The following is a 57,060-nucleotide window of genomic DNA, read 5'->3' on the forward strand; positions in this document are numbered from 1 at the left end:
TGGTATTAGGATCAGCTATTTAGGCGGAATACTGGAAAGAAACTGAAAAATAACGCACCCAAATATAAAGAAAGTATAAAAATGGTTTAAATATGCAGTTAAAAATTAACTTAAGCCGTATTAAATTAACCGTTCTGTAACAACGTGATTTAGTAATGCCTGTCGATGCGATTATTTGATCATTGAGTGGTCTGATGAGTGGAAAAATTATACATATTGCGGTATTATTTTGCTCAGTTTTTAACTCATCTGGTTTGAATTTTCGCCTCACGCTTGGCTCTGACAGCGTAGGGTGCTGTTTTAAAGGAGTTTCTATGTCTTACTATCACGCATATCCGTTACATCGTATCTTCCTGCGCCGTAGTGCAGTGATTCTGGTGGGTGTTCTTGCCTTTCCGGTGATGTTGTTCCGTAATGATCGCGCCCGCTTTTACAGCTATTTACATCGCGTATGGTCAAAGACCAGTAATAAACCTGTCTGGTTGCAACAGGCTGAAAGCGCCCCGGTTGATTTTTACTAACACTTTTCAGTGTCGGCGATTATTTTCAACCTTGGCAAAATGCTGTTTATTATCCAGTGTGCCGTTAGTTGTCATTTCTGTGGTGGCTTTAGTGCAGGTAGACTCAGGTTCATTTAAGTTGCAGCCAACGCGCCAACAGCTTGAATGGTCACGGTTATATACCAGCGCGGCGTTATAAAATTTAATTTACCAATACCAACCAAGATATTCCCATGGGTAAGCAAATGGCCCATACTGGATAGCATTGAAACGCGATGCGGCGGCAGCCAGCCTGACCAAGCCCAGTAAGAACGGAATATAAAGAACAGAATATGAATTGGATAACCCCACCCCTGATAGTGGCACCTGTGGCGCAGGCGACACAGCGGCTACGCCTGTTGCTGAACGTCATGATGTTCAGCGTCTTACTTTTTGGCAGCGTCACTGCCTTGGCGAATACCGCTTTGCCACTGAACTTCCACCAGGTTTCACCTGAAATCTACCGTTCAGCGCAGCCTGACGTAGCTCAGATGAAGGCCGTTGAGCAGCAGGGGATCAAAACCGTACTCAACCTGCGCCAGTGGAATGATGATGACAGTGAAGCCAAAGGTACCCATCTGGTGTTGCGCCGCGTGCCGATCAATGCGGCAGTGATCAATGACGACAAAGTGGTGAGCGCCTTGCGGGAAGTCCGTTTTGCTCAAAAACCGCTACTGGTACATTGTTGGCATGGTAGTGATCGTACCGGTCTGGTGGTCGCCATGTATCGCCTGGTGTTCGAACAGGCCAGCAAAGCCGAGGTATTAGCCGAGTTGCGCCAGCCACAATTCGGTTACCACGAAAGTTATTATCCAAATATTGCTCGTTATATCAGTAGCGTTAATGTTGACCAGATCCGGCAACGGGTTCTGGCCGATAATCCTCGGCAGTCTTAATTTTCTAGCAGGGAAGAGGGGGATTCGCCCCTTTACCTAAAAAAGTTCGGAAATGGTCCTTCTTCGCCAGCTATTATTGCCTTTCAGCACATAACAATATCACCATCAGCACATAACAATATCACCATCAGCACATAACAATATCACCATCAGCGCGATTGCTATTTCGTATTCTTGCCCGAACTCTTCTACACTTCTCTATCCACACTCATTCAAATTGCTGTTTTAAATGGCGATGGGTATTAACATTTTTTGGCTAGGGAGAGAGATAACATGAGCGACAAGATCCTTATCGGTATCAGTGCTTGCCTGCTGGGTAATCCGGTACGGTTTGACGGTGGTCATAAGCGCTGTGAGTTTGCAATTGATCAACTGTCACCCTATGTGCAGTTTGAGCCTATTTGCCCGGAAATGGCCATTGGTATGCCTACTCCCCGCCCGGCATTGCGTTTGGTTAAAAAACAGCAACAAACTCTGTTGTGTCATAGCAGTGATCATCAGGTGGATGTCACGGACAAAATGCAGCAATTTTCACAGCAGCGTGTCGCTAACTTAACCCATCTGTGTGGTTATATTGTCTGTGCAAAATCCCCCAGTTGTGGGATGGAGCGAGTCAAGGTTTATGATGAAAATGGCTCAGGGGCGCGTAAAAGTGGCGTGGGGCTGTTTACCGCTGAGTTATTGCGCCAGATGCCTTGGTTACCGATAGAGGAAGATGGCCGTTTGAATGACGCCGAGTTGCGGGAAAACTTTGCCGAACGGGTGTTTGCGCTACATGAGTTGAATCTATTGTGGCGTCAGGGATTGACCCGTGGGGGCCTGATTGCCTATCACAGCCGTTATAAACTGATATTACTGGCACATTCACAGCCCGGTTCCCGAGAGTTAGGGCGTTTTGTGGCAGAGATTGAACGCTGGGATAAACTGGAGGAGTTTGCTGTGGAGTACCGCCAACGCCTGATGGCGATACTGCAACACAAGGCAACCCGGCGTAATCACACCAATGTGCTGATGCATGTACAAGGCTATTTCCGTCCGCACCTTAATGCCGCGCAACGCCAGGAATTGGCTCAGTTGATTGAGCGTTATCGCCAGGGGGTACAGCCGTTGCTGGCGCCAATAACACTGTTGAAACACTATATGGCTGAATTTCCTGATAGCTATCTGGCACAGCAGCGCTATTTTGATCCTTACCCAGAAGCACTGCGCCTGCGTTATGGCCACTAATAAGCAAGGAGTGTGATGACCACGCATCTGGTTTGGTTGCGCAATGATCTGCGCATTACCGACAATAAAGCTCTGTATGCCGCCTGCGCTGACCCACAAGCGCGGGTGATGGCGCTGTATATCGCGACACCGCAACAGTGGCGGCAACACAATATGTCCCCGCGTCAGGCGGCTTTTATTCACGCCCATCTACGGCAACTGCAGCAGGTACTGGCGGCTCGGGGGATAGAACTGGTTTGCCACCAATGCGGTAATTTTGCTGAGTCGGCACAGTGGCTGGTGGAGTTTTGCCAGCAGCAACAAGTTTCAGCCCTGTTTTATAACCGCCAATATGAGTTCAATGAACGCCAGCGCGATAGCGGGGTTGAACAAGCATTGCAAGGGCAGGTGAGTTGTCATGGTTTTGATGACAGCCTGTTACTGCCGCCCGGTAGTGTGCAAACCGCTAAGGGCGAGATGTATCAGGTTTTCACCCCATTTCGTCATACCTTTATTCAGCGGCTGCTGGCGTCGGAAACCACGGTATTACCAGCCCCTTCCTCACGGGGGCCTGCATGCCAGTTTACGCTGCCTGACAAGTTTGATTATCCCTTTGAGGAGGTGAGTGACGGCTATCCGGTGGGTGAACAGGCAGCGCTACAAAGGTTACGTGCATTTTGCCGTGAGCAAGTGTCTGACTATGCTAAACAGCGCGACTTGCCCGCCATTAATGGCACCAGCAATTTGTCGCCTTATCTGGCGATCGGTGTGCTCTCTCCGCGTCAGTGTCTTAACCGCTTGCGGGTGGAGTGCCCGGATGTGTTGGAAAACCCGCAAAGTGGCGCTTTTTGTTGGTTAAATGAATTGATCTGGCGGGAGTTTTATCGCCATTTGATCGTTGCCTATCCCGCGTTATGTAAACATCGTCCTTTTATCCCGTGGACCGATAACCTGAGCTGGAGCGATAACCCATCCGCGTTACAGGCTTGGCAGCAAGGCCTGACCGGTTATCCGATTGTGGATGCCGCTATGCGTCAGCTTAATCAAACGGGGTGGATGCATAACCGGTTACGGATGGTCAGCGCCAGTTTTCTGGTTAAAGATCTGTTGATCGATTGGCGTGCTGGTGAACGTTATTTTATGTCGCAATTGTTGGATGGTGACCTGGCGGCCAATAATGGTGGTTGGCAGTGGGCGGCATCAACAGGAACCGATGCTGCACCCTATTTCCGCATCTTTAACCCGACCACGCAGGGGAAACGTTTTGATCCCCAAGGTGTTTTTATCCGTAAATGGCTCCCAGAGCTGGCACAGGTACCCGACAGTGAGATCCACCATCCCCATCGTTGGGCACAAAAGCAACGGGTGGTGTTGGACTACCCGCAACCGATAGTCGATCATCAGCAGGCCAGGTTGAATACCTTGGCCCGCTTTGAGGCAGCGAAAAGCCAAGAGACGCAGGCATTAAGGCCAGAAATGAAGGATTAAAACATAGGACAACACGCCAAGCGTGATACTTAGCAGCACATTACGTAGCATCAGGTGTACTGCGGTGATAAGCAACGCCGGGATAATAAAATGTATGCTTTGCTGGATCTGGTGCATTTTAATCATGCCGGATGAGTAAATCACCAGAATAAACATCATCACCAGTGGGAAGCGCTGTCGAATATAAATGGCAAAGCCATTCATGGTTAATTTTTTTTCAAACGCGAAAGGCAGCGCGCGCAGCAAGAAGGTCACTATCCCCATCACCAGGATCACTGACAAAATATAATAATTACTCACTGAGTATCACTCCGTTTCTTTCGGTAATTTTGTACTGCAGATAGAACATCACCAAGGCGCACAAACTGGCGCAAATCAGGAAAGTATCGGGGAAAAATAGCCAGGCAAACAAGCAACTGCCACCAGCGATAACTAACGCACTGAACGAGAAATTGTTCTTTAGTTGCTCAATAAAAAGCACGATAAACAGCGCAGTTAAAGAAAAATCCAGACCAGCGATCGGCGGGATCTGATCCGCCAGCATGATTCCCAACACTGTACCTAGCACCCAGTAACCATGATTCAGCATGACGATAATCAAGGCTTCTCGCTTGTTAAGCGTCTTATAACTGGTGAGCAGGGAGTAACTTTCGTCAGTAATGCAGAAGATGAAATAGAGTTTTTTTAACCAGGTGTCAGGCATCAGGTTGATCAGAGACATGCCATAAAACAGGTGGCGGAAGTTGACCAATAACGTCGCGATAGCGATATCGAGTAACGAGTTGGCCGCCAGTACCATGGGAATAGCTAGAAACTGAATGGCACCAGCAAACACCAACAGGCTGAATAGCGGTGCAAAGTACCATGGTATCCCCTCAGTGGACATCAGGAAGCCAAAAACCATCCCTAAAGGGATATAGCCCAACATCACCGGTAGCGTTAGTTTGAAATAGTAACTTGCTGTATTCATTTGAATAAACACCAACAGTAATTGACGACAGGTTGCGGGTTATTGGTGGGTTTATAGCGTGATATAGCGATAGTTTTCCGTGTTTGTTGCATGATGGCGTCCAAATGCTCCCTGACTGAGTTCACCAGTATACGGATCAATTAATTGGTGAGGATATTTTTCTTTAACCCAACCAATATGCTCTAATCTTGGGTAATTTGGCTATAACCAAAAGTGAGAATGATATGCATAACCTGGATCTGGAAAATCTGCTCAACACTGAGCTCAATTGTGCGGCGTTTCAAGATTATGCGCCGAATGGCCTGCAGGTAGAAGGGCGTTCACAAGTGCAGCGCATTGTCACCGGGGTCACCGCTTGCCAGGCGTTGCTGGATGCAGCAGTGGAACAGCAAGCTGATGCGGTTATTGTGCATCATGGTTATTTCTGGAAAAACGAAGCGCCAGCGGTGCGTGGCATGAAACGCAACCGGCTGAAAACCTTACTGAGCCATGACATCAATCTGTATGGTTATCACTTGCCGTTGGATGCCCATCCTACATTGGGCAATAACGCCCAGTTGGCTCAATTGTTAGGTATTCGGGAACGGGGTCAAATAGAGCCGTTAGTGCCATACGGTGAATTTGAACCGCCGTTAACCGCCAGTGAACTGCAACAGCGGCTGGAAACTCGCCTTGGCCGGGCAATATTGCACTGTGGTGATCATGCACCACAACTTATCCGTAGTGTGGCCTGGTGTACTGGTGGCGGCCAAGGGTTTATCGACAGCGCTGCACAGTTTGGTGCTGATGCCTTTATCAGTGGTGAAGTGTCTGAACAAACCATTCATACCGCCCGGGAGATGGGTATCCACTTTTTTGCTGCGGGTCATCACGCCACTGAACGGGTGGGCATCAAGGCGCTGGGTGAGTGGTTGGCACAACAGCACGGTTTTGATGTTCGCTTTATTGATATCCCCAATCCTGCCTGACAACCGGTTAGGGGCAATATGCCCCTGTTCAATATGCTGTGCGTTGATATCCCCATTCACTCAAAGTGCCAATACCCCGCAGCTTGAGTGACCACTGGCATATTGACAGCCAGCCTCTGCTCGCGCATAACTGTCAAGTTTTGTAAGTCATTAACTCCCTAAGCATTGTAAGTGATAGGCGGGCGGTTTTCTGCTGGAAAAATGCTGGGGATAAGGAGATTAAGGTGCAACGAGCACGATATTACCTGCTAGGGGAACGCGCTGTAGTGCTTGAATTGGCACCCCCGGTGACGCTGCAGAGCCAGCAGCGTATTTGGGCGTTGGCAGAAAAACTGAACCACCATCAGGATGTGCGGGAAGTGGTCCCGGGGATGAATAACCTGATGTTGTTACTGTATACGCCACAGGCCGATGCAGAAGCAATGCTGGCGTTATTACGTCAGGGGTGGGAAGAGAAGGAGTGTCTGGTGCCGGAGTCCCGTGAGGTGGATATTCCGGTGGTTTATGGTGGTGAGTATGGTCCGGATCTGGCGGAGGTGGCACAGCACACTGGCCTGACTATGCGCCAAGTGGTGGAATGCCACTCCTCAGTGACTTATGTGGTCTATTTTCTCGGGTTCCAACCCGGTTTTACTTATCTGGGGGGGATGCCAGAACGGTTGGCAACACCGCGCCGGGCGGTTCCTCGCTTGTCGGTGGCTGCTGGGTCAGTGGGTATTGGTGGCGGGCAAACCGGCATCTATCCCCTTGTGACCCCTGGGGGATGGCAATTGATTGGCCGCACGCCACTGGCGCTGTTTAATCCCCATGAAATGCCACCGACGCTATTGCGCCCTGGTGATAATGTGCGTTTTGTACCGCAGAAGGAGGGGGTATGTTGAAGATCTCGCGAGCCGGTATCTACACCACCGTGCAGGATTTAGGGCGTAATGGTTTCCGTCGGTTAGGCATCAGCCAAGGGGGCGCGCTTGATATACCCGCGCTGAAAATTGCCAATCTATTGGTGGGGAATGCGCCGGAAACCGCTGGGCTGGAAATTACCTTAGGGCAGTTCAGCGCTGAATTGACCCGTGATGGCTGGATAGCATTGACCGGGGCGGGTTGTGATGCTCATCTGGACGGTAAATCGTTATGGACCGGCTGGTGTTATCCGGTGAAAAAGGGTCAACGGCTGACGTTGAAAACGCCTAAATATGGCATGCGTAGTTATCTGGCTATTTCTGGCGGCATTGATGTCCCTGGTATGTTGGGGTCGCGCAGCACGGATCTCACTGCCGGTTTTGGTGGTTGGCAAGGGCGCCAATTGAAAGATGGCGATATTTTACCTTTAGGCCAACCTCAAGCGGCCCCCACCCGTAGCGTTGGCGTGAAACAATTACTGTTCAGTAACCGGGTTCGCGCCATACCGGGCCCGGAATATGATGAGTTTAGCCCTGCGGCACAAGAGGATTTTTGGCGTACCCCATGGCAACTCAGCCCACAAAGTAACCGTATGGGCTATCGCCTACATGGTGGTAATGCCCTAACGCGGACCACCGAGCGTGAAATGCTGTCCCACGGTTTATTACCGGGGGTGATTCAGGTTCCGCACAGTGGTCAGCCCATTGTGTTGATGGCGGATGCTCAAACCACCGGGGGATACCCGCGTATTGCCTGCGTGATTGAGGCCGATCTCTACCATTTAGCGCAAACCCGTTTGGGGGATGTGATCCACTTTACACCTTGTACGCTGGCCGCAGCAAAACACGCCAAAGCCGAGCAAGATCACTATGTTCAACAAATTGCCTGGGGGTTAAATGAACATCGACTTAAATGCTGATTTGGGGGAGGGCGGCGCTCATGATCAGGCATTACTGCAGTTGGTGAGTTCCGCGAATATCGCCTGTGGTTTTCATGCTGGTGATGCGCAAACCATGCGTCAGTCGGTGCGTTGGGCATTGCAGTATGGTGTTGCTATTGGCGCTCATCCCAGTTTTCCTGACCGGGAAAACTTTGGCCGCACGCCGATGCAGTTACCAGCAGAAACCGTTTACGCCCAGGTGGTGTATCAGTTGGGAGCGTTGGCGGCGATTGCTCATACGGAGGGCGGGCGCATGGTTCATGTAAAACCGCATGGTATGTTATATAACCAGGCGGCTATAGAGCCTGCATTGGCTGACGCGATTGCCCGCGCTGTATTAGCGGTGGACCCAAAATTGTGCCTGGTGGGGTTAGCGGGCAGCGAGTTGATCCGGGCGGGTAAAAAACTGGGGTTGGTAACGCGCCAAGAGGTATTTGCTGATCGCGGTTATCAGGCTGATGGCACGCTGGTGCCGCGTGGGCAACCCGGCGCATTGATTACTGATGAACAACAGGCGTTGGCACAAACGCTGGAGATGGTGCGCCATCAGCGGGTGCGTACCGCGCAAGGCAGTTGGGTTGAGGTTCAGGCGGAAACCGTTTGTCTGCACGGTGATGGTGAACATGCACTGGTTTACGCGCATAAACTGCGTGAGCTTTTTGCTGCGCATCAGATAAGTGTTAGCGCGCAATAAAAATAACCACTATTTAGCTAATCACATATTACCCCGACGCATTTTTGAGCTATCGCTTGGAAGGCTGAAGGGAAAAGGGGGACTTTGCTATGCAACAAGTTGTCAATCTCTGGCCACTGATCGGTATTGCCGTCATTGTGGTAGGATTTTTTTTGCGTTTTAACCCAGTATTGGTGGTGATTGTCGCCGGTATTATCACCGGGCTGGCGGCAATGATGCCGTTGGCAACCATTTTGGAAAAGCTTGGCGAAGGCTTTCTTAATACACGCAATTTACCCCTGATCCTGCTGTTGCCGTTGGCGGTCATTGGCTTGCTAGAGCGCCATGGCTTGAAGGAGCATGCTCAGGCGTGGATTGCCAAAATCAAGAGTGCCACCGCCGGGCGTTTGCTGATTGTTTACCTGTTTGCCCGTGAAGTGACGGCGGCAATGGGCTTGACCAGCCTAGGGGGGCACCCCCAGATGGTGCGGCCCTTGTTGGCACCGATGGCTGAAGGGGCGACGGAAAACCGTTACGGTGACTTGCCTGACTCTGTACGCTATCGGTTACGTGCCATGTCTGCCGCAACGGATAACGTGGGGCTATTTTTTGGCGAAGATATTTTTGTCGCTTTCGGTGCAATTATCTTTATGCATAACTTTATGCAGGAGTCGGCGGGGATTCAGACCGAGCCGTTGCATATTGCGCTGTGGGGGATCCCAACGGCTATTTTTGCTTTCCTGATCCACGCCTTCCGTTTGCACCGCATGGACAAGCAGTTAACCGCTGAACTGAACAAACTTAACCAGGCAGCCATGCAGGCGAAGGGAGGTAAACAATGATTTTCCAGCAACAATATCTTTACTGGCTGGCCGGCGTGGTGTTGTTGGCCGTCGCAGTCATGTCATGGCGTGACAGGGCCAACCCTCGTCGCGTTACTACCGGGTTGTTCTGGGGGTTATACGGGCTGATCTTTCTGGTGGGTGACTGGACCTACGGGCTATTTGGTAGTGGTGCTGAAGCCAAACGCCAACTGCATATGGTGGTGGGTGGGCTGGTGGTGCTGATGGCTTTGATTGCCGGTTTTGGTGGCGTGCGCCTCGGCAGTTATCATCAGCGTAGCCAGCAGGAACGTGAAGCCAGTGCCCAGCGCTTGGGGAATCGGCTGTTTATTCCGGCCCTGGTGATCCCTGTGGGCACTGTGATTGGCGTATTGCTGTTTAGCAATATTCCGGCATTGCAAAATGCGTTATTTGGCAGTGGTAATCATTCTACCTTGATTACCTTGTTTTCGATGGCCGTTGGCTGCCTATTGGGGCTGATTATTGCGGTGAAAATGACCCACGAGAAGGTATTGCAACCGGTGCAGGAAGCGCGTCGTCTGCTGGACTCCATTGGTTGGGCCTTTATTTTACCGCAGATCTTGGCGACGCTTGGTTTGTTATTTACCACCGCCGGGGTCGGTACCGCCATTTCCCATCTGACCCAAGAATATCTGGTGGTGGATAACCGTTTTGTCGCGGTGGCAGTGTACGCCATTGGCATGGCACTGCTGACCATGGTGATGGGTAACGCCTTTGCGGCTTTCCCCATTGTTACCGCAGGGATTGGTATTCCAATTTTGGTACTGCAACATGGCGGGGATCCGGCGGTGATGGCGGCAATTGGGATGTTCTCTGGTTATTGCGGCACCTTGATGACGCCTATGGCGGCCAACTTTAATATTGTCCCCGCCGCCTTACTGGAATTACCGGATAAGAATGCGGTGATTAAGGCGCAGGTCCCTACCGGGCTGGCGTTGCTGCTGGTTAACGTATTCCTGCTCTATTTCCTGATGTTCCTGTAGGAGAATCAAGGTATGCAAAAGGTATTGATTACAGGTTTTGAACCCTTCGGTGGCGAACAGGTGAATCCGTCCTGGGAAGTGGTCAAGCAGCTTGATGGAGTGCAAATAGCCGGGGCACAGATTATTGCACGCCAATTACCTTGTGTATTTGGTGAGTCGTTAAGCGTGCTGAATGCGGCCATTGATCAACTGCAGCCTCAACGCGTATTGGCGATCGGTCAGGCCGGAGGGCGCAGCGATATTACCGTTGAACGGGTGGCGATCAACGTTGATGATGCGCGCATTGCTGATAATCAGGGGCAGCAGCCGATTGACCAGGTGATTGTTGAACATGGCCCAGCGGCCTATTTCAGTACTTTGCCGATCAAGGCGATAGTCAATGCGTTGCGGCAGGCCGGTATTCCTGCTTCGGTATCACAAACTGCGGGTACTTATGTTTGTAATCATGTGATGTATGGCCTGTTACATCGTTTAAGCAGCCAACCGCAAATCAAGGGCGGGTTTATTCATATCCCTTACCTGCCAGAACAAGCCGCACATCACCCAGGGCAACCGAGTATGGCCGCTGAAACGGTCTTGTCAGCACTGAAATTGGCTATTTCTCTGACGCTACGCGTGGAGCAGGATTTGAAAGTGGCTGGCGGCACAACACATTGAGGTCATTGATACACTTGTGATGTTGGTTTACCCATAAGCAATAAATAATGAGCCTCATTGCTGAGGCTCATTTTCATGGCTTTTTATTTTACCTGAGGCTTAAACTGCCGTTCGGTATAACCGGTATACAACTGGCGCGGACGGGCGATCTTAATGCCTTCGTCGTGCATTTCGTTCCAGTGAGCGATCCAGCCGATGGTCCGGGCAATAGCGAAGATAACGGTAAACATTGAGGAAGGGATCCCCATCGCTTTCAAGATAATCCCTGAGTAGAAATCAACATTCGGGTAGAGTTTCTTCTCAATAAAGTAGGGGTCGTTCAGCGCGATATGCTCCAGCTCCATCGCCACTTCTAGCAGATTGTCATCTTTCCTGTTCAACTCTTTTAACACTTCATGGCAGGTTTCACGCATTACGGTGGCACGCGGATCGTAATTTTTGTACACCCGGTGGCCAAAGCCCATCAGACGGAAAGAGTCATTTTTATCTTTGGCACGCTTGATAAACTCTGGAATATGCTCAACGGTTTTGATCTCTTCCAGCATTTTCAGTGCCGCTTCGTTAGCACCACCGTGTGCCGGTCCCCATAGGGAAGCAATACCTGCCGCGATACAGGCAAACGGGTTAGCGCCCGAGGAACCTGCCGTACGCACCGTTGAGGTGGAGGCGTTTTGCTCGTGGTCAGCATGCAGGATAAGAATGCGGTCCATGGCACGTTCCAGCACCGGGTTCACCACATAATCCTCACAAGGGGTAGCAAACATCATACGCAGGAAATTGGCGGAATAAGAGAGATCGTTACGTGGGTAAACAAAGGGTTGCCCGATAGAATACTTGTAACACATCGCCGCCACGGTTGGCATTTTTGATAGTAAGCGGAATGCGGTGATTTCACGATGGCGTTCGTTGTTAACATCCAGCGCATCGTGATAGAACGCGGCTAATGCCCCGGTTACCCCACAGAGCACCGCCATTGGGTGTGAGTCACGGCGGAACCCTCTGAACAGATGAGTGATCTGATCGTGGATCATGGTGTGGCGAGTTACCGTGGTGATGAAGGTTTCGAGTTGTTCTGCGGTTGGTGCTTCACCATAAAGCAGGATATAGCACACTTCCAGATAGGTGGACTCTTTTGCCAACTGTTCAATCGGGAAGCCACGGTGCAGCAAAATGCCCTTATCGCCATCGATAAAGGTTATTTTCGATTCACAAGAAGCGGTAGAGGTAAAACCGGGATCAAAGGTGAAATAACCTTTAGAGCCCAGCGTGCGAACGTCAAGAACATCGGGGCCCAGCGTGGGGGTGAGTATACCCAGTTCGATCGGATCTTTGCCATTATTGATGTTAAGCGTCGCTTTCTTATCAGTCATTTACCGTCTCCTTAGCGCTTTAATTTAAAAACCTTTAATTACTGAAATACCTTAAATCTCTGCCAGTAGCTCACAATAAAGTGCTGACAATGCTAACTCTGTGAGCCACTACGCAAATGTGCAGGTAGAGCACCGAGTCGTCGCCCGATGCGCAGCATGATGATTCACTGTTGCATATCTTATGCATCAAGGAAAGCGTCTCTGCAGGTTCTCTCAGTCATCGCAGGTTCGATTTTTACACTATTTGTAATTTAGATGTTGATTCATTGTCAAATCAGATAATTAATTTTGTACAGAATGTGATAATCGTGAGCTGAATCACTGTTCGAGGGAAATGTTACTAAAGCTATTGTATTGGAATTGTAATGGGAATGTGAACCTCCTATACTGCCGCCAGGTCTCCGGGTTACCCTGAAGTAGGAGCACCCAGCGTTATATACCCCGTATTTAAAGTTGCAGCTAGGTATCAATGTGGTGGGTATAAGTACGTATGGTTTGAGCATAAAGGATAGTGATGCTTAACCATTTGACGTATAGGGGCTTGTTACCCTTGATGCTGTCTGAACCTTGTCCAGGCCCGGAGGAAGGAAGATAATGAGAGCTGTGTGGGCCTAAATGTGAAAAAACAAAGACCTGTCAATCTTGATCTGCAAACGATTCAGTTTCCTGTAACTGCGATAGCGTCCATCTTACACCGAGTCTCTGGCGTAATTACTTTCGTTGCCGTAGGTATTCTCCTCTGGCTGCTGGGCATTTCACTCTGTTCTCAAGAGGGATTCCTGCAAGCGGCTGCCATTATGAATAGCTTCTTCGTGAAATTCATCTTCTGGGGGATCCTCACTGCATTGGCCTATCACATTTGCGGTGGCATTCGTCACTTGTTAATGGATTTTGGCTGTATCGAAGAGAATTTAGCCACCGGTATACGTTCAGCCCAAGTGGCGTTCGTGTTGACGGTTGTGCTGTCAATTCTGGCTGGAGTCCTCCTATGGTAAACAATGTTTCTGCATTAGGGCGTAACGGCGTACACGACTGGTTATTACTGCGTGCTTCTGCCATTGTCATTACCCTGTATGTTCTCTATATCCTGGGCTTTTTTATCACCGCCCCAGCGATAACCTATGAAGTCTGGCGTGGTTTCTTTGCCAGTTCCATCACCAAAGTGTTCACCGTGCTGACATTATTGTCGGTTCTGGTACATGCCTGGGTGGGAATGTGGCAGGTGCTGACTGATTATATCAAGCCGTTGGCGTTACGCCTGGTACTGCAACTGGCTATTGTTGTGGTTTTGCTGGTTTATTTACTGTACGGAACCATCGTCGTGTGGGGAGCTTAAATGAAACTGCCAGTCAGAGAGTTTGACGCTGTTGTTATTGGTGCCGGTGGTGCAGGTATGCGCGCGGCATTGCAGATTTCCCAAGCAGGCTCAACCTGTGCTCTGCTTTCAAAGGTCTTTCCGACCCGTTCCCACACGGTATCGGCTCAAGGTGGTATTACCGTAGCCTTGGGTAACAACCATGAAGATAACTGGGAATGGCACATGTACGATACGGTGAAAGGTTCTGATTATATTGGTGATCAGGACGCCATCGAGTATATGTGTAAAACCGGTCCAGAAGCGATTCTGGAGCTGGAACATATGGGGTTGCCATTCTCACGTCTGGATGATGGCCGTATTTATCAGCGCCCATTTGGCGGGCAGTCATTAAATTTTGGCGGTGAGCAGGCTGCTCGTACCGCCGCCGCCGCAGACCGTACCGGTCATGCGTTGCTGCATACGCTGTACCAACAAAATCTGAAAAACCACACCACTATCTTCTCTGAATGGTACGCCCTGGACCTGGTTAAAAATCAGGATGGTGCCGTGGTAGGTACCACCGCTATCTGTATCGAAACCGGTGAAGTGGTGTACTTCAAAGCCAAAGCCACTATCTTGGCGACGGGCGGTGCCGGGCGTATCTATCAATCCACCACCAACGCTCATATTAACACCGGTGATGGTGTCGGTATGGCACTGCGTGCCGGTGTACCGGTGCAGGATATGGAAATGTGGCAGTTCCACCCAACAGGTATTGCCGGGGCGGGTGTGCTGGTTACCGAAGGATGCCGTGGTGAGGGTGGCTACCTGCTGAACAAACACGGTGAGCGTTTTATGGAGCGCTATGCACCCAACGCTAAAGACTTGGCAGGACGCGACGTTGTAGCCCGTTCGATTATGATCGAAATCCGTGAAGGGCGCGGTTGTGATGGTCCGTGGGGGCCACATGCCAAGTTGAAGTTGGACCACCTGGGTAAAGAGGTTCTGGAATCACGTCTGCCGGGCATTTTAGAGCTGTCTCGTACGTTCGCCCATGTCGATCCAGTGAAAGAACCTATCCCAGTGATCCCAACTTGCCACTATATGATGGGTGGCATTCCAACCAAAGTTACTGGCCAAGCGTTAACAGTCAATGAAAAGGGTGAAGATGTCGTGGTGCCCGGTTTGTTCGCTGTGGGTGAAATTGCCTGTGTCTCAGTACACGGTGCCAACCGCCTCGGTGGCAACTCATTACTGGACCTGGTGGTGTTTGGCCGTGCTGCGGGTATGCATCTGCAAGAGTCCTTGGCTGAGCAGGGCGAAAGCCGTGATGCCAGTGAATCCGATGTTGAAGCCTCGCTAGAGCGTTTGAACCGTTGGAACAATACCCAATCTGGTGAAGATCCGGTTGAAATCCGTAAAGCGTTGCAATCCTGTATGCAGAATAATTTCTCGGTGTTCCGTGAAGGTGATGCTATGGCGAAAGGGTTGGCAGAGTTGAATGTGCTACGTGAACGCCTGAAGAATGCCCGGTTGGATGATACATCTAGCGAATTCAATACCCAGCGTATTGAGTGCCTGGAGTTGGATAACCTGATGGAGACGGCTTATTCTACTGCAGTTTCAGCCAATTTCCGTACTGAGAGCCGTGGTGCGCATAGCCGCTTTGACTTCCCGGATCGGGATGATAACAACTGGTTGTGTCATTCGCTCTATCTGCCGCACTCTGAAAGCATGACGCGCCGTGAAGTGAACATGCAGCCGAAACTGCGTGCAGCATTCCCGCCGAAAGTGCGTTCTTACTAATTGCGGAGCCAGACTGATGAAACTCGAGTTCTCTATCTATCGCTATAATCCGGATGTTGATAACGCCCCGCATATGCAGGATTACACCCTCGAAGCGGAAGAGGGGCGCGATATGATGTTGCTGGATGCGTTGATCCAACTGAAAGAAACAGATCCGACCTTGTCGTTTCGCCGCTCTTGCCGTGAAGGGGTTTGTGGCTCAGATGGCGTCAATATGAATGGCAAGAATGGCTTGGCCTGTATCACGCCGATCTCATCGTTGCGTAAAGGCAACAATAAGATAGTGATCCGTCCACTACCTGGGTTACCCGTTGTACGTGACTTGGTGGTTGATATGGGGCAGTTTTATACTCAGTATGAAAAAATTAAGCCGTTTTTACTGAATGATGGTACGAATCCACCGGCTCGCGAGCATTTGCAGTCACCGGAAAATCGGGCAAAATTGGATGGCTTGTACGAGTGTATTCTCTGCGCTTGTTGTTCAACGTCTTGCCCGTCGTTTTGGTGGAATCCGGATAAATTTATCGGCCCTGCAGGTCTGTTAGCAGCCTATCGCTTCCTGATTGACAGCCGTGATACAGAAACGGCAGCAAGATTGGATTCTTTGGATGATGCTTTCAGTGTTTTCCGCTGTCACAGTATTATGAACTGTGTCAGTGTTTGTCCTAAGGGCTTGAATCCGACGCGTGCAATTGGTCATATCAAGTCGATGTTACTGCAGCGTGGGGCATAACAGAGACCTAAGCTGATTCCTGCGGCAGGGGCTTTACCCCCTGCCAGCTTGAATGGCGATGGAAATAGATGTAACGCCGAGGTCATTTCCGGTTTACATTCCAAGGAAGGGGATCTCTAAAAGCTGACTTAGGGGCTGGCGATCGGCAACCGACGTTTTCCGCCAGTTTTTAGAGGTTCCTTGCTGGGCCGTAAGGTCCAAAACAGAACGTGCAGTGAGTGTTTATACGTTTTTACCCGATGAATTTCCGGTCGTAGCCAGTTGCTCCACAAGGGGTGGTGTTTCAGGGTTGTGAGTAAGAAAATCCAGGGTACAAGCACGTCGAGTGAACCGTTTTTATGACGAACCGTATTAGTACGGTAATTATGTTAACCACGGCGAAAACTGAAGCTTTAAAAGCTTAAGGGATCATAATGCAGAACGGCGCAATGAAGGCCTGGCTGGATTCCTCCTATCTAGCGGGCGCGAACCAGTCGTACATAGAACAGCTCTATGAAGACTTTTTGACCGATCCGAGTTCCGTTGAAGATAGCTGGCGGTCCATTTTTCAACAGCTACCCACCGCGGGTGTCAAACCCGACCAGCTCCACTCCCAAACGCGAGATTATTTCCGCCGCCTGGCGAAAGAACCCGCACGTTATAACTCATCAATCAATGACCCGGAAACAGATGCTAAACAAGTTAAGGTTTTGCAACTGATTAACGCCTTTCGTTTCCGTGGGCATCAGCACGCAAACCTTGATCCACTTGACTTGTGGAAACAGGAGCGGGTGCCGGATCTCGAGCCAGCGTATCACAATTTGACCGAGGCCGATTTTCAGGAAACGTTCAATGTGGGTTCTTTTGCTATTGGCAAAGAAACCATGAAATTAAGTGATTTGTATGCAGCACTGAAACAGACCTATTGTGGTTCCATCGGTGCTGAATACATGCATATCACCAATACCGAAGAGAAACGCTGGATTCAGCAACGCATTGAATCTGTGGCAGGGCTGGCGAGCTTTACCGCAGATGAAAAGCGTCGTTTCCTGAGTGAACTCACTGCCGCTGAAGGGATGGAGCGTTACCTGGGGGCAAAATTCCCAGGGGCCAAACGTTTTTCGCTGGAAGGGGGTGATGCGCTGGTACCGATGTTGAAAGAAATGATACGTCATGCCGGCAAAAATGGTACCCGAGAAGTGGTACTGGGGATGGCACACCGCGGCCGTTTGAACGTGCTGATTAACGTGTTGGGCAAAAAACCAGCGGACCTATTCGATGAGTTTGCTGGTAAGCATAATGAACACTTAGGCACCGGTGATGTTAAATATCACCAAGGCTTCTCCTCTGATGTCGAAACCGAGGGGGGGATGGTTCACCTGGCACTGGCGTTTAACCCATCGCATCTGGAAATTGTCAGCCCGGTGATTATGGGCTCGGTACGTGCGCGTCGTGATCGTTTAGATGAGGCACGCAGCAATATGGTGTTGCCAATCTCCATCCATGGTGACGCGGCTATCATCGGCCAAGGGGTAGTGCAGGAAACCCTGAATATGTCGCAGGCTCGTGGCTATGAAGTCGGCGGCACTGTGCGTATCGTGATCAACAATCAGATTGGTTTTACTACCTCGAACCCGCTAGATGCCCGTTCGACACAATACTGTACCGATATCGCCAAAATGGTGCAGGCACCGATATTCCATGTGAATGCTGATGATCCAGAGGCAGTCGCCTTTGTGACCCGTTTGGCGTTGGATTTCCGTAATACCTTCAAGCGTGACGTTATGATCGATCTGGTCTGTTATCGCCGTCATGGGCATAACGAAGCGGATGAGCCAAGTGCTACCCAGCCAGTGATGTATCAGAAGATCAAGAAACACCCAACACCACGTAAAATCTACGCCGATGTTCTGGCGGAAGAGAACATTGCCAGCCTGGAAGATGCCACGGAAATGGTCAACCTATACCGTGATGCACTTGATCGTGGTGACTGTGTGGTTGAAGAGTGGCGTCCGATGAATCTGCACTCTTTCACCTGGTCGCCCTACCTGAACCATGAATGGGATGCTGATTATCCTAGCAAGGTCGAGATGAAACGTCTGCAGGAACTGGCACAGCGTATCAGCACAGTACCTGAAGCGATCGAAATGCAGTCACGGGTGGCAAAAATCTACGGTGATCGTGCCGAGATGGCTGCGGGCAATAAACCATTTGACTGGGGAGCGGCAGAAACCCTGGCTTATGCAACGCTGCTGGATGAGGGTACTCCGATCCGTATTTCCGGTGAGGATGCCGGTCGTGGAACTTTCTTCCACCGTCATGCTGTGGTCCATAACCAGAAAAATGGCTCTGTTTATATACCGTTGGCCAATATTCACAGCGGACAGGGGGTGTTCAATGTTTGGGACTCCGTTCTGTCTGAAGAGGCTGTTTTAGCATTTGAATATGGTTATGCCACCGCTGAGCCTCGTACGCTGGCTATCTGGGAGGCGCAATTTGGTGACTTTGCCAATGGTGCTCAGGTAGTGATCGACCAGTTCATTAGTTCGGGTGAGCAGAAGTGGGGCCGTATGTGTGGTCTGGTGATGTTGTTGCCTCATGGGTATGAGGGGCAGGGGCCGGAACACTCGTCAGCTCGTCTGGAACGTTACCTGCAACTCTGTGCAGAACAGAATATGCAGGTCTGCATTCCGTCTACGCCAGCACAGGTTTACCATATGTTACGCCGTCAGGCGCTGCGCAGTATGCGCCGCCCATTGGTGGTCATGTCACCGAAGTCTCTATTGCGCCATCCATTAGCCATTTCCTCTCTGGATGAACTGGCAAATGGGTCTTTCCAGTTGGCGATTGGCGAAGTCGACGAACTGGCACCGAAAGCCGTTAAACGTGTGGTGCTCTGTTCGGGTAAGGTTTATTACGATCTACTGGAACAACGCCGCAAGAATGACCAGAAAGATGTTGCGATTGTGCGTATTGAGCAGTTGTACCCGTTCCCGCACCAAGCGGTGCAAGCGGTGTTGAAGCAATATGCTCATGTGCATGATTTTGTCTGGTGCCAAGAGGAGCCATTGAATCAAGGGGCATGGTATTGCAGCCAGCATAACTTCCGTGACGTGATTCCGTCCGGGGCTTCGTTACGTTATGCCGGACGCCCAGCCTCTGCTTCTCCGGCCGTAGGTTACTTGTCCGTACACCAGCAGCAGCAACAGGCGCTGGTGAATGACGCGCTGAATATTGATTAAAAAATTAAAGGAAAGCTAATGAGTAGCGTAGATATTCTGGTTCCTGACCTGCCTGAATCGGTTGCCGATGCCACGGTGGCCACTTGGCATAAAAAACCAGGTGATAAAGTCAACCGTGATGATGTGTTGGTTGAAATCGAAACAGACAAAGTGGTGTTGGAAGTTCCTGCCAGTGAAGCGGGCATCCTTGATGTATTACTGGAGGATGAAGGGGCGACAGTGACCTCACGCCAGATTCTTGGCCGTATCCGTTTGGGTGATAGTTCCGGTATGCCGACTGAAGAGAAGAGTCAGAGCGTGCAACCTACCCCGGCGCAACGCGCCACTGCCAGCCTGAATGACGAGAGCAATGAGGCACTGAGCCCGGCGATTCGCCGCCTGATTGCGGCCAATGACCTTGACGCAGCCGCGATTAAAGGCAGTGGGGTTGGGGGGCGAATCACCCGTGAAGATGTGGAAGCTCACCTGGCAACTCAGCAAAAAAGTGCGGCAGAGCCTGTTGCTCAAGTGGTAGCCCCGCAACCTGTGCTGACTGGGCGCAGTGAAAAGCGTGTACCAATGACTCGCCTGCGTAAACGTGTAGCAGAACGTTTGCTGGAGGCGAAGAACAGCACCGCAATGCTGACTACCTTTAACGAAATCAACATGCAGCCGATTATGGATCTGCGTACCCAGTACGGTGAAGCCTTTGAAAAACGCCATGGGGTTCGTCTGGGCTTCATGTCCTTCTACATTAAAGCGGTGGTTGAAGCGTTGAAACGCTTCCCGGAAGTCAACGCTTCAATTGATGGTAGTGATGTGATTTATCACAACTACTTTGATGTCAGTATTGCTGTCTCGACACCTCGTGGTTTGGTTACCCCTGTACTGCGTGATGTCGATACGCTGAGCATGGCGGACATCGAGAAGAAAATTAAAGAACTGGCGATTAAAGGCCGTGATGGCAAGTTGACAGTGGAAGAGCTCACCGGAGGTAATTTCACTATTACCAATGGCGGGGTATTCGGTTCATTGATGTCCACACCGATCATCAACCCACCACAAAGTGCCATTCTAGGGATGCATGCCATCAAAGATCGTCCAATGGCGGTTAATGGTCAGGTCGTGATCCTACCGATGATGTATCTGGCGCTTTCCTATGACCATCGCCTGATTGATGGAAGAGAGTCTGTGGGCTTCCTGGTGGCGGTAAAAGAGATGTTGGAAGATCCGGCCCGTCTGTTGCTGGACGTTTAATCCCTCGACGTAAACGGATTTACATTGCCGCAGAAGGTGATGTAGTAAGGCTCAAGGATGAGCTGTCGTGGAGAAATTAATGTCTCAGCAGTTCAAATGGCGACGGGTATCTATGGGAGAAGGAGACTGATCCCAAACTCTGTGCTACGTGGCCGATAGATCATGCGGGCTTCCGCGAAAGTGACTCGGCTGAAATTTTCAGATCTGAATGGATAGAACATCATGAATTTACACGAATATCAGGCAAAACAGCTATTTGCTCGGTATGGCATGTCAGTACCAACCGGTTATGCCTGTAATACACCGCGTGAAGCAGAAGAAGCCGCCTCTAAAATTGGCTCCGGTCCGTGGGTTGTGAAATGTCAGGTTCATGCTGGTGGCCGTGGTAAAGCAGGTGGCGTTAAACTGGTTAGCAAAAAGGAAGAGATCCGCGCGTTTGCTGAAGCTTGGTTAGGCAAACGTTTGGTGACTTATCAGACAGATGCGCTGGGGCAACCGGTGCACCAGATCCTGGTAGAAACCGCCACTGATATTGATAAAGAACTCTATTTAGGTGCGGTCATTGATCGTGCAAGTCGCCGTATCGTGTTTATGGCTTCCACCGAAGGTGGTGTTGAGATCGAGAAAGTGGCGGAAGAAACGCCAGAGCTGATCCACAAAACCATCATTGACCCACTGGCTGGCCCGCAGCCATATCAAGGCCGTGAGCTGGCATTCAAACTGGGTTTGAGTGGCAAGCAGGTCGGTCAATTCAGCAAGATCTTTATGGGATTGGCGACGTTGTTCCTGGAGCGTGACCTGGCGATGGTGGAGATTAACCCGCTGGTGATCACCAAACAGGGTGACCTGGTGTGCCTGGATGGCAAACTGGGGGCGGATGGCAATGCGTTGTTCCGTCAACCTGAGCTGCGTGAAATGCGTGATCTTTCCCAAGAAGATGAGCGTGAATCCCGCGCTGCCCAATGGGAACTGAATTATGTTGCTCTTGATGGCAACATTGGTTGCATGGTGAATGGTGCCGGTCTGGCGATGGGGACCATGGACATTGTGAAGTTACACGGTGGCGAACCCGCTAACTTCCTTGATGTGGGTGGTGGAGCAACCAAAGAGCGTGTGACTGAAGCGTTTAAAATCATCCTCTCTGATGAGAAGGTGAAAGCGGTTTTCGTGAACATTTTCGGCGGTATCGTGCGTTGTGATCTGATTGCTGAAGGCATCATTGGTGCGGTAGCTGAAGTGGGTGTTAATGTCTCGGTGGTGGTCCGTCTGGAAGGGAACAACGCAGAGCTCGGTGCCAAGAAATTGGCAGACAGTGGGCTGAATATCATTGCTGCAACCAGCCTGAGTGATGCGGCTTCGCAAGTTGTTGCTGCCGTGGAGGGGAAATAATAATGTCCATTTTGATCGATAAAAACACCAAAGTCATTTGCCAGGGTTTCACTGGTAGCCAAGGAACCTTCCATTCAGAGCAAGCTATTGCTTATGGCACTAAAATGGTCGGTGGGGTGACACCGGGTAAAGGGGGAACTCAGCACCTTGGTTTACCCGTATTCAACACGGTACGTGAAGCTGTGGCAGCCACTGGCGCGACGGCATCGGTAATTTATGTTCCTGCACCATTTTGTAAAGACTCGATTCTGGAAGCGATTGATGCTGGCATCAAATTGATTATCACTATCACAGAAGGTATCCCAACCCTGGATATGTTGACGGTGAAAGTGAAGCTTGATGAAGCGGGTGTCAGGATGATCGGCCCTAACTGTCCTGGGGTGATCACACCAGGGGAGTGCAAGATTGGTATTATGCCTGGCCATATACACCTACCTGGCAAAGTGGGGATTGTTTCCCGTTCCGGTACGCTGACTTATGAGGCGGTAAAACAGACCACTGATGCAGGCCTCGGTCAGTCTACTTGTGTCGGCATCGGTGGTGATCCGATTCCGGGATCTAATTTCATCGATATCCTGAAAATGTTTGAGCAAGATCCGCAAACAGAAGCGATAGTGATGATCGGTGAGATTGGTGGTAGTGCGGAAGAAGATGCTGCAGCTTATATCAAAGCGCATGTAACCAAGCCGGTTGTTGGTTACATTGCTGGTGTTACTGCGCCTAAAGGTAAGCGTATGGGCCATGCGGGTGCAATTATTGCCGGTGGCAAAGGGACTGCTGATGAGAAATTCGCTGCTCTAGAGGCCGCAGGGGTGAAAACAGTACGCAGCCTGGCTGATATTGGTGATGCAGTGAAAGCGGTGCTAATGCGTTGATCGGATGACAATATACCGTTTGATTTGTGTGACAGCGCAGCATTAGCCACTCACCTTGGCTGCTTCAATCATGACGGATAAATTTTCTGACTGGCCACCCATTGAGGTGGCCTTTTTTTAATGATGCATTTATCTCAATAGGAATTATTATTACTGACAGTTTGGATATGGGCCGTATGTAGAAACTGTGAAGTATAAGCAGACGTGAATAATGACGTGTATTACTTAATTGAAAGTACAATAAAATGTATTTTCATTCACATCAAATTAACAATGATATATCAATAAAGAACAATTAACGCATTGATTTACTGTCTGTAGTGCGGGTTCTATTAATTAGGTAATTAATCTGGTAATCATATTCAGAATGGCTTAAATTGTTTTAGATCAAAATAAACCCAGCGCTCGCTTTGGACTGGTTTTTGACCTGTCACCAAAACTCTAACACAGGTCACGTAAAAACCTATTTATTGTGTGTGCTTTGACGAGTATCATGCCATTGTGTAATTAGGAATGGTTGATCTTGTTGCATTTGTTACCTACTGTTGGTTTTCATTGCTGTGTTTTTGCTCGCCTTTATGGGGGTAACAATCCAGGAGTGAAAACGGCAAGGTTGAATAAAACTTGTTGTGTTTAAAGGCATTCACTGCGAAGTATTATCGGCTATTCTTGATTAAGTCATACCGATAACCGCAAATTGTAGTCTTCCTGCGAGGAGCAAGGAGTCAAGATGTTTGATATTGTCGAACTGTCGCGCTTACAGTTTGCTTTAACGGCGATGTACCACTTCCTATTTGTCCCATTAACGCTGGGGATGGCGTTTTTGCTGGCAATTATGGAAACGGTATATGTGCTGTCAGGCAAACAAATCTATAAAGATATGACCAAATTCTGGGGCAAGTTGTTCGCAATCAACTTTGCTCTGGGTGTGGCCACCGGTTTGACTATGGAGTTCCAGTTCGGGACTAACTGGTCATACTTTTCACACTACGTCGGTGATATCTTCGGGGCCCCACTTGCTATTGAGGGGCTGATGGCGTTCTTCCTGGAATCAACGCTGGTTGGGCTCTTCTTCTTTGGTTGGGATCGTCTCAGCAAGATACAGCATATGACGGTAACCTGGTTGGTAGCCCTAGGCTCTAACCTGTCTGCGTTGTGGATCTTGGTGGCTAACGGTTGGATGCAGAACCCGATTGCTTCTGAATTCAACTTTGAAACCATGCGAATGGAGATGCTGAGCTTCTCCGAACTGGTGCTTAACCCGGTTGCACAGGTAAAATTTGTCCATACTGTCGCGGCAGGTTATACCACCGGTGCGATGTTTATCCTGGGTGTCAGCTCTTACTATCTGCTGAAAGGGCGTGATATTGCTTTTGCCAAGCGTTCTTTTGCTATTGCTGCCAGCTTCGGTATGGCCGCGATCCTGTCTGTTATCGTACTGGGTGACGAATCTGGTTACGAAATGGGGGATGTGCAAAGAACCAAACTGGCTGCTATTGAAGCTGAATGGGAAACGCAACCCGCACCTGCGGCATTTACTCTGTTCGGTATTCCGAATCAAGAGAAGATGGAGAACTCGTTCACTGTTCAGATTCCATGGATGCTTGGCCTGATTGCTACTCGCTCTATTGATACCCCGGTTATCGGCCTGAAGGATTTGATGGTTGAACATCAGGTACGTATCCGCAACGGTATGAAGGCTTATCAGTTGTTGGAAGAGCTGCGTGGTGGCAATACCGACCCTGCTGTTCGTGACGCTTTCAATGAGAAGAAACAGGATCTTGGCTACGGTATGCTGCTTAAGCGTTATACCGATAATGTGGCTGACGCCACGGAAGCACAGATTCAGAAAGCAACTCAAGACTCTATTCCACGTGTAGCCCCATTATACTTCTCCTTCCGTATCATGGTGGCCTGTGGCGTAATCATGCTGTTTATCATTGGTATGTCTTTCTTGAGCGTGTTGCGTAACCGTATTGGCGAGAAGAAATGGCTACTTCGTGCGGCGCTGTTCGGGATTCCATTACCTTGGATCGCCTCGGAAGCCGGTTGGTTTGTGGCAGAGTATGGTCGCCAACCATGGGCAATAGGTGAAGTGCTGCCTACTGCACTGGCTACTTCTTCCTTGAGTACGGGTGACGTCCTGTTCTCGATGGTGCTGATTTGTGGCTTGTATACCCTGTTCCTGGTGGCTGAAATGTACCTGATGTTCAAATATTCGCGTCTGGGTCCAAGCAGCTTGAAAACTGGCCGCTATCACTTTGAACAACCGACTGCTGCCATGCAGGAAGCGCACTAAACAGGAGTCCAAGATATGTTTGACTATGAAGTATTGCGATTTATCTGGTGGATCCTGGTTGGCGTATTGCTGATCGGTTTTGCCGTCACCGATGGTTTCGATATGGGTGTCGGCATACTGGTGCGCATTATCGGTAAAACGGATAATGAGCGTCGGATAATGATCAACGCCATTGCCCCTCACTGGGATGGTAACCAGGTCTGGTTGATTACCGCTGGTGGTGCATTATTTGCTGCCTGGCCAATGGTGTACGCTGCTGCGTTCTCTGGTTTCTATATTGCGATGATTCTGGTGTTGGCTGCGTTGTTTTTCCGCCCTATTGGTTTTGATTACCGTTCTAAGTTGGAAAACAGCAGTTGGCGTAATATGTGGGACTGGGGCATCTTTGCGGGTAGTTTTGTGCCTGCAGTGGTATTTGGTGTGGCATTTGGCAACCTGTTGCAAGGGGTGCCATTCCATATCGACACGACTGCGCGCCTGTTCTATACCGGCAGCTTCTTCGGATTATTGAATCCGTTTGCTCTATTGGCCGGTATTGTCAGCCTGACCATGCTGGTCACTCAGGGGGCAACTTACCTGCAAATGCGTACCACGGCTGAAATTTACCTGCGTTCACGCGCAGCAGCACAGATTTCTGCGTTGGTGATGGGGGTATGTTTCCTGCTGGCCGGTGTTTGGTTGGTGTACGGTATTGATGGTTTTGTGGTGACTTCAGCACTGGATACGGCAGCGCAGTCCAACCCATTGCGCAAAGAGGTTGCTCATCAAGCGGGTGCCTGGTTGATTAACTACAACAAGTATCCGATCCTGTGGGCTCTGCCAGCACTTGGGGTGATTTTGCCACTGTTGACTATCCTGTTCTCGCGGTTCGGGAAAGGTGCAATGGCATTTGTGACCTCGTCATTGACCTGTGCTTGTGTGATCCTGACGGCGGGTGTCACCATGTTCCCGTTTGTTATGCCATCAAGCACTGTGCCTAATGTCAGCCTGACGATGTGGGATGCCACCTCCAGCCTGTTCACGCTGCAAGTGATGACTGTTGTGGCGATTATCTTCGTGCCTATCGTTCTGGCGTACACCATCTGGTCGTACTACAAAATGTTTGGTCGCTTGGATAAGAATTTTATTGAAAACAACAAGCATTCACTGTACTAAGCAAAAGGAGCTAAACCATGTGGTATTTTGCCTGGATCCTCGGAACGCTTCTTGCTTGTTCCTTCGGTATTATTACAGCTCTGGCGCTTGAGCACATTGAAGATTCAAAAGCACAGCAAGACAGTAAGTGATGAGTTCAGCATTGATAGATAAGCTGTATGCCGTCACAGATAAGGGCCCGTTAAGGGCCCTTTCATTGGTGTTGGCGTTGATTTTGGCTGGGTGTATTTTTTGGGAGCCCACACTTTTTGCCGCACGTACCAGTTCATTGGCGATTTGGCAGGGGCTGTTGCTGATGTGGGCAGTGTGTGCCGGTCTGGTTCACGGTGTTGGGTTCCGCCCCCATACGCTGTTTTGGCGTGCCTTTTTTGCGCCATTACCAGCAATAATCATCCTAGTGGCAGCATTACTTTACGTTTCTTTATAAATAGCTGGCCCAAGCATGGTGTAAGCCCCTTTGACAGGCTAAGTCTCTATGCCATGGGCCGTATTTACCCATAATTATTTCCATTCTCCCCGAGTAACCCATTCCAAACCCGATCTCTCTTGCGTATAGTAATATCGTTAAATCGCATTGGTTTGGAAGTCTTGTGAGTAATACGTTATTTCGATGGCCAATTCGGGTCTACTATGAAGATACCGATGCTGGTGGGGTGGTTTACCATGCTCGCTATGTCGCCTTTTATGAACGAGCACGCACTGAGATGTTGCGCCAGCGTAACTTTCATCAACAGCAGTTGCTCAGTGAACATATCGCTTTTGCTGTCCGGCGTATAACGGTGGATTATCTACACCCCGCTCGTCTTGATGACATGCTGGAAGTGAAAAGTAAAATCACCTCAATACGCGGGGCTTCTCTTACGTTTGCTCAATGCATTATAAATTCTGATGGTACTCTTTTGAGTAAGGCCGATGTATTGATTGCATGTATTGATCAACACCAAATGAAGCCGATAGCGCTTCCTAAGTCTATTGTCGCGGAGTTTAAGCAGTGACTGACATGAACATCCTGGATTTATTCTTGAAGGCGAGCCTGCTGGTTAAGCTTATCATGTTGATTTTGATATGTTTTTCAGTGGCATCTTGGGCGATTATTATCCAGCGGACACGCATTTTGAATGCGGCAACGCGTGACGCCGAAGCGTTTGAAGACAAGTTTTGGTCGGGCATCGAGCTTTCGCGTTTGTATCAAGAAAGTCAGTCGCGCCGTGATAGCCTGACTGGCTCAGAGCAAATTTTCTATTCGGGCTTCAAGGAGTTTGCGCGTTTACATCGTGCCAATAATCATGCGCCAGAAGCGGTGATTGAAGGGGCCACGCGAGCGATGCGTATTTCCATGAATCGTGAACTGGAAATGTTGGAAACGCATATTCCATTCCTCGGTACCGTGGGTTCCATCAGTCCCTATATTGGGTTGTTTGGTACGGTGTGGGGGATCATGCATGCTTTTATTGCCTTGGGGGCGGTTAAGCAAGCAACCTTACAAATGGTGGCACCCGGTATCGCGGAAGCATTGATTGCCACCGCGATAGGTCTATTCGCCGCGATCCCCGCCGTCATGGCTTACAATCGTCTTAACCAGCGGGTTAACAAGCTTGACCAGAATTACGACAACTTTATGGAAGAGTTTACCGCTATTCTGCATCGCCAGGCCTTCTCCAGCGACAGCAAATAAGTAGGGGGTAGCATGGCGAAAGTTCGTGGTCGTAACCGGCGGGAGCTCAAGTCGGAAATCAACATAGTTCCGTTGCTGGATGTATTGCTGGTGTTGCTGTTGATATTTATGGCAACTGCGCCAATCATAACCCAAAGTGTTGAGGTGGATTTACCGGATGCAACTGATTCCAAGACAGTGTCCAGTGATGATAATCCACCGGTGATCCTCGAAGTTTCTGGCGTAGGGCAATACACTCTGGTGGCTGATCATAACCGCATGGAACTGTTGCCACCAGAGCAGGTGGCGGCAGAAGCCAAATCACGTTTGGCGGCTAACCCGAAGACGGTTTTTTTGATCGGTGGGGCCAAGGAAGTACCCTATGATGAGATTATCAAGGCGTTAAATATTCTTCATCAAGCGGGGGTAACTTCTGTAGGGCTGATGACTCAGCCAATTTGACCCTGAGGTCAGAGGTAACCCAGTTCCTGCTTTTATTTGGCGGGAACACGTTTAAGCACCAGTTTTTGGGAATCTATTTTGGTAAAGGCAACTGAGCAAAACGATAAGCTGAATCGCGCCGTTATTGTATCGGTGGTTCTGCACATCCTATTGATTGCCCTGTTGATTTGGGGATCACTGCAAGAAAACGCCGAAATGAGTGCTGGCGGTGGCGGTGATGGTTCTGTAGTAGGGGCAGTGATGGTCGACCCGGGTGCTGTCGTCGAGCAGTATAATCGCCAGCAGCAGCAGAGTAGCGATGCCCAGCGTGCAGAAAAACAGCGCCAGAAGAAAGCGGAACAGCAGGCGGAAGAGTTACAGCAGAAGCAGGCAGTAGAACAACAACGCCTGAAGAAACTGGAGCAGGAGCGTTTGGCGGCACAGGAAAAAGCGGCGCAGGACGCTAAGGTACAAGCTGAACAGCAAAAAGCGGCCGAGGTTGCGGCTGCTAAGGCTAAAGAACAACAGAAAGCAGCCGAGGAGGCTGCAGCGAAAGCCAAAGCTGAGGCAGATAAAATAGTCAAAGCACAGGCAGAGGCTCAGAAGAAAGCGGAAGCGGAAGCTAAAAAAGAAGCGGCTGTTGCTGCAGCAGCTAAAAAGCAGGCGGAAGAGGCGAAGGCAGCGGCGGCGGCTGAGAAGAAAGCGGCAGCAGAAGCAGAAAAGAAAGCTGCCGCCGAGAAGGCCGCTGCAGCTAAAAAAGCCGCTGATGAGAAGAAAAAGGCTGCTGAAGTCGATGATTTATTCGGTGGTTTAGCTGATGGCAAGAATGCACCGAAAGGTGGCAGTGCTAAGGCGCAAGGGGACGGTAAACCTGCAGGGCAAGGTAACGCGAAGACCGCAGGGGCCAGTGGGGCCGATATTAATGGCTATCTGGGGCAGATTACCGCTGCCATTCAGAGCAAGTTTTATGATGCTGATCTTTACAAAGGAAGAACGTGCGATTTACGGATTAAACTGGCACCCGATGGTTTGTTGATTGATATTAAGTCTGAAGGGGGTGATCCCGCTCTGTGTCAGGCAGCAATTGCTGCGGCTAAGCAGGCTCATATTCCGAAACCACCGACTTCGGCAGTGTATGAAGTGTTCAAGAATGCACCCGTTACATTTAAGCCACAATAATGATTTGTTAATTGAGTCATACCCCAAGAATGAATCAAGGTAACCAACAGGGATCCTATCGTTTTGTTGGTTTGTTAAAATTCTGCTAATTTATCGTAGGCATCCTGCCTGGATAAGGGAGATGAGATGAAGCAGGCACTTCGAGTAGTATTAAGTTTTTTAGTACTGTGGGTATCCGTGTTACACGCGGAAGTTCGCATTGAAATCACCCAAGGCGTCGACTCTGCTCGCCCGATTGGCGTGGTACCGTTCAAATGGGCGGGGCCCGGTAGCCCTCCAGAAGATATTGGTCAGATTATTGGTGCGGATCTACGCAATAGCGGCAAGTTTAACCCTATTGATGTGGCCCGTATGCCGCAACAGCCCTCTACGGCAGCTGAAGTAACGCCAGCAGCCTGGACTGCACTGGGTATTGATGCGGTGGTGGTTGGCCAGGTTCAGCCTGGTGCCGATGGCAGTTACCTGGTTTCCTATCAACTGGTTGATACTTCAGGGGCTCCTGGTACTGTTCTAGCGCAGAACCAATATAAGATCACCAAGCAGTGGTTACGTTATTCTGCACATACCGCCAGTGATGAAGTGTTTGAAAAGCTGACGGGTATCAAAGGTGCGTTCCGGACTCGTATTGCTTATGTTGTCCATACTAATGGTGGCAAATTCCCGCATGAGCTGCGTGTAGCCGATTATGATGGCTATAACCAGTTCGTAGTGCACCGCTCACCTGAACCACTGATGTCACCTGCCTGGTCACCTGATGGAAGTAAATTGGCGTATGTGACCTTCGAGAGCGGCCGTTCAGCTCTGGTTATCCAGACGTTGGCTAGCGGCGCTATCCGCCAGGTTGCTTCGTTCCCACGCCATAATGGCGCGCCAGCATTTTCGCCGGATGGTTCGCGCTTGGCTTTTGCACTTTCCAAGAGCGGTAGCCTTAACCTGTATGTGATGAATCTGGGGTCAGGTCAGATCTCTCAGATTACTGATGGTCGCAGCAATAATACTGAACCCACTTGGTTCCCGGATAGTCAATCGTTGGCCTTTACCTCTGATCAGGGGGGGCGTCCTCAGATTTATAAAGTCAGTGCCAGTGGTGGCACACCACAACGCCTGACTTGGGAAGGGGCTCAGAATCAGAACGCTGATGTGAGTGCTGACGGTAAATTCTTGGTAATGGTAAGTACCAATAGTGGTGCTCAGCATATTGCCAAGCAAGATCTTGGTTCGGGTGCCGTTCAAGTATTAACGGATACGTACCTGGATGAAACACCCAGTATCGCTCCAAACGGCACCATGGTGATCTTTAGCTCCACGCAAGGTATGGGCTCCGTGCTGCAGTTGGTGTCGACTGATGGGCGTTTCAAAGCGCGTCTTCCGGCAACTGATGGACAGGTCAAATTTCCTGCCTGGTCGCCGTATCTGTAATGCATATACAAATATGTATGGCAAACTATAAAAGGATCAAAGAAATGCAACTCAATAAAATGCTGAAGGGGCTTATGCTGGCATTGCCAATTTTGGCGGTAGCGGCTTGTAGTTCTAACAAAAGCGCAAACAATGACCAATCTGGTATGGGCGCTGGCAACGGCACAGAAAATGGCAGCAGCAACCTGTCTTCTGAAGACCAAGCTCGTTTGCAGATGCAAGAACTGCAGAGAAACAATATTGTTTACTTTGCTTTTGACAAATATGACATTGGCTCTGATTTCACTCAGATGCTGGATGCTCATGCGGCATTCCTGCGTAACAATCCATCTTATAAAGTGACTGTTGAAGGTCACGCGGATGAGCGTGGTACGCCAGAATACAACATCGCTTTGGGCGAGCGTCGTGCTAGCGCCGTCAAAATGTACCTGCAAGGTAAAGGTGTTTCTGCTGACCAGATCTCTATCGTTTCCTACGGTAAAGAGAAACCAGCAGTACTGGGCCACGATGAAGCGGCTTGGGCTAAAAACCGTCGTGCCGTTCTGGTTTACTAAGAGAATCGCATGAACAGTAACTTCAGACATCACCTGTTGAGTCTGTCGTTACTGGTTGGCGTAGCGGCTCCATGGGCCGCTACTGCCCAAGCGCCAATCAGTAATGTCGGCTCCGGCTCGGTCGAAGACCGTGTCACATCACTTGAGCGGATTAGCAATGCTCAAAGTCAGCTCTTAAATCAACTTCAGCAACAACTCTCTGATAATCAACGCGATATAGATTCACTGCGTGGGCAGATTCAGGAAAATCAGTATCAGCTGAATCAGGTAGTTGAACGTCAGAAACAGCTCTATCAGCAAATTGATAGTCTTGGCCAGAATGGTGCGCAGAGTTCAGCGGGTGCTGCCGCTGGGGCCGCCGTAGGGGCAACGGCTGCCACATCTGGGGATAGCGCAAGCAATTCTTCTACCGGCACCACTGCGGCTCCAGCAAGTAGTGGCGATGAGAACAGCGACTACAATTCAGCGGTTTCACTGGCGCTGGAAAAAAAACAGTATGATGAGGCGATCACCGCCTTTCAGGCTTTTATTAAGCAGTATCCGCAGTCGACTTACCAACCTAACGCCAACTATTGGCTAGGGCAGTTGCTTTACAACAAAGGTAAAAAGGATGATGCGACCTACTATTTTGCAGTAGTGGTAAAGAATTATCCAAAATCGCCGAAGGCACCGGATGCGATGTATAAAGTTGGGGTGATCATGCAGGAAAAAGGGCAAACGGATAAAGCCAAAGCCGTTTACCAGCAAGTGATTAAGTTATACCCAACCAGCGATGCGGCCAAACAGGCCAAGAAACGCGAAGCGAGTTTATAAGCAAAATTTGAGCCCGGAATTTAGTCGATTTGGTTGAATTCTGGGCTCATTCGCGTGAATAACAAGCAGTTGAACCTTTTAATTAAAAATTTAGGTTGCGCTGCCGAGATAAATTAGTAATATATGCCGCCGTTGCCAAGACATCTTGTTAAGTGTCAAAGTGACAGAAAATTGGGCCGTTAGCTCAGTCGGTGGAGCAGTTGACTTTTAATCAATTGCTCGCAGGTCCGAGCCGAGCGAAGCGAGACGACAACGCGCAGCGTTGCCCGCAGGGTGAGGACGAAGGACGAATCAATCCTGCACTACCAAATGACAGATGTGACTTTATAAGTAGTAACCATGTTTTGAGCAGTAGCTCACAATGATGGGTCGTTAGCTCAGTCGGTAGAGCAGTTGACTTTTAATCAATTGGTCGCAGGTTCGAATCCTGCACGACCCACCAAGTTTTACAGCAGTAACCATGCAGTGGGTGATTAGCTCAGTTGGTAGAGCATCTCCTTTACACGGAGGGGGTCGGCGGTTCGAGCCCGTCATCACCCACCACTAACATGGGTCGGTAGAGCAGTTGACTTTTAATCAATCCTGAACTCCAAATGATTTGAACTATTTTAAATAGTAGTAACCATGTCTTGAGCAATAGCTCACTATTATGGGTCGTTAGCTCAGTCGGTAGAGCAGTTGACTTTTAATCAATTGGTCGCAGGTTCGAATCCTGCACGACCCACCATCTCCTCATATAGCACTGAACCATCCCCAAACATTCAATCACTCAAATCCCACCAAGTCATACCTGACCGCACCCAAGTATTGCCATTGTTCCACCCCCCTTCAAACACCCCAAATTTTAATCTATTAAACAAAAATCAATTTTTACAGAAAATAGCAGCGACTCAATACAAAAATTGCGGTATTTTGTTTAGTATAACAAACAAAGTTGTTTGCCAAGAGTAAGCGAGTACCAATAAGCAAACATCCAACCCGTTGAAGAGATAAAAGTAATGAGTGAAATGTTTGATATTAATGCTGCGGTGTACCCATTCCCTCCAAAACCGCAACCGTTAGATGGAGCAGAAAAAGCATTTTATCGCCAAAAGATTAAAACGTTACTCAAGCAACGGGATGCCGTGATGGTGGCTCATTACTATACTGATCCTGAAATCCAGGCTCTCGCAGAGGAAACGGGGGGATGTGTTGCAGATTCACTGGAAATGGCGCGTTTTGGCAGCCGACATCCGGCCTCAACGTTACTGGTTGCTGGGGTCCGATTTATGGGGGAAACAGCTAAAATCCTCAGCCCGGAAAAACAGGTATTGATGCCAACATTGCATGCCGAATGCTCACTGGATCTTGGCTGTCCAGCGGCGGAGTTTAACGCTTTTTGCGACAGTCACCCCGAGCGGACCGTGGTGGTTTATGCCAATACTTCAGCGGCAGTCAAAGCCCGTGCCGATTGGGTTGTCACTTCCAGTATTGCAGTTGAATTGATTGAACACCTTGATAGCCTCGGTGAGAAAATTATCTGGGCACCGGATCGGCATCTTGGTCATTATGTACAAAAGCAAACAGGGGCGGATGTACTGTGCTGGCAAGGGGCTTGTATCGTTCATGATGAGTTTAAAACGCAAGCGCTGTTGCGTATGAAGGCGCTCTACCCCAATGCGGCAATATTGGTGCATCCAGAGTCCCCCCATGCGGTGATCGAACTGGCTGATGCGGTAGGGTCAACCAGCCAGTTGATTCAAGCGGCAACCAAACTACCTCACCCGCAACTGATTGTGGCTACTGATCGCGGTATCTTTTACAAGATGCAACAGGCTTGCCCGGATAAAGAGCTATTCGAAGCCCCTACGGCGGGGGAAGGGGCAACCTGTCGCAGTTGCGCACATTGTCCATGGATGGCGATGAACGGCTTGCAAGCCATTGCTGAAGGGTTGGAGCAGATGGGTGCACAGCATGAGATCCTGGTGGATGAAACACTGCGTGATAAGGCGCTTATCCCGCTTAACCGCATGTTGGAGTTTGCTGCACATTTACCTGGTCGCTGACAGATAGCATCAATATCTCTCGGCATTGAGACGGCAGCACGGTAGCTGCCACAATGCCAACGGCGACATAAAGATGATTTACAGCAACAGCTACAGCCGCTAGATTGGTAAGTCTCTGCGCATTGTGCAATACACCGATACCTAATGGAAAAGCTATGAATTATCAAAATGACGATTTACGTATTAAACAAATCACGGAACTCCTGCCACCGGTGGCTCTGTTGGAGAAGTTTCCTGCCACTCTACAGGCGGCTGAAACGGTGTCACAAGCGCGTAATGCTATCCACAACATCCTTCGTGGCAATGATGATCGTCTGCTGGTGGTGATTGGCCCTTGCTCTATTCACGATACTCATGCAGCAAAAGAGTATGCGACACGTCTGCTGAAACTGCGCCAGGAGCTTGGTGGTGAGTTAGAGATAGTGATGCGCGTCTATTTTGAAAAGCCACGCACCACCGTTGGCTGGAAAGGGTTGATTAATGATCCACAGATGGATAACAGCTTCCAGATCAATGAAGGCTTGCGTCTGGCACGTAAGTTATTGCTGGATATTAATGATGCTGGTTTACCGACGGCGGGTGAATTTCTCGATATGATCACGCCTCAATATCTGGCAGACCTGATGAGTTGGGGGGCTATTGGTGCGCGGACGACTGAATCTCAAGTGCACCGTGAGCTGGCCTCTGGCCTCTCTTGTCCGGTTGGTTTTAAGAATGGTACTGACGGTACGATTAAAGTTGCCATTGACGCCATTAATGCAGCGAGTGCCGCGCACTGCTTCCTGTCTGTCACCAAGTGGGGGCATTCTGCCATTGTGAACACGGGGGGGAATGGTGATTGCCATATCATCCTGCGTGGTGGCAAGGAGCCAAACTACAGTGCAGCACATGTGAAGCAAGTGAAAGATGGCCTGGTTAAAGCGGGTTTACCACCACGAGTGATGATCGATTTCAGCCATGCTAACAGTAGCAAGCAGTTTAAAAAGCAGTTGGACGTCAATACCGATGTTTGCAATCAATTATGTGCGGGTGAGCAAGCCATTATTGGTGTCATGATCGAAAGCCACCTGGTGGAAGGGAATCAGAATCTGGAAAGTGGTGAGCCGCTGGTTTATGGTAAAAGCGTGACCGATGCTTGCATTGGCTGGGAAGATACCGAAACTGTCCTGCGTGAATTGGCCGCAGCGGTAAAAGTACGCCGTAGCTGATAGTTAGTTTTCCAGGCCCCGCACTAGCAGGGTCTGGACTTTATGAGATGATCGGTAAAACGGTCACCAACAGCATGTATATACCCAAAATAATTAGAGTTGCCTGTAGGCAGCCAGCACTTGTGCTGGCCCGCAAGGTGAGGCTTATGGATGAGGTTCAATGATCCCCTGGCGGGGCTGCCAGTTAGGCAGCTCGGTTAGTGCTCAAAGCAGCGGCCAAAATTCATCAGCATAACGAGGTCACCGAACTGAGACTAACCGTGGTCAACGTCAGTGTCCGTGCCCAGCCAATACTGGGCACGTCCTGCTGGTTAGCGGGGATTACTTCGCTTTACCCTGATTGGCTACCAACGCTGCTTTGGCAGCGATCTCGTCAGCATTACCCAGATAGTAACGTTTAACTGGGTTGAAGTGCTCATCGAATTCATACACCAAAGGGACGCCGGTTGGGATATTCAGCTCGATAATCTCATCTTCGCTCATCTTATCGAGATATTTCACCAAGGCGCGTAATGAGTTGCCGTGGGCGGTAACGATAACGCGTTCACCGCGTTTGATTCGCGGCAGGATCTCTTGGTTCCAGTAAGGGATCACACGCTCAATGGTTAATGCCAGGCTTTCGGTTAGGGGCAGCTCTTTTTCGCTCAGTGCAGAGTAGCGTGGGTCATGCCCTGGATAGCGTTCATCTGCTTTGGTTAATGCTGGTGGGGTGACGGCAAAACCACGGCGCCATTGTAGCACTTGCTCGTCACCATATTTCTCTGCGGTTTCAGCTTTATTGAGCCCTTGCAATGCGCCGTAGTGGCGCTCATTCAGCTTCCAGGACTTTTCGGTGGGCAACCAGACTTGGTCCAGTTCGTCCAGAATACGCCACAATGTGTGGATAGCCCTCTTGAGTACCGAGGTATAAGCAAAGTCAAAAGTGAAACCTTCCTCTTTTAACAGTTTACCTGCTGCTTTGGCTTCGCTACGGCCTTTATCTGAAAGATCAACATCATACCAACCGGTAAAGCGGTTCTCGTTGTTCCACAGACTTTCACCGTGACGTACCAGTACCAACTTGGTTGTTGCCATAGCCTGACTCCTTAATCACGCGTCATTATAATAATAACGATAATCATTATACTATAGCAGTCAACCTTTAACGCTAAATCAAGCTGAGTGACCGATTGGCTCAAACTGATAATGTGTGGCGCTCTGGTACCGTTGTCCGGGTTGTAACCAACAGTCAGGTTGCGGCCATTCTGGGTGGTTCGGGCTGTCGGGCAAAAATTCACTTTCCAGCGCCACGCCAGCGTAAATGTCGTAGCTGCCGCCATCACGTGCTGGTGTTCCCGCTAGATAATTCCCACTATAAAACTGTATTGCAGGTGCCGTTGTGAATAGCGTCATTTTGACCTGACCATCAGCTGACCACAAATGGGCGGCAGGGTTGCTCAATGTCTGACAGGAACGAGACAGCAGATAGGCATGGTCATAACCTTTAACCCGTTGTTGGCAGCGATCACGCAGTAAGTCTTGCTGAATGGTTTTCGGTTGGCGGAAATCCATGCCGGTATCAGTGACCGGGGTCAGGTCGGCACAAGGGATCCCTTCGCTGTCTACCGGCAGATAGCTGTCGGCGAACAGCTGCAAACGCTGTTGCCTGGCGTCTTGTCCTGCACCATTCAAGTTGAAGTAGGCATGGTTGGTCAGATTGACGGGGCAAGTGCTATCAGTTTGCGCCTGATACTCAATTTCCAGCCGATGGTCGTCGGTCAACCGATAGGTGAGTGTGACGTCCAGATTCCCCGGAAACCCTTGGTCACCATGGGGAGAATGTAATTGATATACGATGTGTTGTTCATCTTGTGCCACAATTTGCCAGCGGCGCGCATGAAAACCTCCGGGCCCGCCATGTAACTGGTGAGGTCCCTGATTGGCAATCAAAGGGTAAGTTTTGCCTGCGATCAACAGTTTGGCATTAGCAATGCGGTTGGCATAACGGCCGACAGTTGCCCCTAGATAAGCACTTTGATGCAAATACTGTTCTGGAGATTGGCAGCCCAATAGCAGTTCGCGTTTCTCGCCTGATTTCAGCGGCAACACGGCAGAAAGCCAAGTCGCACCCCAATCCATGAGGGTGATAGTCATTCCCCCGCTATTACGCAGGGTCGTGAGGGTGAATGGCTGCCCATCAGGGGCTAGTGCAGGTTTATTGGTTAACATAAGCCAGATCCTTGTGATGGTTTACAGACATAGAAAGTTTCTTTCAGCCCATTGGTTTGCCGTGGGTATTCCTGGGCGACAGTGGCACGCACTGGCTCGACTAAATCTACGGGCATCAGTGCCACAATGCAGCCACCAAAACCGCCACCGGTCATACGTACCCCACCACGGTCACCAATCACCTGTTTCACGATTGTCACCAAGGTATCGATTGGCGGTACAGTGATTTCAAAATCATCACGCATTGAAGCGTGCGATTCAGCCATCAGTGTCCCCATCAAGCTCAGGTTACCGGCGGTTAATGCGGCAGCAGCCGCCAAGGTACGCTCGTTTTCATTGATCACATGGCGCGCACGTTTGGCGACGGTAGGATCCAGTTGATGCTGAGCTGCTAAAAACTGTGCTGAAGTGACATCGCGCAGCGCCTTAACACCAAAGAAACGGGCTGCTTCCTCACATTGTTTGCGCCGCGTGTTGTATTCACTGTCCACCAACCCCCGTTTGACGTTGGAATTGATAATGACAACGGCCACCTCGGCTGGCATTGATACCGCCTGAGTTTCCAGTGAGCGGCAGTCGATCAACAGGGCATGGTCTTGCTTGCCCAGTGCCGAAATCAACTGATCCATAATGCCGCAATTACAGCCGACAAACTGGTTTTCCGCCTCTTGGCCATTAAGCGCTAAGGCAACACCATCAAGCGGTAACTGATAAAGAGCTTGCAATGCCTGACCAACGGCGACTTCCAATGATGCTGATGAACTTAGCCCGGCCCCCTGCGGTACATTGCCGCTAATGACCAGATCGGCACCCGCAAACTCGGTATTACGTGTTTGCAGATGTTTTACTACACCGCGTACATAGTCAGCCCAACGGAGGTCAGGATGTTTGATGATTGGGCTATCCAGCGAAAACTGATCCTGCTGATTTTGATAGTCGGCAGCTAACACACGGATTTGGCGATCATGGCGTGGTGCCGCACTGATCACCGTCTGGTAATCGATCGCACAAGGGAGAACGAAACCGTCATTATAGTCAGTGTGTTCACCAATCAGGTTGACCCGTCCTGGGGCTTGGATTGTCAGTGTGGGGGCATAGCCAAAATGCTGGTTAAAAAGGTCGTGGGTATGTTTTTTCAAACTCATTATTAGGCTCCGACAGATTGAAAATGGACATCACTGACTGCGCGCAAATGTTCTGCGGCCTGTTCTGCCGTCAAGTCACGCTGGGTTTCCGCCAGCATTTCATAACCCACCATAAATTTCCGTACTGTTGCACTGCGCAATAACGGTGGGTAGAAGTGGGCATGTAGTTGCCAATGGCGGTTATCGGCATGATTGAACGGGGCCCCATGCCAACCCATAGAATAAGGAAAAGAGCACTGAAACAGATTGTCATAACGACTGGTGAGTTTCTTCAGCGCGATAGCCAGATCGCTGCTTTGTGCTGCCGAGAGTTCGCTAAGCCGTTGTACGGCTGCTTTTGGTAGCAACAGGGTTTCAAATGGCCAGGCAGCCCAGTAAGGCACTACGGCTAGCCAGTGCTCAGTTTCCACCACTGTGCGGCTACCATCGGCTTGTTCACGCCGGACATAGTCGAACAGCATCGGGGAGTGATGCTGAGTGAAGTACTCCTGCTGCAGTTGGTCTTCACGCTCAGCTTCATTGGGTAGGAAACTGTTAGCCCAGACTTGTCCATGTGGATGAGGATTAGAGCACCCCATGGTGGCCCCTTTGTTTTCAAAAACTTGTACCCATGGGTAGCTGCGCCCTAAATCAGCAGTCTGCTGTTGCCAGGTAGCGACCACCTGCTCTAGCTCAGGAATGGTCAACTGCGGCAGCGTTTTACTGTGATCGGGAGAAAAACAGATCACGCGGCTGGTACCACGTGCACTTTGACAACGCAGCAGTGGATCATGGCTTTCTGGGGCTGCAGGGGTATCTTGCATCAGGGCAGCAAAGTCATTGGTAAATACGTAGGTGCCTAGGTAGTCAGGATTTTTATCGCCTGTGACTCGAGTATTGCCCGGGCAAAGAAAACAGTCTGGGTCATGGGCTGGCAATGTTTGCGGCATTGCGGATTCCTGCTGGCCTTGCCATGGACGCTTGGCCCGGTGCGGTGAAACCAATACCCATTGGCCAGTGAGTGGATTAAAACGACGGTGCGGATGATCAATCGGGTTAAAACAGTTCATAACGATCCTTTTAATCACTCATCAGATTGAATGTAATCGCTTTCACGTTCTGTGTGATGAGTTATCGTCTGGTTTAGGTTAAAAAAGATGGCGTAAAGATAGCATGATTAGCGCTGATAAAAGGTGATCTAACACTAAAAAAGAGAGCGTTTACACGCATTGCACGCGCTGAGTTAACGCTATTATCACGTTAGCTTAAACAGGTATTTGGTAGCGCTTCCACTCCGAGTCAGTGACCAGCGAGATATCCGCCAGCCAGTTCTGATTATGGGTGCTGATAGAGGGGGTAAGTAAAAAACAGGAGATGGGTCAGATTAAGCGCAAAATGGAAAAGTACCGGTACCCATAGGCGTCCACTCCACATCCAGGCCAAGCCATAGATCAACCCAGCCAATGTGGCAAATACCACCATAAGCCAACCGGCGGCAAAGTGTGCAGCGCCAAACAGTAACGCGGCGATGATCAGCGCCGGGTTGGCGCCTAACCAGCGGCTGCAACGTTGTTGTAAATAGCCACGAAATAGGGCTTCTTCAGCTAGGGAGACAAAAAACAGATTAGCCATGATAAAGGCTAGGATCCACGGCGGCATATGCAGTTCAATTTTCAGCCCACCCAGAGCTACCGCCAATAGCAGCAGTGCCGGGATAGACAACGCCAGGACCACCCAGGCACTGACACCCACAACTCGGTCTGGCTGATCAGTATTGAACAGCGTTGGCAAGCAGGCCATTAGCAGGAAGGGCACCAGTGCCTTGTCGAAGTTGTAGTACAGAGAATAAGTAGAACTCAGTGGCCCCAGTTTTGCCTTTTCCACCATCAAGGGGTTATTGAATCCAGGCATCAGGTGATAAAACAAGGCGAGTGAGCAAGCCACTAAAAAGAGTTCGAGTACAACAGAAACCATGCGCTGTTGGCGATAGTGTTGTCGAAGCCAGATACCGATGGCGATTATTGCCAGGCAACCCAGACTGGTTGGGGTGAGGATCTGGTGGTGAACGCCCATTCCTATCGCAGCCACCAACACGAGAAAGGCAATCAGCCGATTAAATGGCAGAAAAAACAACGAAGCCGAAAGTACACCCCACATAACCGCTATCCCTAAAAATAAGCCTATGACACTCAGTGCCAGTAACTTGATTCACTACAGACATACAAGGGATAGTAGCACAAGCCTGCAGATGCAAAGCCCTGAGTCTAAACAATGCTTATTACTCCCTTAATTGATGGTCGTTGCCACTAGCTGTTGCTGGCATTTGCATAGCTATCAATCAGGACCTCTTGCTGATAGCGATAACCTTCACCATCTGGAATAAAGGTCAAGCGGTGGGTGATACACTCCGGTGTATCCTCACTATGGTGGGAAACAAATAGCAACTGAGTCGTTCCTTGCTGGATCAGCACATCAATAAAGCGCCGGACCAGTTGGCGGTTAAGGGGGTCCAGACCTTGCAAAGGTTCATCCAGGATCAACAACGCCGGGTGTTTAACCAGTGCGCGAGCAATCAAGGTTAACCGCTGTTGCCCCCAGGAGAGCGTATGGAAAGGCGCATTACCCAATGCCTCATTGAACCCAAGCAACTGCAACCACTGTGAGGTCAACTGTTGTTGGCGTTCGGATGCGGCTTGATAAATACCAATGGAATCAAAGAAGCCCGACAGAATAACGTTACGTACACTGGCGCTGACACGATAATCCAGATGCAGGCTGCTACTGACATATCCAATATGGCGTTTGATTTCCCAAATGGTTTCGCCACTGCCACGCCGACGGCCAAACAGCGTCAGGTCGTTGCTATAACCTTGAGGATGGTCACCGGTAATCAGACTGAGCAATGTCGATTTACCGGCTCCATTGGGGCCAACGATCTGCCAGTGTTCGCCGGGATTAACCTGCCAACTGAGGCGATGGAGAATTGGGCGATCATTATAGCTGACGATACCATCACGCAAGACAATCAATGGGTTGGTTGTTGGCAGGGGAATATTTAGGGTGGGATCTTCGGTTTCAGGCAACGAAAGGTTGCTGAGATTTTCGCTGTGTGCCAATTGGGCCACCAGCGCGTCAGCCATCACCTGTTCCCGTGGCCCTTGGCTGGTTAAGGTACAATCTGCCAATACCCCCACTTGTTGAATAAAACTCGGGATTTCATCAAAGCGGTTAAGGACCAGCACCAGCGTCACCCCCTGTTGGGCCAGTTCTCCTAGCAAGGTGGCAAGCTGGGCACGTGACTGGTTATCCAATCCATCAAAAGGTTCATCAAGAATTAATAAATCAGGGGCTGGCATCAAAGCACGGCATAATAACGTTTTGCGTGTTTCACCGGTAGAGAGGTATTTGAAGCGGCGCGCCAACAGCGGTGCGATACCAAACTGTGCGGCAAGTTGTGTGCAGCGCTGATCATCCTGAATATCCTCCTGAATGATTTCTGCGGTAGTGCGACCAGTGTCGTCCTCATCGGGGCTTAACAGATCGGTATTGTTGCGCTGCCATTCATCACTGACCAGTTTTTGTAATTGCTCGAAGGAGATCCGTACCACATTGCGGAAATCATGGCGGTATGCCCCGTTCAATAAGGTCAGATCACCAGCCAGCGCCCGCGCCAGGGCTGACTTCCCGCTGCCATTAGCACCGACAAAAGCCCAGCAGTCACCTGACTGAATATTCAGTTGAGGCAAGGATAAAGTGCGGGTGTCGCTTAACCGGAATAAAGCTTGCGAAATTTGCAACGAGGGCATCATTTATTCTCTATTGGGTATTGATTAGCTTTAGAAATATTCGTATCAGAAAGAGATGTCAATCGGCAATAATGCAACGTGGTATTGCCGTTAACGCAACATAGCGGCTAACGCAACGTAGCGGCTAACACAATGTAGCGGCTAACACAGCGTAGCGACAATAACGCGGTCGGCATTGAACAGCGCATGGACTGCCATCCCTTGGCGCAGTTTCAATTGGGCTAACTCTTGGTTGCTGACTGTGGCGCAGAGCGTTTCTCCCCCGGTGAGGGTGAGCAACACTTCACTGTGATCATTGCCTGGTTGAATATTGGCCACCGTGCAAGGCAGAACATTGTCTGCCAGGCCGTGCAACGCAGCGTCAGTGCTGATTTTTACCCAAGGTGCTTTAATCAGCGCCAGTACCTCTTTGCCCGGGGTCAATTGCAACCGTTCGGCACTTTGCTGTGTCACGGCGGCAGTCAAGCGTGTGTGGCCGTCTGCCAGCAGCAGGTGGATAGCTTGCTGGACCTGTCGATGGTCGCGTTCAATCACCGTAGCGAAAAACTGGTTGCGGGCACTGGTTTGCAGCGAGAAACGGGCAATGGCTGCCAGTAGGCTATCCAGCGGCAAATTATCCTGTTGCAACACATCAAAGGCTTTTTGCTGGATCTGACCTAGCAAGTCATAAAGCTGGATCAAACGGTGCCCATAGTGTGTCACCTGTGCGCCGCCCCCCCCTTTGCCGCCAGTGGCTCGTTCCACCACGGTTTGTTCCGCCAATTGGTTCATTTCATTAATGGCATCCCAGGCGCTTTTGTAGCTGATCCCGGCCAGTTTGGCCCCTTGACTGATCGAGCCAGTCTGTACCACTTGTTTGAGCAGGGCGATACGGCGTGGGTCAGCGAACAGTTTTTGCTTAAGCTTTAAGGTGAGAAGGATCTCGGCCTGCATAATGAACTCCAATGGTTCGCCTGATGACAACCTGTCTATTGTCGCTGATTTGCTCAATACTGCCAACAGAGCACGTTTAGCTGCTTATCCTGCCCTGGGAGCCGTTAAAATAAGCGCGTTTTTGACCATTTTGGTTTACAGTAACCTTTGTAGCACTGTTTGCAAGGCTGTTAAGTGAGGTCCCCATGTTAGAGTTATTGAAAAGTCTGGTGTTTGCTGTGGTCATGGTGCCGGTGGTGATGGCCGTTATTTTGGGGCTCATCTATGCCTTGGGTGAGGTGTTCAACGTCTTCTCCAAATTGGGTCATCCTAAAGAAGATCACCGCTAATCTTCTCTCCCCGCTGATGATGTTGGCGGGGTTTTTACGTTTAACTTCGCGATACCTCTCGTTTTACCCATAAACCTCATGACAATTCTGGGTCTATCGCTATATCATCATTTACATAACGATGAGATTAACCGATGGGAAAATCAACCATGAAACAGCAATGGATCAAGTGGATCGCAGGTATCGCGTTGGCTTCTGGTCTGACTATGCCGGCGGTGGCGGCAGAGAAAATCACCGTTTTTGCCGCAGCCTCGTTAACCAATGCGCTGCAAGAGATCGCCACCGAGTATCAGAAAATACAAGGTATTGAGGTGGTCTCTTCGTTTGCTTCCTCTTCGACCCTGGCGCGCCAGATTCAACAAGGCGCACCAGCGGATATATTTATCGCCGCTGATCAGCAATGGATGGATTACGCCATCGGCAAACAGTTGATGGTCGCCGAGACGCGCTACACGCTACTCGGTAATGAACTGGTGCTGATTGCCGCTAAGTCCGCCAAGCAAGATAAAATCGACATCAATCAGCAAACCGATTGGGTTAAATTGTTAAACGGTAGCCGCTTAGCGGTGGGTGACCCTGATCACGTCCCGGCCGGTATCTACGCCAAAGAAGCGCTGCAACATCTGGGAGCTTGGGGGGCGTTAGAGCCTCAATTAGCCCGAGGGAATAATGTGCGTAGTGCGATGGTGCTGGTTGAACGGGGGGAAGCGCCGTTGGGCATTGTCTACGGTTCTGATGCTGTCGCCAGCGATAAGGTGAAAGTGGTGGGGATCTTCCCTGAACAGAGCCACCAACCTGTTGAGTATCCGATGGCAATAGTCAAACCGCGCCAGACACCCGCTGTTACCGCTTTTTATGAGTATCTCAAGGGGCCGCAAGCCACGGCTATTTTTGAACGTTTCGGATTTACAGCGCGTAAATGATATTAAGCGAATATGAATGGCAGGCCATTGAGCTCAGCCTGAAAGTCTCTAGCTTGGCGGTGATCTGTAGTTTGCCGCTGGGCATTCTGATGGCCTGGGTTTTAGTGCGTTGTCACTTCCCGGGTAAATCCTTGTTGGACAGTATTGTTCATCTGCCTTTAGTCCTGCCGCCAGTGGTGGTGGGTTACCTGTTGCTGATCGCCATGGGGCGACGTGGGTTTATTGGTGAATGGCTGTACCAATGGTTTGGTTTCAGCTTTAGCTTCAGTTGGCGTGGTGCGGCTCTGGCGTCGGCTGTGGTGGCCTTTCCGCTGATGGTGCGCGCCATTCGTTTGGCGCTTGAAGCGGTGGATATTCGCCTGGAACAAGCCGCCCGCACCCTAGGGGCCAATCCTTGGCGGGTATTTTTTACCATCACGTTACCGCTCTCCTTACCGGGGGTGATCGTCGGGGTGGTGCTGGCGTTTGCGCGCTCTTTGGGTGAGTTTGGTGCCACTATCACCTTTGTTTCCAATATTCCGGGTGAGACCCGCACTATTCCGCTGGCGATGTATACCTTGATAGAAACACCTGGTGCTGAAGCGGCGGCTGCCCGTTTATGTGTGATTGCTATTGTGCTGGCGATGGCTGCTTTGATGACCTCGGAATGGCTGGCCCGTTGGGGCCGCAAGCGTATGGGGCTATAAATGTTAGAACTGGATTTCTGCCAGCAACTGGGTGCACTTAATCTCAAGATACAGGCTAATCTGCCCGCTCAAGGGATTACTGCCATCTTTGGGCTTTCTGGCGCGGGTAAAACCTCATTAATTAATGCGATCGCTGGTTTGACGCCGGTACAACAGGGGCGCATTGTTCTTAATGGACATACTCTGCTCGATACCACCAACGGAGTCTGTCTTGCACCGGAAAAACGGCGCATAGGTTATGTGTTCCAGGATGCACGCCTGTTCCCGCACTATCGAGTACGTGGCAACCTGCAATACGGTATGGCAGCCAGCAGTCGCGGTCAGTTTGATGATATTGTCGCCTTGCTGGGGATTGAGCCATTACTTAACCGCTTGCCGTTGACACTTTCCGGCGGAGAAAAACAGCGGGTAGCGATTGGCCGGGCGTTGCTTAGCGCACCGCAATTGCTGTTGATGGATGAGCCTTTGGCATCTCTCGATATACCGCGCAAACGCGAGTTGTTACCCTATCTGGAACGGTTGGCAAAACAGGTGAATATCCCGATCCTCTACGTTAGCCATAGCATGGATGAAATCTTACGCTTAGCGCAGCAAGTCATGGTGTTGGATAATGGCCAGGTACGTGCAGTGGGTGGGGTGGAGGAAGTCTGGGCCAGCAGTGCCTTGCGCCCTTGGTTGCAGCGTGAAGACCAGAGTAGCGTGCTGAGCGTGAGTGTCATCAAACGGCATGAACATTATGCCATGAGTGCCTTGGCGCTCGGTGATCAACTGCTGTGGGTTAGTGCTATTGATCTCCCCATCGGTACCCGGTTGCGTATTCGCATCAACGCTGCCGATGTCTCATTGGTTCTACAACCCCCCACCAATAGCAGCATTCGCAATATTTTACCGGCTAAAGTGCTGGAATGCCTGGATGTGGATGGCCAGGTTGAGGTGAAGCTAGCCATCGGGGAGCATATTCTCTGGGCACGTATTACTCCTTGGGCACGTGACGATTTGGCCATCAAACCCGGTCAATGGCTTTATGCACAGGTCAAGAGTGTATCCATGAGCCGTGAAGGGAGTTGAAAGCAGACGGAGAAGTGGGCAACACACTTCTCCGCCTTAAGGATTAACTCAGAACTCGGGTATGGATCACCTCTGCAATACCCGGTTGTAAGTGGTCGGCGATCACCAAATCAGCGCGTTCTTTGATCGCATCATCTGCGTTACCCATGGCAACACCGAGCCCGACGGCTTCAAGCATACTTAAATCATTGTAGTTGTCGCCAAAGGCAACCACCTGATCCATCTTTAATCCTTGTGATTCCACCCACTGCTGCAGCCGTTTACCTTTGCTGTTACCGTTTTTGGCGATGTCTACCTGATCGTGCCACGACCATTCACAAGCTAGCCCCAACTCGTTCTCCACCGTTTCGGCAAACTGGCGCAGTACAGAGATATCTCCGTGTGAGACGGCAAATTTCCAGATGGACTGTGCGTCATCAGCCGCTTGCTGCAGACTATTGACGTGCAACAAGGTGGGGCGTTGTGCTTCCGGTAAACTTTTCGCCCAGGTTTGGGTGCGCAGCACATGACCACTGGGGGTTTGATACAGCATGGCATCATCAACATAGAGCAGGCCGTGAAGATCACTCTGTTTCAACCGTTGTAATACTTGCCGAGCTTGCTCCTTCGGCAAAGGGTCGGCAGTTAGCACTTTTTTTTGCTGGAAATCGTACAGGTAGGTGCCGTTACAGCAAATAGCTGGGGTATCGAGTTGCAATTCCTGATAGAACGGGTGAATCGCTACATGATGGCGACCCGTGACCACTACCACCTTGACGCCGGCGGCACGGGCTTGCGCCAAGGCAGCCAGTGATTGTGGCAAAATGCGTTTCTGCTTATCTAGCAGTGTGCCGTCTAAATCGAGGGCAATAATACGGTAGTTCATCGTGACCCCATGAGGTAAGTAAAGCGATAATACCGATGGTACACCTAACGGCGGTTTGACAAAACCCAGTGTTAGGCAGGGGTTGTCATGTCAACGATGTCAGGTAAGCTAAAGAACACAATCGGTTACTCTTTCTCATTAAGGAAAGCAAATGAAGCAAATCGTTTATGTCGCTAGCCCGGAAAGCCAGCAGATCCATGTTTGGCAGTTAGACTCTCAGGGCGCGTTGACGTTAGAGCAGACGGTGGATGTACCAGGGCAGGGGCAACCGATGGCCATTCACCCGGATAATAGCCACCTGTATATTGGGGTACGCCCGGCATTGGGTATCGTCAGTTACCGTATTGATGCGGATGGTAAACTGCAGGAGGCGGGGATGGCCCCATTACCTGGCAGCCCGACCCATATCGCCACCGATTTGCAAGGCCGTTACCTGTTTTCTGCTTCCTATAACGGTAACTGCGTCACCGTCAGCCCTATTGGTCATGATGGTGTGGTGGGGGCTCCCATTCAGCAGGTTGATGGTTTGACCGCCCCGCACTCAGCCAATATTGACTCGACCAATCAACGGCTATTGATCCCCTGCTTGAAAGAAGATCGTATTCGTCTTTTTAATCTGCATCAGGACGGCGTATTGACCCCTGAGACTCCGGAGGCGGTTGCCACAGCGGTTGGTGCCGGGCCACGTCATATGGCATTCCATCCTAATGGGCAGTTCGCTTATTGTCTCAATGAACTGGATAGCACCGTTGATGTTTTGGCCTGTGGTGAGCATGGGGGCCCTTACACCCTAGTGCAAACTCTGGATATGATGCCTGCTGATTTCAACGGCACTCGTTGGGGGGCGGATATTCATCTCACGCCTAATGGCCGCTTCCTATATACCTGTGATCGTACCGCCAGTATCCTGACGATTTTCGCCGTTTCGCCGCAAGGGGATAACATTACCTTAGTTGGGCATCAGGCAACGGAACAACAGCCCCGTGGTTTTAATATCGACCACCGCGGCCATTTTTTGATTGCCGCAGGGCAGAAATCAGGTCATATCACGGTTTATGGCATTGATCCGCATCAGGGTCAGTTATCGGCTCTGGGGCGTTACCCGGTAGGGCAAGGCCCAATGTGGGTGAGTGTGCTGGCTCACTGATCTATAGCAAGACCAGGGCAGACCTTGGTGCCTGCCCTGGGCGATGGATTAACAGTAGGTGACGGTCAGCGTCGCTTTGCCAAGGCTATGGAAGTGAATATTGAAGCCGACCATGGCGCCACTGGCTTCTTCATCCACCGGGATGCTTTCCACATCCAGTGCGTGAACAGTGAAATGATAGCGATGACTTTCTCCTTGTGGCGGAGCCGCACCACCGTAACCGGCTTTACCAAAATCGGTACGGGTCTGTATCGCTCCCTTGGGTAGCCCAGGTTTGCCAGAACCGGCACCCTGTGGCAGTTCGGTTACGGTTGCCGGAATGTTGGCCACCACCCAGTGCCACCAGCCAGAGCCGGTAGGGGCATCGGGATCAAATACGGTGATAGCAAAGCTTTTGGTACCCGCGGGTACGCCATCCCAAGTCAGGTGAGGGGAGAGGTTACCCCCTTGGTAGCCCATGCCGTTAAATACCTGTAGTTCAGGCATTTTGGCCCCATTCTGCAGATCATTACTGTATAAACGAAACGTCATAACTACTCTCCCATATCGTCCTTTAAATCAGTCAGCCTAGATTGTTTTGTGGCAATAATATATAGCCAAGTCAGTGGTTTTTAGCGACCAAGCAAGTTGATATTCTCATCGATTCGCTGCTGGATAGTTTGCAACGTGCCTGGGGTGATCGCTTGGGGATACATCTTCTTGGCTAAAGTGGCAAACTGGCCCGCCACATCGCAAAATCGGTCAATCAGGGTACTCGCTATATTGGCTGGCATCTCGGCTTCTTCGGCAAGCCGGAGCATAGCCTCACGGTGAATTTCCAGTGCTTCGCCCATCACATCCATCTGATGATACCCCCCTGGGCCTTCACAGAACGTGACGTCATACGCTGGTGCTAATTTCCACTCACCAGAGGGTGACATAAGATAGGAAAAATTCTTGGGATGATCGTCTCGGTTGTTGAACACCACATTGAAAACTACACGCTCAAATGCGAGTGCTTTCTCCCGCACATCATTCGTGCACATTTGGGTGGCCCGCAAGAAATTAACGTAATCCAACGACCCAGGTGTGGTGAAATCAGCACCAGTAAAGGCGGCAAGACTTTGCATAGGCACGCGCAAAGCCCCTTGCCGATCAAAGCGTTTGGTCGCGAAGGCCGCCAACCCATTGGGCAGGCTGAAATAATGCGTCTCAGGCGTCTGAATGCCACACAGGCGTAAGCATTCGGCATAGACCATCTCTATGGCACAGACTTCGGGATGTTCTTGTTGAGCAGGAAATTTGATCAACCAAGCTTCAAAGCCTGGCGTAGACGTAGTGGTAAAAGTGCCGGTTTGGGGGTCGCGATAGACCAAAGCCTTGGGTCTGGCACCTTGTGGAGGGCCGCCTACCAACAGTAATTTTTGCAGGAATGCCCCACCTTCACCCTTGAGGACTTCTTGCACTTCTGCCGCAAGCCGATCAATGGAGATATCCCCTTCCATCTCCAGCCCCTCGGGTGCGACAGGCTCGAATGACATGGCCCCCATGGCATGGTTGCCAATGTAAGTCAGCCGCTCCAGTGGCCCGATACGTGCTGCATTGAGGCCACGGCGTTTGAACAAACGATCCATCAGCAGCATCCCCCAACCGTCAGGGAGAGCATCATAGACGGGGCCGGGGAGCCCCAACTGATGGGGCGGAAAGTCTCTGCGTAACGGCGTTCCTGCCAATGGTAGCTTAAAAGACGACAGTTCCAACCCTTTCTGCTTCGCTTCCTGGCTGTATTCAAACAGAATCAGTGGGCGACCGGTGATCACTGTCGTCGAAACCAGCGAGCCCCAGTGCCAATGCTCACCCCAGCCATTGTAGTAGACATTGACTTGCTCAAGCATTGTCGAACCTCCTCTTGACACGATGACGTTTCGCGCTGTTTTCGTAGCGGAAAATATCTTCAAGGCTGTCCAATTTTGGTAGGAACAAGGCTTCGAGTTCCTGGCTGCGCCCAAGAACCATCGCTACACGGACTAGATTTTCGAACCCGACATTGCGCCCTGCCTCAAGATTAGACACGGTATTGCTGCTAATACCGGCGCGTGCCGCGACATCAGCCTGCGTCATCTGTAGCGCTAACCGCTCAGTGCGCAGACGCTCACAGATCCGCTTAACGATCTCATCGGGTTTTCTTAGGCTTAAATCCAATATATTGTGCCTTATGTGGCTTTTTTGCTCTTAATTCACAATATTATAGAATTAACTTTGGCTGTGGTCAAAACTGCAATACGCAAAAATTGTGCTTTATTCAGTGGGTAATCCTGCGCACCGCAATCATTATGCCGATCACGGTGCGGTTCTTTACCCACATTTTCTCACGCCACCGCGGCCGCAATGGCTGCAGTTAGACGCGAAAGTTGTTCTGGGGTGATGATATAAGGCGGCATCAGATAAATCAGTTTGCCGAATGGCCGGATCCACACACCTCGCTCGACAAAACCACGTTGTAGTGCCGCCACATCCACTGGCTGGCGCATTTCTACCACGCCAATAGCGCCAAGCACCCGGACATCCGCCACCTTGGGCAGAGCTGTGAGAGGGAGTAACTGCTGCTTTAGCTGGTTTTCAATGTCACGCACCTGCTGTTGCCAAAGATTATCCTCGAGCAGTGTCAGGCTGGCGCAGGCAACCGCACAGGCCAGAGGATTTCCCATAAAGGTTGGGCCATGCATAAAACAGCCTGCGGCACCTTCACTGATGGTTTCTGCCACATGGCGGGTGGTGAGGGTAGCAGAAAGGGTCATATATCCCCCAGTCAGCGCTTTGCCCAAACAGAGAATATCAGGCACGACATCCGCATGTTCACAGGCAAACAGCTTGCCGGTACGGCCAAACCCAGTGGCAATCTCATCAGCTATTAACAAAATCTGGTGCTGGTCGCACAGTTCACGCACGCGTTTAACATAGTTAGGGTGATAGATACGCATCCCCCCCGCCCCTTGAACGATAGGTTCGAGGATCACCGCAGCAATCTCTCCCGCATGTTGCTCTAGCAGGGTATTAAATGGCGCGATGTCCTGCTCGTCCCAGGGGGCGTCGAAGCGACATTGAGGCGCGGTGGCAAACAGATGTGGTGCAAGATACCCCTGATACAGGCTATGCATGGAATTATCTGGGTCGCATACCGACATCGCGCCAAAGGTATCACCATGATAGCCCTGGCGTAGGGTCAAAATACGTTGTCGCCGCTCTCCACGGGCCTGCCAATATTGCAGCGCCATTTTCAGCGCGACTTCCACCGCCACGGAACCTGAATCAGCCAGAAATACACATTGCAGCGCGTCAGGTGTCATTGCCAGCAATTTACGGCACAGGGCAATGGCAGCGGGATGGGTAATACCCCCGAACATCACATGTGACATTTTCTGCAACTGCTGTGTTGCGGCCTGATTGAGTTGCGGATGATTGTAACCGTGAATGGCGGCCCACCATGAAGACATGCCATCCACCAGTTGCCGGCCATCGGCCAGTTGCAATTCCACGCCACTGGCGGCGGTAATCGGGTAGCAGGGCAGCGGCTTAGTCATGGAGGTATAGGGGTGCCAGATATGGCGTCGATCAAATTCAATATCACAGGGGGAGAGAGACATTAACCGTAAACCAAAAATAAATAGAATGGTTGACAGTATAGCCGCAATATTTACACTGGCGACACTTTTCATATTGGGAGTTGCAATCAATGGCCGATCGTATCCACTGGACCGTGGGGCTAGCCCAAGCCCTGTTTGATAAACCGCTGCTGGAATTGCTATACCAAGCACAAACCGTTCACCGCCAACATTTTGACCCACAACAAGTTCAAGTCAGTACGCTGCTATCGATAAAAACCGGCGCTTGTCCGGAAGATTGTAAATACTGCCCGCAAAGTTCGCGTTATAAAACCGGCCTGGAGACTGAACGGTTGATGCAGGTGGAGCAGGTTTTGGCATCGGCGCGTCAGGCCAAAGCCGCCGGGTCAAGCCGTTTCTGCATGGGTGCCGCCTGGAAGAACCCGCACGAGCGTGATATGCCTTATCTGCAGCAGATGGTACAGGGGGTAAAAGCCATGGGGATGGAAACCTGTATGACGCTGGGTACCCTAGACCCTAGTCAGGCCGAGCGCTTGGCTGACGCCGGGTTGGATTACTACAACCATAATCTTGACACCTCGCCAGAATTTTACTCCAGCATCATCACCACGCGCAGCTACCAGGAGCGCCTGGACACATTGGACACCGTGCGTAATGCCGGGATCAAAGTCTGTTCCGGCGGCATTGTCGGCTTGGGGGAAACCGTCGCTGACCGCGCCGGGTTGCTGGTGCAGTTAGCTAATTTGCCAACCCCACCTGAGAGCGTGCCAATCAACATGTTGGTGAAAGTGAAGGGGACACCACTGGCGGATAACGACGATGTCGATCCCTTTGATTTTATCCGCACTATCGCTATTGCACGGATTATGATGCCCAGCTCTTATGTCCGCCTGTCAGCGGGTCGTGAGCAGATGAGTGAACAGACTCAGGCTATGTGCTTTATGGCTGGGGCCAACTCCATCTTCTATGGCTGTAAATTACTCACCACGCCCAATCCAGAAGAAGATAAAGATCGGCAGTTGTTCCGCAAATTGGGGCTTAACCCGCAGCAAACCTCCATTGAGCAGGGTGACAAGCAACAGCAGCAGATCTTGGCAGAACAACTGCTCAGCGCCGATACCGCCGAATTTTACAACGCGGCACGCTGATGAGCTGGCAACAACGTATTGAACAGGCACTGAATGAGCGGCGGCAGCATGCCGCTTATCGACAACGGCAGGTCAATCAGGGCGGTAATGGGCGATATCTGCAATGCAACGGTCAGCAGTATCTCAACTTTTCCAGTAATGATTACCTTGGGCTCAGCCAACATCCTGAGGTGATTGCCGCTTGGCAGCAGGGTGCGGCGCACTATGGTGTGGGCAGTGGCGGCTCTGGGCATGTGACCGGGTTTAGCCAGGCTCACCATGAATTAGAGCAGCAACTGGCCCAGTGGCTGGGGTATCCACGCGCTTTGCTGTTTATCTCCGGTTATGCCGCTAATCAGGCGATCCTGGCGGCCTTAATGCAGGCTGGCGATTGCCTGTTAGCCGACAGACTCAGCCATGCCTCACTGTTAGAAGCGGCGATGCACTCACCCGCGCAATTGCGGCGTTTTCATCATAACCAGCCACACTCGTTAGCCTCGTTACTGCAAAAAGCCTGTACAGGCCAACAACTGGTGATCACCGAAGGGATCTTCAGTATGGATGGTGACAGCGCACCGCTGGCGGAATTACAGCACTTAACCCACCAGGCTGGGGGCTGGCTGATGGTGGACGATGCGCACGGTATTGGCGTGCGTGGTGCACAAGGGCGCGGTAGTTGCTGGCAGCAGGGAGTACGCCCGGAGATCTTGGTGGTCACTTTTGGCAAAGCCTTTGGTGTCAGTGGTGCGGCGGTGTTATGTGATGAACCCTTGGCAGAATACTTGCTGCAATTTGCACGCCATCTGATTTATAGCACGGCGATGCCCCCGGCCCAGGCTTGTGCCTTGCAGGCCGCATTACATTGTGTCCAACAGGGGGACCAGTTACGGGCTCAATTACAGCGCCATATCCAACGCTTTCGCGCCGGGGTTGCCAGCCTGCCACTGAAGTTAACGGACTCAGACACCGCAATTCAACCGTTAGTGGTGGGGGATAACCAGCAAACGCTGGTGTTGGCCCAACGTCTGCGTGAGCAGGGGCTTTGGGTTAGCGCCATCCGTCCGCCAACAGTGCCACCGGGTAGCGCGCGCTTGCGCATTACACTGACTGCGGCGCACCAAACAGAAGATATTGAACGTTTGCTAGAGGTGTTACATGACATCTGTGTTTGAGGGGGTGAATAAACAGGCGGTGGCTGCGGCCTTCAGCCGGGCAGCAAAAAGTTATGATGTGGCGGCCGTGTTACAACGGGAGGTAGGAGAACGCTTAGTCGCGATGGCGGCTCATCACCCTGGCCAATCGGTATTGGATGCTGGCTGTGGCACCGGTTATTTCAGCCGTCGTTGGCGCAATTTGGGTAAGCAGGTGACTGCGCTGGATCTGGCGCCGGGTATGTTGGCTTTTGCTCGCCAGCAGCAGGTGGCTGATCACTACTTACTGGGGGATATCGAGAATGTCCCGCTGCCAGATGCCTCCGTGGATATCTGTTTTAGCAGTCTGGTGGTGCAGTGGTGCAGCTCTCTGCCTCAGGTGTTGGCGGAACTGTACCGGGTGACGCGGCCGGGTGGGGTGATTTTATTCGCTACCTTGGCACAGGGCACATTACATGAATTGGCGGCTGCCTGGCAGCAGGTAGATGGTGAACGCCATGTGAATGATTTCCTGCCTGTCGCACAGATTAGTGCTGCTTGTCAGCACTATCGTCATGAGCTGCAACCTGCCTGGCAAACCCTGCATTACCCTGATGTTATGACACTGATGCGCTCATTGAAGGGGATTGGTGCCACCCATTTACATCAGGGCCGTGATAGCGGGTTGCTTTCTCGCCAGCGTTTAGCGGCATTGCAAGCGGCTTACTCCTGCCAACAGGGGCAGTACCCTCTCAGTTATCATCTGGTTTATGGAGTTATTTATCGTGATTAAACGTTGGTTTGTGACGGGAACGGATACGGAAGTGGGGAAAACGGTCGCCAGCAGTGCACTGTTACAGGCGGCTCAGGCGGCAGGGTTTTGCTGTGCTGGTTATAAGCCAGTGGCTTCAGGCAGTGAAATGACCGCTGAGGGGTGGCGTAATAGTGATGCATTGGCTCTGCAGAGAAACAGCAGTATGGTGCTGGATTATACCGATGTGAATCCATACACCTTTGCTGAGCCAACCTCACCCCATATTGCCAGCCAACATGAAGGGATCCCCATCTCTCTGGCTCGACTTTCTAGTGGTTTACGTCACCTTGAACAACAGGCCGAGTGGTTGCTGGTGGAAGGGGCCGGGGGATGGTTTACCCCACTTTGCGAACGCTATACGCTTGCCGATTGGGTGCGCCAGGAACGCTTGCCGGTGATTCTGGTGGTTGGGATCAAACTGGGTTGTATCAACCATGCAGTGCTTACCGCTCAGGCCGTTCAGCAAGCGGGGTTGCCCTTGGCAGGTTGGATAGCCAATCAGGTCATTAAACCGGGAAAACGCCATCAGGAGTATCTTGCGACGCTTTGCCGTATGTTGCCAGCCCCGTTGTTGGGGGAAATTCCCCATTTACCGCAGATTGAGCAACAGCCACTAGCGCAATATCTTGACTTGACGCAGCTTGCCAAGTGAGTCAGTGATCGTTTATTCGATGTACTGTAAACCCCTGTCCGCTTAAGCTAAAAAGGGACTTTGTCAACAGTCCGAAATATCATTTTTTTGATGCATTTTTTTAGCATTAATTGTTATAAGCGATGCGAAATATTTGTGAAAAAGTAACTAAAAAAATGACTGCAATGCCACTGCAAACGGAAAAGTGTCCTTTGCCTAACTCCCGCCCCTTATGGGGTACTGCGAGTTATCCACTATTCCTGTGGATAACCATGTGCATTATAGCTAGAAAAGTAGGGTAAATAGAGCAGGGGCGCGGGTTTCAACAAGGTTGCCGTTATTCTCAGCTTTTAATTAAAAGTATTTAATATCAATAAATTAACTAAAATCAAGACACTTGTTGACGGAGGGGAGTGCCGCGAGTGATTTTACGCTGCCTTGTAGTAGAAATGTTAATTTATGATATGTTCTGGGGATAACATGACGATTGACAATCAGAAAGTTCCTACCTTGTCAGTGACTGGAATGCACTTAAAGATAAATGTGTTGGAGGCTGTTTTTATATCCAGTATTATGGGTAAGTGACAGCTGATTCCTGGCGGCATGTTGTGGCCTTGGCAAATTGAAAGATGAAGGGGATATGAGCAAACATTTCAAACTGCATTCAGAATTCAAACCAGCCGGTGATCAGCCGGAAGCGATCCGCAAGCTGGAAATGGGGCTGGAAGATGGCTTGGCACACCAGACGTTGCTGGGGGTAACCGGTTCGGGCAAAACGTTCACCATTGCCAATGTGATAGCGGACCTCAACCGTCCCACCATGGTGCTGGCACCGAACAAGACGCTGGCGGCGCAGCTCTATGGTGAGATGAAAGAGTTTTTCCCCGAGA

The 57,060-nt window shown here is 50.6% G+C and carries 57 protein-coding genes, 3 tRNA genes and 1 other RNA gene (1 of these 61 only partly in view); 46 read left to right on the forward strand and 15 right to left on the reverse strand.

Going from position 1 to position 57,060, the window contains the following annotated elements; genetic code table 11:
• The first annotated feature begins 314 nt into the window (after window positions 1-314).
• The 4 genes from AC2A06_RS14470 (at window position 315) to phrB (ending at window position 4,129) form a co-directional block, all read left to right on the forward strand.
• On the forward strand, window positions 315-521 hold the full coding sequence (locus AC2A06_RS14470; RefSeq protein ID WP_023490649.1) for a YbfA family protein: 207 nt from the start codon (window positions 315-317) through the stop codon (window positions 519-521).
• Between the two features lie 311 nt (window positions 522-832).
• Window positions 833-1,435: a tyrosine-protein phosphatase gene (locus AC2A06_RS14475; protein ID WP_484380746.1), complete on the forward strand. Its 603-nt coding sequence runs from the start codon at window positions 833-835 to the stop codon at window positions 1,433-1,435.
• A gap of 273 nt (window positions 1,436-1,708) precedes the next feature.
• Window positions 1,709-2,662, forward strand: a complete 954-nt coding sequence (locus AC2A06_RS14480; RefSeq protein WP_484380747.1) for a YbgA family protein — start codon at window positions 1,709-1,711, stop codon at window positions 2,660-2,662.
• Window positions 2,663-2,677: 15 nt separating this feature from the next.
• Entirely contained in the window at window positions 2,678-4,129 is a 1,452-nt protein-coding gene (phrB, locus tag AC2A06_RS14485; protein ID WP_484380748.1) for a deoxyribodipyrimidine photo-lyase, read from the forward strand.
• Here phrB and AC2A06_RS14490 read toward each other — a convergent pair.
• Window positions 4,106-4,429: a branched-chain amino acid transporter permease gene (locus AC2A06_RS14490; protein WP_023490653.1), complete on the reverse strand. Its 324-nt coding sequence runs from the start codon at window positions 4,427-4,429 to the stop codon at window positions 4,106-4,108. The genes phrB and AC2A06_RS14490 overlap by 24 nt on opposite strands.
• Window positions 4,422-5,099: an AzlC family ABC transporter permease gene (locus tag AC2A06_RS14495; protein WP_023490654.1), complete on the reverse strand. Its 678-nt coding sequence runs from the start codon at window positions 5,097-5,099 to the stop codon at window positions 4,422-4,424. Before AC2A06_RS14495 ends, AC2A06_RS14490 begins: the two co-directional genes overlap by 8 nt.
• A gap of 224 nt (window positions 5,100-5,323) precedes the next feature.
• On the opposite strand from AC2A06_RS14495, the gene AC2A06_RS14500 reads away from it, so the two are divergent.
• The 7 genes from AC2A06_RS14500 to pcp all read left to right on the forward strand — a co-directional run bounded on the left by AC2A06_RS14500 (window position 5,324) and on the right by pcp (window position 11,083).
• Window positions 5,324-6,067, forward strand: a complete 744-nt coding sequence (locus AC2A06_RS14500; RefSeq protein ID WP_473195708.1) for a type 2 GTP cyclohydrolase I — start codon at window positions 5,324-5,326, stop codon at window positions 6,065-6,067.
• A gap of 224 nt (window positions 6,068-6,291) precedes the next feature.
• The gene (pxpB, locus tag AC2A06_RS14505) at window positions 6,292-6,948 is read left to right on the forward strand and encodes a 5-oxoprolinase subunit PxpB (protein WP_023490656.1); all 657 of its coding nucleotides are present in this window, start codon (window positions 6,292-6,294) and stop codon (window positions 6,946-6,948) included.
• Window positions 6,942-7,886 carry a 5-oxoprolinase subunit PxpC gene (gene pxpC / locus AC2A06_RS14510; RefSeq protein ID WP_484380749.1) on the forward strand — a complete coding sequence of 315 codons (945 nt, stop codon included), beginning with the start codon at window positions 6,942-6,944 and terminating at the stop codon, window positions 7,884-7,886. The genes pxpB and pxpC overlap by 7 nt, the downstream gene beginning before the upstream one ends.
• The gene (gene pxpA, locus AC2A06_RS14515; RefSeq protein WP_023490658.1) at window positions 7,864-8,601 is read left to right on the forward strand and encodes a 5-oxoprolinase subunit PxpA; all 738 of its coding nucleotides are present in this window, start codon (window positions 7,864-7,866) and stop codon (window positions 8,599-8,601) included. The genes pxpC and pxpA overlap by 23 nt, the downstream gene beginning before the upstream one ends.
• 89 nt (window positions 8,602-8,690) lie before the next feature.
• Window positions 8,691-9,422: a DUF969 domain-containing protein gene (locus tag AC2A06_RS14520; RefSeq protein WP_023490659.1), complete on the forward strand. Its 732-nt coding sequence runs from the start codon at window positions 8,691-8,693 to the stop codon at window positions 9,420-9,422.
• Window positions 9,419-10,426, forward strand: a complete 1,008-nt coding sequence (locus AC2A06_RS14525) for a DUF979 domain-containing protein (RefSeq protein WP_484380750.1) — start codon at window positions 9,419-9,421, stop codon at window positions 10,424-10,426. Before AC2A06_RS14520 ends, AC2A06_RS14525 begins: the two co-directional genes overlap by 4 nt.
• A gap of 12 nt (window positions 10,427-10,438) precedes the next feature.
• On the forward strand, window positions 10,439-11,083 hold the full coding sequence (pcp, locus tag AC2A06_RS14530) for a pyroglutamyl-peptidase I (protein ID WP_484380751.1): 645 nt from the start codon (window positions 10,439-10,441) through the stop codon (window positions 11,081-11,083).
• 83 nt (window positions 11,084-11,166) lie between these two features.
• Here the strand turns inward: pcp and AC2A06_RS14535 are convergent, their stop codons facing one another.
• On the reverse strand, window positions 11,167-12,453 hold the full coding sequence (locus AC2A06_RS14535; RefSeq protein ID WP_023490662.1) for a citrate synthase: 1,287 nt from the start codon (window positions 12,451-12,453) through the stop codon (window positions 11,167-11,169).
• 605 nt (window positions 12,454-13,058) lie between these two features.
• On the opposite strand from AC2A06_RS14535, the gene sdhC reads away from it, so the two are divergent.
• The 25 genes from sdhC (at window position 13,059) to aroG (ending at window position 35,777) form a co-directional block, all read left to right on the forward strand.
• Window positions 13,059-13,448 carry a succinate dehydrogenase cytochrome b556 subunit gene (gene sdhC, locus AC2A06_RS14540; RefSeq protein ID WP_473195704.1) on the forward strand — a complete coding sequence of 130 codons (390 nt, stop codon included), beginning with the start codon at window positions 13,059-13,061 and terminating at the stop codon, window positions 13,446-13,448.
• On the forward strand, window positions 13,442-13,789 hold the full coding sequence (gene sdhD, locus AC2A06_RS14545) for a succinate dehydrogenase membrane anchor subunit (protein WP_023489831.1): 348 nt from the start codon (window positions 13,442-13,444) through the stop codon (window positions 13,787-13,789). The genes sdhC and sdhD overlap by 7 nt, the downstream gene beginning before the upstream one ends.
• On the forward strand, window positions 13,790-15,556 hold the full coding sequence (gene sdhA / locus AC2A06_RS14550; protein ID WP_023489830.1) for a succinate dehydrogenase flavoprotein subunit: 1,767 nt from the start codon (window positions 13,790-13,792) through the stop codon (window positions 15,554-15,556).
• Window positions 15,557-15,572: 16 nt separating this feature from the next.
• Window positions 15,573-16,289 (forward strand): succinate dehydrogenase iron-sulfur subunit, encoded by a 717-nt coding sequence (locus AC2A06_RS14555; RefSeq protein WP_023489829.1) that lies wholly within the window; start codon window positions 15,573-15,575, stop codon window positions 16,287-16,289.
• Window positions 16,290-16,702: 413 nt separating this feature from the next.
• Window positions 16,703-19,510, forward strand: coding sequence for a 2-oxoglutarate dehydrogenase E1 component (gene sucA / locus AC2A06_RS14560; protein ID WP_484380752.1), 2,808 nt, complete (start codon window positions 16,703-16,705; stop codon window positions 19,508-19,510).
• An 18-nt stretch (window positions 19,511-19,528) separates the two neighbouring features.
• Complete coding sequence (odhB, locus tag AC2A06_RS14565) at window positions 19,529-20,746, forward strand: 2-oxoglutarate dehydrogenase complex dihydrolipoyllysine-residue succinyltransferase (RefSeq protein ID WP_484380753.1); 1,218 nt, start codon at window positions 19,529-19,531, stop codon at window positions 20,744-20,746.
• Between the two features lie 222 nt (window positions 20,747-20,968).
• Window positions 20,969-22,135 (forward strand): ADP-forming succinate--CoA ligase subunit beta, encoded by a 1,167-nt coding sequence (gene sucC / locus AC2A06_RS14570; RefSeq protein ID WP_484380754.1) that lies wholly within the window; start codon window positions 20,969-20,971, stop codon window positions 22,133-22,135.
• Window positions 22,136-22,137: 2 nt separating this feature from the next.
• Window positions 22,138-23,010, forward strand: coding sequence for a succinate--CoA ligase subunit alpha (sucD, locus tag AC2A06_RS14575; protein WP_023489825.1), 873 nt, complete (start codon window positions 22,138-22,140; stop codon window positions 23,008-23,010).
• 730 nt (window positions 23,011-23,740) lie between these two features.
• The gene (gene cydA / locus AC2A06_RS14580) at window positions 23,741-25,309 is read left to right on the forward strand and encodes a cytochrome ubiquinol oxidase subunit I (RefSeq protein ID WP_023490679.1); all 1,569 of its coding nucleotides are present in this window, start codon (window positions 23,741-23,743) and stop codon (window positions 25,307-25,309) included.
• Window positions 25,310-25,324: 15 nt separating this feature from the next.
• A complete protein-coding gene (gene cydB / locus AC2A06_RS14585) occupies window positions 25,325-26,464 on the forward strand; it encodes a cytochrome d ubiquinol oxidase subunit II (RefSeq protein WP_484380755.1) in 1,140 nt (379 codons plus the stop codon).
• A gap of 17 nt (window positions 26,465-26,481) precedes the next feature.
• A complete protein-coding gene (gene cydX, locus AC2A06_RS14590; RefSeq protein ID WP_116728220.1) occupies window positions 26,482-26,595 on the forward strand; it encodes a cytochrome bd-I oxidase subunit CydX in 114 nt (37 codons plus the stop codon).
• Window positions 26,595-26,891, forward strand: coding sequence for a cyd operon protein YbgE (gene ybgE, locus AC2A06_RS14595; RefSeq protein WP_484380756.1), 297 nt, complete (start codon window positions 26,595-26,597; stop codon window positions 26,889-26,891). The genes cydX and ybgE overlap by 1 nt, the downstream gene beginning before the upstream one ends.
• 163 nt (window positions 26,892-27,054) lie before the next feature.
• A complete protein-coding gene (gene ybgC, locus AC2A06_RS14600; RefSeq protein WP_023490675.1) occupies window positions 27,055-27,459 on the forward strand; it encodes a tol-pal system-associated acyl-CoA thioesterase in 405 nt (134 codons plus the stop codon).
• Entirely contained in the window at window positions 27,456-28,139 is a 684-nt protein-coding gene (gene tolQ / locus AC2A06_RS14605) for a Tol-Pal system protein TolQ (RefSeq protein WP_023490674.1), read from the forward strand. The genes ybgC and tolQ overlap by 4 nt, the downstream gene beginning before the upstream one ends.
• A 12-nt stretch (window positions 28,140-28,151) precedes the next feature.
• Complete coding sequence (tolR, locus tag AC2A06_RS14610; protein WP_023490673.1) at window positions 28,152-28,580, forward strand: colicin uptake protein TolR; 429 nt, start codon at window positions 28,152-28,154, stop codon at window positions 28,578-28,580.
• 78 nt (window positions 28,581-28,658) lie between these two features.
• Window positions 28,659-29,738, forward strand: a complete 1,080-nt coding sequence (gene tolA, locus AC2A06_RS14615) for a cell envelope integrity protein TolA (RefSeq protein WP_484380757.1) — start codon at window positions 28,659-28,661, stop codon at window positions 29,736-29,738.
• A 126-nt stretch (window positions 29,739-29,864) separates the two neighbouring features.
• Entirely contained in the window at window positions 29,865-31,157 is a 1,293-nt protein-coding gene (gene tolB / locus AC2A06_RS14620; protein ID WP_023490671.1) for a Tol-Pal system beta propeller repeat protein TolB, read from the forward strand.
• A gap of 44 nt (window positions 31,158-31,201) precedes the next feature.
• Window positions 31,202-31,711: a peptidoglycan-associated lipoprotein Pal gene (gene pal / locus AC2A06_RS14625; RefSeq protein WP_023490670.1), complete on the forward strand. Its 510-nt coding sequence runs from the start codon at window positions 31,202-31,204 to the stop codon at window positions 31,709-31,711.
• A gap of 9 nt (window positions 31,712-31,720) precedes the next feature.
• Window positions 31,721-32,524 (forward strand): cell division protein CpoB, encoded by an 804-nt coding sequence (gene cpoB, locus AC2A06_RS14630; protein ID WP_484380758.1) that lies wholly within the window; start codon window positions 31,721-31,723, stop codon window positions 32,522-32,524.
• Between the two features lie 180 nt (window positions 32,525-32,704).
• A non-coding RNA gene (locus tag AC2A06_RS14635) (RtT sRNA) lies at window positions 32,705-32,836 on the forward strand.
• A gap of 54 nt (window positions 32,837-32,890) precedes the next feature.
• A tRNA-Lys gene (locus AC2A06_RS14640) sits at window positions 32,891-32,966 on the forward strand.
• 25 nt (window positions 32,967-32,991) lie between these two features.
• A tRNA-Val gene (locus AC2A06_RS14645) sits at window positions 32,992-33,067 on the forward strand.
• Between the two features lie 108 nt (window positions 33,068-33,175).
• Window positions 33,176-33,251: transfer RNA gene (locus AC2A06_RS14650), tRNA-Lys, on the forward strand.
• A gap of 271 nt (window positions 33,252-33,522) precedes the next feature.
• Window positions 33,523-34,569, forward strand: a complete 1,047-nt coding sequence (nadA, locus tag AC2A06_RS14655; protein ID WP_023489199.1) for a quinolinate synthase NadA — start codon at window positions 33,523-33,525, stop codon at window positions 34,567-34,569.
• Window positions 34,570-34,724: 155 nt separating this feature from the next.
• Complete coding sequence (aroG, locus tag AC2A06_RS14660) at window positions 34,725-35,777, forward strand: 3-deoxy-7-phosphoheptulonate synthase AroG (protein ID WP_023489200.1); 1,053 nt, start codon at window positions 34,725-34,727, stop codon at window positions 35,775-35,777.
• 321 nt (window positions 35,778-36,098) lie between these two features.
• On the opposite strand, the gene gpmA is transcribed toward aroG, so the two are convergent.
• The 7 genes from gpmA to modE form a co-directional block, all read right to left on the reverse strand.
• Window positions 36,099-36,851, reverse strand: coding sequence for a 2,3-diphosphoglycerate-dependent phosphoglycerate mutase (gene gpmA, locus AC2A06_RS14665; RefSeq protein WP_484380759.1), 753 nt, complete (start codon window positions 36,849-36,851; stop codon window positions 36,099-36,101).
• A 78-nt stretch (window positions 36,852-36,929) separates the two neighbouring features.
• Window positions 36,930-37,985: a galactose-1-epimerase gene (gene galM / locus AC2A06_RS14670; protein ID WP_484380760.1), complete on the reverse strand. Its 1,056-nt coding sequence runs from the start codon at window positions 37,983-37,985 to the stop codon at window positions 36,930-36,932.
• On the reverse strand, window positions 37,979-39,130 hold the full coding sequence (gene galK / locus AC2A06_RS14675) for a galactokinase (protein ID WP_023489203.1): 1,152 nt from the start codon (window positions 39,128-39,130) through the stop codon (window positions 37,979-37,981). Before galK ends, galM begins: the two co-directional genes overlap by 7 nt.
• 2 nt (window positions 39,131-39,132) lie before the next feature.
• Window positions 39,133-40,179, reverse strand: coding sequence for a galactose-1-phosphate uridylyltransferase (galT, locus tag AC2A06_RS14680; RefSeq protein WP_484380761.1), 1,047 nt, complete (start codon window positions 40,177-40,179; stop codon window positions 39,133-39,135).
• A 265-nt stretch (window positions 40,180-40,444) separates the two neighbouring features.
• Window positions 40,445-41,266 (reverse strand): lysostaphin resistance A-like protein, encoded by an 822-nt coding sequence (locus AC2A06_RS14685; RefSeq protein ID WP_484380762.1) that lies wholly within the window; start codon window positions 41,264-41,266, stop codon window positions 40,445-40,447.
• A gap of 149 nt (window positions 41,267-41,415) precedes the next feature.
• On the reverse strand, window positions 41,416-42,915 hold the full coding sequence (gene modF / locus AC2A06_RS14690) for a molybdate ABC transporter ATP-binding protein ModF (RefSeq protein ID WP_484380794.1): 1,500 nt from the start codon (window positions 42,913-42,915) through the stop codon (window positions 41,416-41,418).
• 141 nt (window positions 42,916-43,056) lie between these two features.
• Entirely contained in the window at window positions 43,057-43,848 is a 792-nt protein-coding gene (modE, locus tag AC2A06_RS14695) for a molybdenum-dependent transcriptional regulator (RefSeq protein WP_484380763.1), read from the reverse strand.
• Between the two features lie 185 nt (window positions 43,849-44,033).
• On the opposite strand from modE, the gene AC2A06_RS14700 reads away from it, so the two are divergent.
• The 4 genes from AC2A06_RS14700 (at window position 44,034) to modC (ending at window position 46,854) form a co-directional block, all read left to right on the forward strand.
• The gene (locus AC2A06_RS14700; protein ID WP_023489208.1) at window positions 44,034-44,177 is read left to right on the forward strand and encodes an AcrZ family multidrug efflux pump-associated protein; all 144 of its coding nucleotides are present in this window, start codon (window positions 44,034-44,036) and stop codon (window positions 44,175-44,177) included.
• Between the two features lie 149 nt (window positions 44,178-44,326).
• Window positions 44,327-45,100 carry a molybdate ABC transporter substrate-binding protein gene (modA, locus tag AC2A06_RS14705; protein ID WP_484380764.1) on the forward strand — a complete coding sequence of 258 codons (774 nt, stop codon included), beginning with the start codon at window positions 44,327-44,329 and terminating at the stop codon, window positions 45,098-45,100.
• A complete protein-coding gene (gene modB, locus AC2A06_RS14710) occupies window positions 45,097-45,786 on the forward strand; it encodes a molybdate ABC transporter permease subunit (protein WP_023489210.1) in 690 nt (229 codons plus the stop codon). The genes modA and modB overlap by 4 nt, the downstream gene beginning before the upstream one ends.
• A complete protein-coding gene (modC, locus tag AC2A06_RS14715; protein ID WP_484380765.1) occupies window positions 45,787-46,854 on the forward strand; it encodes a molybdenum ABC transporter ATP-binding protein ModC in 1,068 nt (355 codons plus the stop codon).
• 43 nt (window positions 46,855-46,897) lie between these two features.
• On the opposite strand, the gene AC2A06_RS14720 is transcribed toward modC, so the two are convergent.
• Window positions 46,898-47,719: a pyridoxal phosphatase gene (locus AC2A06_RS14720; RefSeq protein WP_484380766.1), complete on the reverse strand. Its 822-nt coding sequence runs from the start codon at window positions 47,717-47,719 to the stop codon at window positions 46,898-46,900.
• Window positions 47,720-47,870: 151 nt separating this feature from the next.
• Between AC2A06_RS14720 and pgl the strand changes: the two genes are divergently transcribed.
• Complete coding sequence (gene pgl, locus AC2A06_RS14725; protein ID WP_484380767.1) at window positions 47,871-48,866, forward strand: 6-phosphogluconolactonase; 996 nt, start codon at window positions 47,871-47,873, stop codon at window positions 48,864-48,866.
• Between the two features lie 48 nt (window positions 48,867-48,914).
• Here the strand turns inward: pgl and AC2A06_RS14730 are convergent, their stop codons facing one another.
• The 4 genes from AC2A06_RS14730 to bioA all read right to left on the reverse strand — a co-directional run bounded on the left by AC2A06_RS14730 (window position 48,915) and on the right by bioA (window position 52,489).
• A complete protein-coding gene (locus AC2A06_RS14730; protein WP_023489214.1) occupies window positions 48,915-49,397 on the reverse strand; it encodes a kinase inhibitor in 483 nt (160 codons plus the stop codon).
• Window positions 49,398-49,477: 80 nt separating this feature from the next.
• Window positions 49,478-50,740, reverse strand: a complete 1,263-nt coding sequence (locus tag AC2A06_RS14735) for a type II toxin-antitoxin system HipA family toxin (protein WP_484380768.1) — start codon at window positions 50,738-50,740, stop codon at window positions 49,478-49,480.
• Complete coding sequence (locus tag AC2A06_RS14740; RefSeq protein ID WP_037386494.1) at window positions 50,733-51,050, reverse strand: helix-turn-helix domain-containing protein; 318 nt, start codon at window positions 51,048-51,050, stop codon at window positions 50,733-50,735. The genes AC2A06_RS14735 and AC2A06_RS14740 overlap by 8 nt, the downstream gene beginning before the upstream one ends.
• 164 nt (window positions 51,051-51,214) lie before the next feature.
• Window positions 51,215-52,489: an adenosylmethionine--8-amino-7-oxononanoate transaminase gene (gene bioA, locus AC2A06_RS14745; protein ID WP_484380769.1), complete on the reverse strand. Its 1,275-nt coding sequence runs from the start codon at window positions 52,487-52,489 to the stop codon at window positions 51,215-51,217.
• A gap of 89 nt (window positions 52,490-52,578) precedes the next feature.
• Between bioA and bioB the strand changes: the two genes are divergently transcribed.
• The 5 genes from bioB to uvrB form a co-directional block, all read left to right on the forward strand.
• Window positions 52,579-53,616 (forward strand): biotin synthase BioB, encoded by a 1,038-nt coding sequence (gene bioB, locus AC2A06_RS14750; RefSeq protein ID WP_023489218.1) that lies wholly within the window; start codon window positions 52,579-52,581, stop codon window positions 53,614-53,616.
• Window positions 53,616-54,767, forward strand: coding sequence for an 8-amino-7-oxononanoate synthase (bioF, locus tag AC2A06_RS14755; protein WP_484380770.1), 1,152 nt, complete (start codon window positions 53,616-53,618; stop codon window positions 54,765-54,767). The genes bioB and bioF overlap by 1 nt, the downstream gene beginning before the upstream one ends.
• On the forward strand, window positions 54,751-55,518 hold the full coding sequence (gene bioC / locus AC2A06_RS14760) for a malonyl-ACP O-methyltransferase BioC (protein ID WP_484380771.1): 768 nt from the start codon (window positions 54,751-54,753) through the stop codon (window positions 55,516-55,518). Before bioF ends, bioC begins: the two co-directional genes overlap by 17 nt.
• Complete coding sequence (gene bioD / locus AC2A06_RS14765; protein ID WP_484380772.1) at window positions 55,511-56,191, forward strand: dethiobiotin synthase; 681 nt, start codon at window positions 55,511-55,513, stop codon at window positions 56,189-56,191. Before bioC ends, bioD begins: the two co-directional genes overlap by 8 nt.
• Before the next feature lie 619 nt (window positions 56,192-56,810).
• Window positions 56,811-57,060, forward strand: the start of a protein-coding gene (uvrB, locus tag AC2A06_RS14770) for an excinuclease ABC subunit UvrB (protein WP_023489222.1). The gene runs 1,763 nt beyond the window's last position; the window shows 250 of its 2,013 coding nt (coding positions 1-250); it begins with the start codon at window positions 56,811-56,813; its stop codon lies beyond the right edge, outside the window.

The sequence above is a fragment of the Serratia sp. HNCC26DJ244 genome (assembly GCF_057180565.1).

What these genes read in the sequence shown, in the direction of transcription:
- pal (WP_023490670.1), top strand. Translation starts at nt 31,202, where the DNA reads ATGCAACTCAATAAAATGCTGAAGGGGCTTATGCTGGCATTGCCAATT.
- bioC (WP_484380771.1), top strand. Translation starts at nt 54,751, where the DNA reads ATGACATCTGTGTTTGAGGGGGTGAATAAACAGGCGGTGGCTGCGGCC.
- AC2A06_RS14730 (WP_023489214.1), bottom strand. Translation starts at nt 49,397, where the DNA reads ATGACGTTTCGTTTATACAGTAATGATCTGCAGAATGGGGCCAAAATG.
- odhB (WP_484380753.1), top strand. Translation starts at nt 19,529, where the DNA reads ATGAGTAGCGTAGATATTCTGGTTCCTGACCTGCCTGAATCGGTTGCC.
- AC2A06_RS14520 (WP_023490659.1), top strand. Translation starts at nt 8,691, where the DNA reads ATGCAACAAGTTGTCAATCTCTGGCCACTGATCGGTATTGCCGTCATT.
- modC (WP_484380765.1), top strand. Translation starts at nt 45,787, where the DNA reads ATGTTAGAACTGGATTTCTGCCAGCAACTGGGTGCACTTAATCTCAAG.
- pxpC (WP_484380749.1), top strand. Translation starts at nt 6,942, where the DNA reads ATGTTGAAGATCTCGCGAGCCGGTATCTACACCACCGTGCAGGATTTA.
- AC2A06_RS14685 (WP_484380762.1), bottom strand. Translation starts at nt 41,266, where the DNA reads ATGTGGGGTGTACTTTCGGCTTCGTTGTTTTTTCTGCCATTTAATCGG.
- AC2A06_RS14720 (WP_484380766.1), bottom strand. Translation starts at nt 47,719, where the DNA reads ATGAACTACCGTATTATTGCCCTCGATTTAGACGGCACACTGCTAGAT.
- AC2A06_RS14555 (WP_023489829.1), top strand. Translation starts at nt 15,573, where the DNA reads ATGAAACTCGAGTTCTCTATCTATCGCTATAATCCGGATGTTGATAAC.
- AC2A06_RS14535 (WP_023490662.1), bottom strand. Translation starts at nt 12,453, where the DNA reads ATGACTGATAAGAAAGCGACGCTTAACATCAATAATGGCAAAGATCCG.
- tolR (WP_023490673.1), top strand. Translation starts at nt 28,152, where the DNA reads ATGGCGAAAGTTCGTGGTCGTAACCGGCGGGAGCTCAAGTCGGAAATC.
- galT (WP_484380761.1), bottom strand. Translation starts at nt 40,179, where the DNA reads ATGAACTGTTTTAACCCGATTGATCATCCGCACCGTCGTTTTAATCCA.
- bioB (WP_023489218.1), top strand. Translation starts at nt 52,579, where the DNA reads ATGGCCGATCGTATCCACTGGACCGTGGGGCTAGCCCAAGCCCTGTTT.
- modA (WP_484380764.1), top strand. Translation starts at nt 44,327, where the DNA reads ATGAAACAGCAATGGATCAAGTGGATCGCAGGTATCGCGTTGGCTTCT.
- sucC (WP_484380754.1), top strand. Translation starts at nt 20,969, where the DNA reads ATGAATTTACACGAATATCAGGCAAAACAGCTATTTGCTCGGTATGGC.
- sdhD (WP_023489831.1), top strand. Translation starts at nt 13,442, where the DNA reads ATGGTAAACAATGTTTCTGCATTAGGGCGTAACGGCGTACACGACTGG.
- cpoB (WP_484380758.1), top strand. Translation starts at nt 31,721, where the DNA reads ATGAACAGTAACTTCAGACATCACCTGTTGAGTCTGTCGTTACTGGTT.
- galK (WP_023489203.1), bottom strand. Translation starts at nt 39,130, where the DNA reads ATGAGTTTGAAAAAACATACCCACGACCTTTTTAACCAGCATTTTGGC.
- nadA (WP_023489199.1), top strand. Translation starts at nt 33,523, where the DNA reads ATGAGTGAAATGTTTGATATTAATGCTGCGGTGTACCCATTCCCTCCA.
- AC2A06_RS14470 (WP_023490649.1), top strand. Translation starts at nt 315, where the DNA reads ATGTCTTACTATCACGCATATCCGTTACATCGTATCTTCCTGCGCCGT.
- phrB (WP_484380748.1), top strand. Translation starts at nt 2,678, where the DNA reads ATGACCACGCATCTGGTTTGGTTGCGCAATGATCTGCGCATTACCGAC.
- bioF (WP_484380770.1), top strand. Translation starts at nt 53,616, where the DNA reads ATGAGCTGGCAACAACGTATTGAACAGGCACTGAATGAGCGGCGGCAG.
- modB (WP_023489210.1), top strand. Translation starts at nt 45,097, where the DNA reads ATGATATTAAGCGAATATGAATGGCAGGCCATTGAGCTCAGCCTGAAA.
- AC2A06_RS14500 (WP_473195708.1), top strand. Translation starts at nt 5,324, where the DNA reads ATGCATAACCTGGATCTGGAAAATCTGCTCAACACTGAGCTCAATTGT.
- ybgE (WP_484380756.1), top strand. Translation starts at nt 26,595, where the DNA reads ATGAGTTCAGCATTGATAGATAAGCTGTATGCCGTCACAGATAAGGGC.
- AC2A06_RS14525 (WP_484380750.1), top strand. Translation starts at nt 9,419, where the DNA reads ATGATTTTCCAGCAACAATATCTTTACTGGCTGGCCGGCGTGGTGTTG.
- pxpA (WP_023490658.1), top strand. Translation starts at nt 7,864, where the DNA reads ATGAACATCGACTTAAATGCTGATTTGGGGGAGGGCGGCGCTCATGAT.
- AC2A06_RS14495 (WP_023490654.1), bottom strand. Translation starts at nt 5,099, where the DNA reads ATGAATACAGCAAGTTACTATTTCAAACTAACGCTACCGGTGATGTTG.
- sdhA (WP_023489830.1), top strand. Translation starts at nt 13,790, where the DNA reads ATGAAACTGCCAGTCAGAGAGTTTGACGCTGTTGTTATTGGTGCCGGT.
- galM (WP_484380760.1), bottom strand. Translation starts at nt 37,985, where the DNA reads ATGTTAACCAATAAACCTGCACTAGCCCCTGATGGGCAGCCATTCACC.
- modE (WP_484380763.1), bottom strand. Translation starts at nt 43,848, where the DNA reads ATGCAGGCCGAGATCCTTCTCACCTTAAAGCTTAAGCAAAAACTGTTC.
- tolB (WP_023490671.1), top strand. Translation starts at nt 29,865, where the DNA reads ATGAAGCAGGCACTTCGAGTAGTATTAAGTTTTTTAGTACTGTGGGTA.
- cydA (WP_023490679.1), top strand. Translation starts at nt 23,741, where the DNA reads ATGTTTGATATTGTCGAACTGTCGCGCTTACAGTTTGCTTTAACGGCG.
- AC2A06_RS14700 (WP_023489208.1), top strand. Translation starts at nt 44,034, where the DNA reads ATGTTAGAGTTATTGAAAAGTCTGGTGTTTGCTGTGGTCATGGTGCCG.
- gpmA (WP_484380759.1), bottom strand. Translation starts at nt 36,851, where the DNA reads ATGGCAACAACCAAGTTGGTACTGGTACGTCACGGTGAAAGTCTGTGG.
- cydB (WP_484380755.1), top strand. Translation starts at nt 25,325, where the DNA reads ATGTTTGACTATGAAGTATTGCGATTTATCTGGTGGATCCTGGTTGGC.
- AC2A06_RS14480 (WP_484380747.1), top strand. Translation starts at nt 1,709, where the DNA reads ATGAGCGACAAGATCCTTATCGGTATCAGTGCTTGCCTGCTGGGTAAT.
- pgl (WP_484380767.1), top strand. Translation starts at nt 47,871, where the DNA reads ATGAAGCAAATCGTTTATGTCGCTAGCCCGGAAAGCCAGCAGATCCAT.
- sucA (WP_484380752.1), top strand. Translation starts at nt 16,703, where the DNA reads ATGCAGAACGGCGCAATGAAGGCCTGGCTGGATTCCTCCTATCTAGCG.
- sucD (WP_023489825.1), top strand. Translation starts at nt 22,138, where the DNA reads ATGTCCATTTTGATCGATAAAAACACCAAAGTCATTTGCCAGGGTTTC.
- pcp (WP_484380751.1), top strand. Translation starts at nt 10,439, where the DNA reads ATGCAAAAGGTATTGATTACAGGTTTTGAACCCTTCGGTGGCGAACAG.
- aroG (WP_023489200.1), top strand. Translation starts at nt 34,725, where the DNA reads ATGAATTATCAAAATGACGATTTACGTATTAAACAAATCACGGAACTC.
- AC2A06_RS14735 (WP_484380768.1), bottom strand. Translation starts at nt 50,740, where the DNA reads ATGCTTGAGCAAGTCAATGTCTACTACAATGGCTGGGGTGAGCATTGG.
- bioA (WP_484380769.1), bottom strand. Translation starts at nt 52,489, where the DNA reads ATGTCTCTCTCCCCCTGTGATATTGAATTTGATCGACGCCATATCTGG.
- modF (WP_484380794.1), bottom strand. Translation starts at nt 42,915, where the DNA reads ATGCCCTCGTTGCAAATTTCGCAAGCTTTATTCCGGTTAAGCGACACC.
- cydX (WP_116728220.1), top strand. Translation starts at nt 26,482, where the DNA reads ATGTGGTATTTTGCCTGGATCCTCGGAACGCTTCTTGCTTGTTCCTTC.
- AC2A06_RS14475 (WP_484380746.1), top strand. Translation starts at nt 833, where the DNA reads ATGAATTGGATAACCCCACCCCTGATAGTGGCACCTGTGGCGCAGGCG.